Genomic DNA, 57,671 nt, shown 5'->3' on the forward strand with positions numbered 1-57,671 from the left:
CGTTAGCGAGCTATAACCGAGTGACAATCGGTGATAATTTTCTATTACCGACGGGTAGCTTCGGGCAACACGACTGAGACATTCTCCACATTGCAACCGCTCACCATGCGACCATCGGCGCTGAGAGCCGCAGCGCCGACCGGAAACCGCGAGTACGGCGCATAGGCGTTTCGCATAACTCGAAATGCGTTGTCACGCAGGAGTTTCCAGTCGATTTCCGGCATGGGGAACCTCTCTCGGACCGGCCCGATCGCGGCCGCGCAAGGGCCACGACGGAACCCCGTACACATCAAGAAAGGTAAGCCTAACCCGATCGACTGTCGCGCAACGCACGGTACGCCGAATTAGTTCCGGGATTGCTGGAGGATTAGAGTCCAGAACAGATCGGTTCAGGTTCCTGCGACGGGCCGGAGTACAGCCACCTGGGCATTCGCCCGCCACGCCGTCGGCGTCGGACCTGCGACCGGGTCCATCAACGACGTTGGAGGCACCGCACTCTATGACCACGATTGAAGCTCCGGCCCAGCCGAAGCGGAAGACGCTGTACCGAGGCGACCCCGGAATGTGGTCGTGGGCGCTGCACCGGATCACCGGGGTCACCATCTTCTTCTTCCTCTTCGTTCACGTACTGGACACCGCCCTGGTGCGCGTCAGCCCGGACACCTACAACGAAGCGATCGAGACCTACAAGACGCCCATCGTGGCGTTGATGGAGATGGGCCTGGTCGTCGTCGTCCTGTTCCACGCGCTCAACGGCGTCCGCGTGATCCTGGTGGACTTCTGGTCCAAGGGCCCGAAGTACCAGCGCCTGATGCTCTGGATCATTCTCGCGATCTGGTTCCTGCTGGCCGTTCCCGCGATCGGGCGCCAGTTCTTCTACCTGTTCACGGAGCACTGAAAATGAGCGAGCGAAGCGAGCGCCCAATGAACCGCCCAATGAACACAGCCGCCAGTGCGGTCATGCCGGAACCGAGCGCCAGCGAGGTGCAGGCATGAGCGCACCTGTCATCGGTAAGTCTTATGACCGTCCGGCCAGCCTGGATCTGCCTCGCTCGCCGCGCGCGCGCTCGAACAACAACTTCGAGAAGTACGCCTGGCTGTTCATGCGCTTCTCCGGCCTGCTGCTGATCGTGCTGGTGCTCGGGCACATGGCGATCATGCTGCTGCTCGACGGCGGCGTGAAGCGGCTCAACTTCGCCTTCGTGGCCGGTCGCTGGTCCAGCCCGTTCTGGCAGTTCTGGGACCTGACCATGCTGTGGCTGGCGCAGTTGCACGGCGGCAACGGCCTGCGCACCGTCATCGACGACTACTCCCGCAAGGACTCGACCCGGTTCTGGCTGAAGACCCTGCTGGCCATCTCGATGATCCTGATCATGGGCGTGGGCACCTACGTCATCTTCACCTTCGACCCCAACATCAGTTAGGAACAGGCCCCCTCGCATGAGTGAGCGCAGCGAACGAACCATTGGGACTGGTGAATCTCGTCCTGTCCAGGAGCACCGCTACGACGTCGTCATCGTCGGCGCGGGCGGCGCCGGCATGCGCGCCGCGATCGAGGCCGGTCCGCGTGCTCGGACGGCGGTGCTGACCAAGCTGTACCCGACCCGCAGCCACACCGGCGCGGCCCAGGGCGGCATGTGCGCCGCGCTGGCCAACGTCGAAGAGGACAACTGGGAATGGCACACCTTCGACACCGTCAAGGGTGGTGACTACCTGGTCGACCAGGACGCCGCGGAGATCATGGCCAAGGAGGCCATCGACGCGGTGCTCGACCTGGAGAAGATGGGCCTGCCGTTCAACCGGACGCCCGAGGGCAAGATCGACCAGCGGCGCTTCGGCGGGCACACCCGCGACCACGGCAAGGCCCCGGTCCGCCGCGCGTGCTACGCCGCCGACCGCACCGGTCACATGATCCTGCAGACGCTGTACCAGAACTGCGTCAAGCACGACGTGGAGTTCTTCAACGAGTTCTACGTGCTGGACCTGGTGCTGACCGAGAGCGATCGGGGCCCCGTCGCGACCGGTGTGGTCGCCTACGAACTGGCCACCGGCGAACTGCACGTCTTCCACGCCAAGTCGATCGTGTTCGCCACCGGCGGCTCGGGCCGGATGTACAAGACCACCTCCAACGCGCACACCCTGACCGGCGACGGCATGGCGATCGTGTTCCGCAAGGGCCTGCCGCTGGAGGACATGGAGTTCCACCAGTTCCACCCGACGGGTCTGGCCGGGCTCGGCATTTTGATCTCCGAGGCCGTCCGCGGCGAGGGCGGCATCCTGCGCAACGCCGACGGCGAGCGGTTCATGGAGCGCTACGCCCCCACCATCAAGGACCTCGCGCCGCGCGACATCGTCGCCCGCTCGATGGTGCTGGAGGTGCTGGAGGGCCGCGGCGCGGGACCGAACAAGGACTACGTCTACATCGACGTGACCCACCTCGGTGAGGACGTGCTCGAGGAGAAGCTGCCCGACATCACCGAGTTCTCCCGCACCTACCTGGGTGTGGACCCGGTGAAGGAACTGGTGCCGGTGTTCCCGACCTGTCACTACGTGATGGGCGGCATCCCGACCCGCATTCGCGGCGAGGTGCTGCGCAACAACAGCGACGTCGTCCCCGGTCTCTACGCCGCGGGTGAGTGCGCGTGCGTCTCGGTGCACGGCGCCAACCGGCTGGGCACCAACTCGCTGCTGGACATCAACGTGTTCGGCCGTCGCGCGGGCATCGCCGCCGCGGAGTACGCGCAGCGCAGCGAGTTCGTCGAGATGCCGGAGAACCCGGCGCAGATGGTGCAGGACTGGCTGGCCCAGCTGCTCAGCGAGCACGGCGACGAGCGGGTGGCCGACATCCGCACCGAGCTGCAGCGGTCGATGGACAACAACGCCTCGGTGTTCCGCACCGAGGACACGCTCAAGCAGGCGCTCACCGACATCCACGCGCTCAAGGAGCGCTACGCGCGGATCACCGTGCAGGACAAGGGCAAGCGCTACAACAGCGACCTGCTCGAGGCCGTCGAGCTCGGCTTCCTGCTCGAGCTGGCCGAGGTCACCGTGGTCGGTGCGCTCAACCGCAAGGAATCGCGCGGTGGCCACGCTCGCGAGGACTACCCGGACCGCGACGACGTGAACTTCATGCGTCACACGATGGCCTACAAGGAGGGCGCGGATCTCCTGTCGGACATCCGCCTGGACTTCAAGCCGGTGGTGCAGACCCGTTACGAGCCGATGGAGCGTAAGTACTGATGACTGCTGTTGCCGAAGCACCCTCTTCGCAGAAGCCCGCTCCGGTCCCGGAGGGCTCGGTGATGATCACCGTCAAGGTGGCTCGGTTCAACCCGGAGGACGACAAGGGCGCGCACTGGGAGTCCTTCCAGGTGCCGGTCCTACCGACCGACCGTTTCCTCAACGTGCTGACCTACATCAAGTCCTACCTGGACGGCACGCTCACCTTCCGGCGTTCCTGCGCGCACGGCGTCTGCGGTTCGGATGCCATGCGGATCAACGGCGTCAACCGGCTGGCCTGCAAGGTGCTGATGAAGGACATGCTGCCCAAGGGCGACAAGTCGATCACCGTCACCGTCGAGCCGATCCGCGGCCTGCCCGTGGAGAAGGACCTCGTGGTGAATATGGAGCCGTTCTTCGACGCGTTCCGCGCCGTGAAGCCCTACCTGATGACCTCGGGTAACGAGCCCACCCGCGAGCGCATCCAGAGCCAGGCCGACCGCGCCCGGTTCGACGACACCACCAAGTGCATCCTGTGCGCCTGCTGCACCACCTCCTGCCCCGTGTACTGGAGCGACGGCAGCTACTTCGGCCCGGCCGCGATCGTGAACGCCCACCGTTTCATCTTCGACAGCCGCGACGAAGGCGCCCGCGAACGCCTGGACATCCTCAACGACGTCGAAGGCGTCTGGCGCTGCCGCACCACCTTCAACTGCACCGACGCCTGCCCGCGTGGCATCGAGGTCACCAAGGCCATCCAAGAAGTCAAACGAGCGCTCCTGTTCACCCGCTGATTCGCTCGCACAAGCCGATCGAAGGTCGCCTCTCTCTTCGGAGGAAGGCGGCCTTCGTCGTTCCAAATGGCAACGACATCCTCGGACGAGCAGTACGTCGCGTACTTGACGTACTTCCGTGGGGGCGCGAGTATGGATACGCAGCGATTTGGAGGTGACCGATGTCAGCGGTGCACTATGACAGCTACACCGACGCACGTGCTCATCTCAAAGAACTATTGGATGCGGCCGTACGAGGGCGTGTGGCGACCGTTCGGCGCGACACCGAGTACGCCGCAGTCGTCGATGCCGAACGGCTCCGCTACATGCTCGCGAAGGTTTGCCCGTCCGGGGCGGAAGTGGTCGCCGAGAACGGGGGGTGGTCGGTGTTCCTACCAGGCTTGCCTGTGGCCGCCGACGGCAGCACGCTCGATGAGGCCATCGACGAGACGATCGCCGCACTACGCGAATACGCCGAGGACTGGCAAACCAGACTGCGGGATGCGCCGAACCATCGGGAGAACTGGGGCCTCATTCAGCTGATCGGCCTCAGCGACGACGATCAACTTCGAGAATGGCTGGTCGGAGCCACGAAGTGACCTGGCCGCAGCCGACTCGCAAACGCCACGAACAGTTTTGCGAGATCGAGGGGTGGGAGCGGATACGGGATGCACGAGGCCGCACTGGAACGCACCACGTCACGTACGAATTGGGCCTACCGGATGGCAGGATTCTGCGCACACGCATCTCCCATCCAGTCGACCGCACAAGTTACGGCGCATCACTGTGGGCGCACATTCTGCGGGATCAACTCGACGTCACCGCGGATTCGTTCTGGGAGTGCGTCTTGAATGATGTGCTGCCGAACCGCGGTTTTCCAGAACTGCCCAAGGCATCGCTGCCCCTCGATCTCGTGCACCTGCTGATTCATCGGGTGGGTCTCACCGAGGACGAAATCGCCCAGATGAGCAGGGAGGAAGCGATCGCTCGCATAGAGCGGTTCTGGACCGAAGGACGGTGATCCCACCTTTCGAAGAAGACTCCAGGCTGCGGCCGAGGCCATTCGCCGTCCTCGGGCCGCATCGCCGAGTGGTGGCGGTCAATCGGCACGTCGCGTCGAACCTGGCGTCATGGCCGTTCCGATCGGACGTCCCCGCAGACCGGGCAGTCCGGCCGAGGCGAGCGGCCGCTACGTTCCCGCCGACGGGAACACCAGTGAACGTCGCTTATGCTTCGGCTCGGGTCGGCCTGGCGCGTGGCGGTTCGCCGATGCGCGACGTCCCGTTCAGCAGCCGAAGACGGCCGGGCCGTCCGATATCGAGCCAGGGGGTTGCGTGGCCGAATCACTGTCGGTCGACCCGGCCCAGCTGCGCGAATCGGCGGCGGAGTTGCGGCAGGCGGCCGAGGACGCCGAACGGGTGGCGAACGAACTGAAGGCGGCACTCGCCGACGAGGGTGAGTTCTGGGGTGACGACGAAGCCGGCGAGACGTTCGCACACACTTACAAGCCCGGTGCCGACCGTACGTTGGAGGGGTTCGACGATCTCGTCGCGGATATTCGGGCGATGAGTTCCGCGATGAAGCATGCGGCCGATGCGTTCGAGGACGGGGACCACTACGGGCGGCAGAACATCCGGAACTCGGCCGACGATGGCATCCCGTACACGAACGCACCGAGCCGGAACCGGTCGGCAGGACCCATTCCGCAGGCGACGTCCAGCGAACCCCTGAGCCACACAAACGATTCCGCACGGCCACCGGCCACACCCCATCGTCCGGCGAACGGAGATTCCGCCCGTCCGCACCCCGACGCCCCGAACAACCGCGGCGGCGTCGATACACAGCAACCCCTGGCATCCGGACAGCAACCTCCGGCGTCCGGCCAGCAACCCGCAGCGGCCGGCCAGGAGCCCGCGGAGTCCGGACAGCAACCTCCGGAAGCCGGACAGCCGGACGATTCGACGAGCAATTCCCCGAAAACCGATGCGCCCGAGGACAAATCCGGCGACCAGCCCCCGGCAGCCGAGACCGGATCGCCGACTACGCCCGGTAACGGCACAGAGCGACAGGGAGCGTCGGCGAATACACCGACGGGGAAGCAGGCGGGCCCACAGACGATGCCGGGCGGCCGCAACGACTCTGGCAAGCCGTCGGCGAATACGCCGTGGACGCGGAACGGGTCGGGCACCCCTTGGGCAAAGGCTCCGAGCCCCTCCGGCGCGCCGGTGAACGAAACCCCGCCTCGGGTGTCTCCTCCACGCGCCCCGGACCGCCCGCCCGCGGGCAAGAAGCCGGAGCAGGCTCCGAAACGCCGCGAGCAGAAGCGGGCCCCGAAACCCGCAGGCGTGCGTGCGCGCCGAGCAACCGATGCCGAGGCCATGCGGATCGCGCGGGAGATGGCCGCTCGGCACAACATCGAGATCGTCGGATTCGACGCGGCGGGTATCGCCGCGGCGACGGTCCAGGACATCGCCGATGCTGTCGACACCGTCCTCCCGCGGATGCAGGCCGCACTGCGCGGAATCGAGATCCGGGATGTGACGGGTTCGCTATCTGCCGTCGAGAATCGCGGCTCGGCAGAGCAATCGGGAGCGGTGGCGCCGTGGATCGTGCTGGCTCACAGTGCTGTGCTCGATCCTCGGATGTTGGCCGGCCGTTCCCGGGCGACGACCCGATCCGGTGCCGCACGGCGACGACCGATGTATGCCGCGATCCTGCGGGAACTCGGCGCCGCAATCGACCTCACCGGCGGGTTCCGGGCACACAAGGAGGCGCAACGGGCGCTCATCACCGAATACGTGCGGATCAACGACCCCCGAGGCGAGACGCTGAGCCGGGTGGTCGCCGGCTACAAGCGATGGCGGGCGCAGCTCGGCGACAACTGTTTCGAACAGGGCCTGTTCCTTCCGGGCAGGGCGCTGGCCGAAGGATTCGCCGCGGTCGAATCGAGTGAGGACGAGGCCAACGGCCCGCAGAAGGTGCTGGGTCGGCTGCTGGTGACGATGTCGCGTGCGACGTTGCCGGACCGGTGATGAGACCCGTTGCCGCCTGAGCGGGCGGCGTCTGGTTCTTCCCCCTTCCCACCAGCGGTGAAAGTTGCCACGCACCTCATCGGTCATCATTATGGGCACGTTCGGAGGTCCGCGGTCGGCGCTGTCCGCTGAGATTTCGAGTCGGAAGGTTGTGGCATGGATCGATGGGAGCGCGAAGGCCTCCGCTCGGCCAACAACGGCATGCGCAACCAGCTCGAACATCTCCTCGACTCCTTCGAACGTCAGCAGGGCCGACTCGCCGATGTGTTCGGAGAATTGGAAAACGCTCGCACGCAGGCGAGTTCTCCCGACCAATCGGTAGAGGTGACCGTGGACGCCGCAGGCGTGCTGACGGACCTGCGCCTCACCGCCGCGGCAATGCGCCAGACACCGGAGCAGTTGAGCAGAGCGATCGTGGACGCTACTCAGGCCGCGGCGCGCCGGGCGCAGCAGCATGCCGAAGCCCTCGCCGCACCCCTCGACGACGACTTCAACCACCTGCCCGACCTGCCCGATATCTCCCCGGGTGCCCCCAGCCTCAACGAGATTCGCGCCTTCTTCCGCGGGAACAACGAAGGTTCCCCGAGATAGCACCTGGCCGCGTAGTGCAGACGATGCTGCGTACCTGCCGACAACCGGAGAGGAACTCCCCGCCGGCGGACGGGCCTGGGATTCGGACGCGGCCGTGCGATGTCGGCAGCGGTAGCGTTCACGGAGTCGCTTGCCCGATACGCATCGATGAACGCGAGCGCACATGACGCTGCGTTTGCCGGACTGGCTGCCCCCGACCGTAGTGATGTGTGTCGCCGGGCACTTCCCGCTGGGCGACGAGGACGCGGAACGACGCGCCGCCGATGCCTGGTCGGATAAGGCCGAATGGTGTCGTGAGCAGGCTGAATATCACGAAGCCAAGGCAAAACCGCCCGAGGGCTCACACGGCGAAACCGTCGCCGCGATCGCCGACAAGCACCAGCGCACGGCCGAGCGCTTCCGGCAGCTGGCGGCCGATTGTGACAGCCTCGCCCGGCAGCTCTACGAGAGCGCCAACGCCACCGAGTTGCAGAAGATGGTCATCATCAGCATGGCCGTTATCCTGGCCATCCAGCTGGCCCGGTGCGCACTGATGTTCGCGGCCGGTGGTCCGATCCAGGCCGCGATAGCACAGATGGCGACCCGAACCGCGGCGCAGCGCGCGTGGATGAGATTCGTGGCATTCCTTTCCGGACGCGGTGCGGAACTGGCCGCGGAACGCGGCTCGATGGTGCTGCTGCGCAACGGCGTCGCGATCGGGGTAGCGCTGGGCGGCGGCACCCAAGCCGGCGCCCAGGCGATTCAGGTTGCCAAGGGCGACCGCGAACAGATGGATTGGAAGTCGGTCGGCGTGGCAACGGCCGCCGGTGCTGTCGGTGGCCTTTTCGGCATGCTGTTCGGACTCTGGGCAGGCCCGAAGGTCGCCACCATCGGCGCGAACGCCAACAGCACCGCGGGACGGGTGGCCCTGCAGCTCGCCGGCACCACCATGGTCGGAGCCGGAGCCGGAGCCGTCGGCGCTCTCGGCGGCACCGCCGTCTCGCTTGTGCTGTCGGACCAGCCGTTCAGCCGCAAGGCCTTCACCGAGGGCCTGATCCCCGGTATGGGTAGCGGATTCATCGGTGCGGCGGCCTTCGCGGCACAGGGGATGCGCGGCCGGGCACCACTTCCCGACACGACTGCCGCCCCCGCTGCCGCACCGGATGTCACCACGCCCGAAGCGTCGCCTGGTGCGCTCGTCGACGCACTGCGCTCGCATGGCATCGTCACCACTGACTTCGATCCGAACAACCCCTCCCACACCCATCAGCAACAGCAGATCGACAATCTTCTGGCGCTGCTGCACCAAGCGGGGGCCACCGCGGACGCCCCGGTCCGTCCCACGCTCCCAGTGAACAACGCCGACTGGCAGCCCGCGAATCTGCCGAATGTGTCGATCGACAACCTCAACCCGGTCAAGTCCGCCAAGCCCCCCTCCGCCGCCGTTGCCACACCAGTGGATCCGGCCCCCGCGGCCCCCGCAGGGACAACGCCGAAGGCTGACGGAGGCAATCCACCACCCGATGTGTCGCCGCCGAAAGAGTACAAGCCGCGCCCGGAGCAACCCTTCTCCGTACCGAACAACAGCATGGACTGGGAACCGCCCGCAGGCATGCCCGGCGCCCTGATCGACAACATCAATCCCGTCAAGGCCGTCACCTACCCCGCTGCCGCCATCGCGTCCACCGTCAACCCGGTCGGCGTGCCGAGCATCGGGACGGATCCCACATCGGCGGAGGCGCCCGGGTCGAGGAACGGTCCTGCCGCACGACCGGAAGCCGAGGCCGTCGGCGCCGCTGAGGCTCCTGTCGACGGGGAACTGCGTCCAGCACCGCACGACTCGGATAACAGCACCGCCGAGAATGCGGGCACAGCACGGCAGATCACCGAGCGTGATCACCCTGTAGCCGTGCCCGACCAGTCGGTGCGGCCACGCCTCGCGGATACCGGCGAAGGCAGCGCTCGACCGGCCGACGCCGCGCCCGGCCACTCGGTGCGGCCACACCCCACGGATACCGGCGAAGGCAGCGCTCGACCGGCCGACGCCGCGCCCGGGTCGGCTCACGGCAACCGGGTCGGCTCCGCAAACCCCTCGTCGGCGCCGCACTCCACGCCGGAGCACGTGGCGGTGCCGGACAACGCCGCCGCCACGGCCCGACCGCACCCCGGCGGCCGGGACACGGCGAGCGAGGGGCAGGCCGGGCGCGGCCGCGCCGTCGCGGATGCACGCGGCGCCGATCCAGCGGCCGGGCCGTCGTCCTCGGTTCGGCAACGAGGTGTCGCAGCGGACGAGGAAGCCGGTCCGCGCCCCGTCACAGCCGACCCGCACGACGCATCGCCGCAACTGAGCCCGACCGTGTCGGCGACCGAGAGTGAGGGGGCACAACGGGTTCCTGACGGCGCCACCGATCTCGAACCGGCCGTGCCCGAGTTGGTACCGGCGGCGGCGCACAAGGAATCGGCCGACGGCCTGTCATCGGACCACGACGTGTCCCCGAGCATGACGATCACCACCGACCCGTCACCCGCTCCACAACGCGGTGATTCCGCCCCGCGCTCCCCCGGCGGGGACAGGTTCGCGGACGCGGCCGGGCAGCAGCGGCAGACCGTGCAGCCGTCGGGCGGCCCGGCGCGACCGGCCGCAGGCGTCCAGCCCGGCACACCCGCTGCCGGTGGTTCGCCCGCTGCTGCCGGAGGCAATCGGCCGCCACGTGTGTCGGCCCCGAAGAATGCCGCCGCGGAGCGCCCTCCGGCCGTCGAACCGGTCGAAGGAGCGCGCGGGCAGGCCGAGGACGGCCATGCCCCCTCCGGGTCGGCGACCGCCCACACCACCGACAAGGACAACCGGAACACACCGCCCGCGGCCGCCGAGCCGGAGTCGGAGCACGGTCGCACGGCTGACGGCGCCACAGACGACGAAACCGCGCGAGCCACGCATCCGGATGAGGCGAATGCACCGGAACACGCACGCTCGGCCGAGGACAGCGCGAATGGGCAACAGGCCAAGGGGCATCCCGATGTAGTCGACGAGGCGGGACCATCGCAACCGAAGCTCGGTGAGTCCGATACCAGCGGAGACGATGCCCCCGGCGGTCGTGCGGGCGACGATGGTGCGAGTGAGCAGCAGGCGAAGACGAAATCTGATCACTCCGACGACGCGGACGCGCCGTCACCCGAGTCAGAACACGTTCGCGCACGGGATGATTCGGATGCGCCGCCCACCGCTCGCGATGAAGACCCCGCCGCCGACGCGCGTGCGAGGGCGAGAGCCGAAGTAGAGCAGCGTATTGCCGCCGAACGGCAGCAGAACGAGCTGGTGCGCGAACACCACCGGCAGCGTGTCGAAGCGGCGGCCGAGCGCGAACGGGCCGCCCATGCCGAGCTGCAGCGGCAGGAGAAGGCCGTGCGGGTGGCCCAGGAGCATGAGCGGGCCACCCGCGTCGGCTTCGGCGACAAGATGCGCGATCTGTTCGGGCGGGGCACGGCGGAGGATCGGGTGGCCGTCGAGGCCGCGCATGCCGCTCAGGAACAGCTCCGGCAGGCTCGGGCGACGTTGGCCGAGTGCCGCGACGCGTACGAGGCGGCGGTGGCCCAGCATGACGCCGCAGCCCAGGCCAGTGCCCGTGACCTGGTCGAAATCTCGGACAACGCGGGCGTTTCGCTGATGAACGACTACGAGGCCGGGGTGCTCACCGATCGCGACGCCGTGTTCGAGGTGGTTGCCCAGGAGCGGGTACGCACGGCCCTGGATGCCGGGCGCGCGATCGGGGAGTTGCGGGAGCCGGGCAGCACGGCCGACGGTACGAGCCCGTTGGCGAACGCATCACCGGAGTCGTTGGCCGACACGATGGTGCGGGGGTCGAGGGAGGAGCGCGTCGCCGCGATGACGGAATGGATTCGCCGTGGCGACGACCGGCATCGGCTGGTGCGGGAGACGCAGGCCGCGGCGTTCCTGCTGCTCGAGCACGGTCCGGTCGATATGAAGACCGGTGAGGGCAAGACCATCGTCATGGTGATGAAGAAGGTGTCCGACGCCATCGATCACGGCACCGCTCATGCGTGGACCAGTAGTGATCTGCTCGCCGGTGAGCTGGCCGGTGAGTTGCAGGCATTCGTGTTGCGGCCGGAGTCGGATACCGGGATCGATGTGGTCCGGATGGATCAGGACGGTCCGCTGCCGGATCCGGTACCCGGCCGTAGCCGGATCGTGGTGGGCACGAAGGAGGACTACCTGTTCCGCGCGTTGAAGGTCGCGGATTCGATGATGAACGAGCTCGCGACCAGTGGCATGTCACACCAGGAGGTGACGGCACTGCGGGAGTTCCTCAACACGAAACCGTCGATCGATCTGATCAAGGAAAGGCTGGATACCGCGGCATCCGACCACGGCCTGGACCTCCGGTACGACCCGTTCCCCGCGGGCAAGCTCACCGTCGACGAATTCGACACCATCTTCGACGGCAATTCCGAATGCGTACTTTCCCCCGGGGCAGCGGAGGAGGCCACACCCGAGGTGGTCGCCGAACTGCAGGGGATCTGGGATCGGCTGACGACCGCGGAGCGCGAACACGGTTTGACGGCAGCGGATTTCAAGCGGCCGGAGAACACCCGGGGAATGTGGGCCGCGGAAACAACCCTGGCGGCGGTCGCCAAGCTGGAGAAGGTGGCGGGTGGACCGGTCACCGTCTCGGAGCTGAAGCTCTACGCCGATGCCGCCAACGCCCGCTGGGGGCTGGAGAAGGGCACGCACTACATCACCAGGGCGGACGACGGCGAGGGCGCGAAGATCGGCATCCTCGCTCACGAAACCAACGACAAGGCGATGTGGGACAGGACGAAGTCGACCGAGGTGCGCTGGCAGGACGTCGGTCAGTTCGTCGACCTCAAGGAAGGGCTGCCGGTCCGGGCGAATCAGGAACATTCGCTGCGCATGTCGGATCAGCAGTTGATCGGCAGCAAATTGCTGTTCGAGCCGTCCGGTCTGTCAGGGACCATGAAGGGCGTCGAGGGCATCACCTACGACCTGTACGGCGTGGGGCCGGTGCCGGAGCTTCCGACCTTCTATACATCGCAACGGGTCGTGGAGCCGCCGAAATTCTACGAGAACACGCTTGCGAAACTCACGCAGCTGGCCCGTGACATCGTGCGGGATGCGCATGTGGTCGACGGGGAGCAGACCGGCCGCGCGCAGTGGGTCGTGTGCATGGACAACGGCGAAATCCGGGGCGACCCGGATGCCGGGCGGATCGGACTGATCGACCTGCTCCGCGCAGCGGCGAAGGAAGAACACGGCGAGGGATTCGAGCTGAAGTTCGAGGTGGTCGACGCGGAATTCTACGGCGAGCACGGCGGTAGCAATGCCGCCGCCGAGGCCCTGGTCAGGCAGAAGATCGAGGAATTCGGGGACAAGGGCACCATCTATATCACCAACAAGGACGGAGGCCGCGGCGCCGACCCCACACCGTCGCAGGAGGTGATCCAGCTCGGCGGCGTCGACGTCAAGGTCAGCGGCGGGCCGTCGTACTCCGAGCGGGTGAACGACCAGGTCGATGGTCGTGGCGCCCGTGGCGGATCCGGCGACGACCGGGAGCACGGTGGCACCCCGGGTTCGGCGGTGCACTACGTCTCCCCCGAGGACTTTCTGGGCCGGGTCACCGACCACGGCGTCACGCAGCAGATCGTCCAGTACACGGAAGCCGTCAAGGCCCATCGGGCCGCCCAAGAACAGCACGAAGCCCTCGGCACCGAGGCCACCCGCAGCGAACTCGACAAGGCCGAAACGGCGCTGCGGAACTCCGAGTCCGACCTGTGGAAGCATGCCGTTCCGGCGATGAAGGACGCCGTCGAGCAGAATCAGCTCGCCTCCAAGTACGCGAGCGCCAACCAAGCCAACGCCCCACCCACGGACGCACATGGCACCGCGACCCAGCAACCCCAGCGACCCCCTCCCCGATCCGCGGGGACCGAGGCTCCGCATGCGACCGGTCCACATGCGACCCCGCACGCCCCTGCCGCCACCCACGTCCCGACCGCCGCCGGCCTCGCCGCCGGGGCAACGTCCAACCTGGCTTCCGGTAACCCACCGGCCGCACCCGACTTGCGTGACGAGCACGGCGACAGCACCCTCCGCCATCTCCTGGAGGTGCTGGACGCACCCGGCGGGCAGGCGGCCGCACCATTGCTGCCGGTGGCGCAGGCCGTCCGCGACGCGGCATTCGATCAGGTCGAGTCGCAAGGGATCCCCATCGGCGCCGACGCCGCCGACCACGTGCGCGAGACCGCGCGAAATCTGTTGCACACCAGCCTGAATCAACTCGATCCGGCGCAGCGCCAACTCGTCACCGACGCCGGGACGACGCTGCAGCAAGGACACCGGCTCGAAGTCGCGCACACCGCAGCCGTCGCCCAGTTGGTCGCGCAGGTGCCGACCGCGCAGCCCGTCCTCGTGGCCGCTGCGGGTACCACCGTCCCGTCAGACCAGCTGTCCACCGGCGACCGCACCGAGATACTGCAGCGGGCGCAGCAGGGCGACCGGTCCGCCGCGCAGGCCTTGGACCGCCATTTCGGCCCCGCCACCGCCCAGGCCATGTGTGCCGTACTCAGCGGGGATGCGGAGCACGGCACTCCACCCACGCGGATCCAGCTCTTGGCGCACGCCGTCGCCCGGGCCACGCTCGGCGACGCCGAAGCCGGTGGCTGGCAGGTCCCCCCTGGCGTCGACATCGGCGACTGGCTGCTCGGCCGAGCGCGAGACACGTGGCTCGACAACCTCAACCACCTGAATCCCGCCGTACGCCGACTCGTCAACGAAGCGCTCGATCCCAGATCCCGCGGCGACGATCTCACCGACGCTCAGGCCGCCCTGTTCGGGTGGGTCGCGCAGGAGATCGCAAGAGGGACGGTCGATTCGACGGCCCGGCAACGGAAGCCCTCGGCCGAGAACCGCGACCGCGCGAACTCCGCGAAGACGGGCGAGGCCGATCGGAAAACCAAGCAGGCCATCGCCCGGCAGTTGTTCGAGACGTTCGGCATCGAGGTGCTCGGACTGGACAAGCCGGGGATCTCCGTCGACACGGCTCTGTCGATCAGGAATGCCATAGTCGACGGTTTCGCGGCAGGGCAGGAGATCAAGCTCGACGTCGTACTGGTCGCCCCCATGGTCGGCAATACCGGTGCCTGTATCTGGACTCCCGAAGGTATCGAAAAGGACGCCCCGACCTTTATGGTCCTGAACGAGAACCTCTTCGGTGACCCGGAGAGATTCCGGAACGCCATGCGGAAGGCGGTGCGGGCAGGCCACCTGATGGCCCCGACCGGCGATCCCGCGTACGACGCCGTCAGTCACGAGATGGGCCATCTGCAGGATCGAGCGGCGCGGAAGGGGCTGTACGACGAAAAGCCGATTGCCCATCTACGAGACGGAGCCGTCCGGGGGAAGGACTACCAAGACTCCAAAGAGGCACGAGCATTCGGGTTCCTGTACACGCATTTCGCCGAGTTCAAAAAGGCGGGCATGCTGCCACCGGACCTCGATTTCGACGACTGGCTGGGGCAGCTCGATTCGTACAGCAGCAGCCGAAAGAAGCTGAAGGAGGCAGAGGAATACAACCGAAAACTTGCGGACGAAGAGTCGCAGGGGACGAAAATGGGCACCTACGAGCCCAAAATGGGTGACCTCGCGGTATTCAATCCGGCAGAAGCACTGGCCGAGGCGAACAATGCGTTCGGCAGGACAGCACCGGCCGATCGCACACATCCCGCCTACGTGCTGCAAGCCCTGCTTCGAGACATTCCGTATTTTCAGGTGTTGCGGGAAGCCGAACAGCGCGATGCCCTGGTGCAGGCGGACTATCGCGGTCCGGTCCCGGCTGCGTCCGAGTTCGGCACGAGCATCGCCTCGAACGGCCCGTCGGCATCCCTGGCCGCGAGATGGCGCGCTATGTCCTCCGCCGCCCGCGCCGACTACGCGGAACAGCAAATCGCATACTTGAACCCCGACACCGGTTTCGTGCTCGACGAGTTGGCCCGGCTTCAGGACGAGCATCGCGCCACGGTCGCATCGACCCCGGATCGCATCGCACAGACGTCCGAACCGCGAGCAGCCCAGAACGATTCATCAGGTGCGGTGCCCGGACCACCTGACGACAGGTCGGCGTTCCCACCGGAGTTCTGGCAGCAGCTCGATGAGTCCCGCGCGCGGGCGGCTGCCCCGTCCCCGATCCACCTCGGTGATCCCGACGATGCGCAGCCGGACCCGACGCCACCCGTCACGGACTCGCCTCGCTCGGTCCAGGCGTCGAGGCGTGCTGCTTTCGACAGCTTCCGGCGGCAGATCTTGGCGATCTACCTCGCAGGCCCGTCGATCGAACGGAGCGATGCGGTAGCCCGCGCCCTGGCCGATGCCGACCCCGAGGAACTGCGACGCGCTCTCCGCGAGGCCGGGCTCGACCCGAACCAGCACCGGGTACTCCGCCAGTTCTGGCCGGGCCAGTCGGACCGGACGGCCGCAGCGGTGCTACCGGCTCCCGGCGAGGACATGGACCCTCTGCTGTGGGCTCCGATTCACAGATTCGCCTCGGCGGTCGCTCGCGTCCGGGCATCATCCGGGGAATCTCCCGCGGTGGTTCCGGAATCGGATCGGACCGAATCCGACGCTCCGATCCCCGGCAGAGGCGGGCTGACCCCCCGGGAGCTCGAGGTGTTGCGCCTGAGTGCGCGCGGACTGTCGTACCCCGAAATCGGCTCTCGGATGGGGATCTCGCACAAAACCGTCCAGAGTTACGCCCGGCACGCGTGTGCCAAACTCCGCTGCCCGAGTGTGATTCCCGCGGTCCTCGCGGCAGATCGGGAGGGATGGCTGGACGAACCATCCGGCCCGCACATCGACGTCGAATTCTCTCCGGACGATATCGCCATCCTCCAGCTGGCGGCGAACGGCCTGGACAATCGCGAAATCGCTACCGAGCTGGCGACCACGCGGTATCGAGTGCGGACGTTCATGGCCGCGCTCCCCGGCCGGTTGGGTGTCGAGGGCAGGCTGCCCGGCCTGCTGGCGGCACAGCGGCAGGGGGCGTTCCAGCCTGGCGATCCCCAGTCCGCGGCAACGCGGAAGCACGCCGATCTGTCTCCCCGCGAAAGCGAGGTTCTCGACCTGGTCGCGGCCGGTCTCACGGATCAGGCGATAGGTGACCGGCTGGGAGTTACGGCATCGACGGCGCGGGGCTATCGGATCCAGCTACAGGCCAAGCTGGGCACCTCGGATCACGAGGAACTGGCGGCCCTGGCGCGCAGCCTGGAGTCGTCGGCCGCGACGGCACGGACTGTCGAGCTGACCGAATCCGAGGCGCTGCTCCTGCACCTGGTCACCAAGGGCGTGTCACACGAGACCCTCGCGACAGCGCTCGGCTTGCCGAACAGTGGGTTGGATGCCGTACTGACACAGCTGGCCGACAAGATCGGCACGCGCGGCACGATTCGGGTGTCGCCGCCGCGGCAGGAACCGTCATCGCAGCTCGAGCGACTCGAGACACTCGCCGAGTCGCTGCCAGGCGTGAGCGGTGCTCCGACAACGGTGTCCTGGGCCACGGTGCGCGCCTTCCGATCTCGGATCGCCACCCACCCGGCCGAACTGACCGGGCGTGAACCCGATGTGCTGCGGCTGGCCGCACAAGGCTTGTCACTCAAAGCGATCGCTCGCACGCTGGGCGGATCGCACGCCACCGTGATCAACGAACTCGACAGCATCGCGGTGAAGCTCGGAACCCCTGACCGGGCCGTGCTCCTGATGGCGGCGCAGCGGGCATGGTCGGCCGACCACCCGGAACCGATACCCGAACCAACGGCCGACGTCAGTCTGACACCGCAGGAAACCAGTGTCCTGCGCCTGGTGGCCCGGCGGTTCACCAACCCGGCTATTTCGGCAGAGCTGGGCATCCCGGAGCCGTCGGTGAAGCACATCCGGCGCGGCCTACGCATGAAACTCGGTATCGACGACACCGCTGGGCTGGTCGCCTGGGCGCTGCACAGCGGTATCGCCGTCGGCGATCCCGAGGATGCCCCGGACCCGGAGTTGCAGGCGCGCGTCACGGACGCGCTGCGGCGGGCAACGACGACGGATAACGACAACGACCGAGACGAGTCGGCATCCGGCGCTCACGAGACCTCGCCCATCCCCGCCGACATCGACGCATCCGGCGAGGCACGATCGGCCGAGCCCGCCGAAGCGGCCTCGGACCCGGCCCGGACCGCGCTGGCCGAGCACCTCGGGCTGCCACCCGGTGCGGTGACGCGGGGAGCCGTACGCCTGGCCCTCGCCCTCGTCGCGGAACAGACACACGCCATGCCCACCGCCGTGACCGGCATCGACGGTCAGGCGCTGACGCAATGGATCCGGTCCCAGCTCGAACTGCATGCGAATCAGGAAGCGGCCACTCACGAGGGCGCGCTCGCCGAGCTGGAGCGGCGCGACGGCGAAGAATCCGGTCCTCGGGATGCGGCCGATCCTGAGGCTGATCCGTTGGACCAGAACGGTTTCGACAACCGGCGCCGGGTCCTCGACCAAGACTTGCGGGCACTGCTGAGGTTGCGGGACCTGAGCCCGCCCCAGCCGATGACCGTGGGCGAGGCGCTGGCCGAGCTGTACTGGATCACGAGCCTGACGGACTCGCCGGAGCTGGAACACCTTGTCGCCGCGAGTGAGACCTTCCTGTGTGCCACTCCCGAACCGCTGTCCGCCGTCCCGCTGGACACGGTCCAGATCCACACGCTGCGCAACCAGCTGGCTCAGCAGGTGGGCGTCGCCGACGACGAACTGACCCGCGCGCACGCCGAAGCACTGGCCGCCGACGAGAACGTCGCGCCACAGACGCGCCGTCTGGCGGAGCGCTACCTATCCCTGCGCGGGATCGAAGCCGTGCAGAAAGCCACGCGAGCCGATATCGCCCGGCTGGCGGGTGTGGGCGCACCGTACGTCAGCGAAGTGTTCAACGGACGGTTCGGCGCGAAGAAGCCGTGGCACGGCGAAACTACGCAACGCGTCCTGGCTGCGGCTCACCTGTTGGGTGTACCGCCGGACCGCGCGGACATCGCGGCTCTCACCGATCCGAACTTCGTGACGCGTCGCGTTCGTCCGGCGCGTTGGGTCGGTGACGAGTTCGTTCCCGCGCGGATCAAGCCGCAGCCATCTCGGGAGACGTTGACCGAAGCAGCGGGCACGGCCAAAGCCACGGTCCGTGATGTGGTGAAAGGCTCGGGCACGCCCGATGACCTGCGGCTGGTGCGCAGTGCGGCCGACGAGATCGGGTTCTGGTATCACCCGGACGGCCCGATGGGGACGGTCGACGGGATCACACTGTCGGAGGGCGAATTCCACGTTCTGCGCCTGGTCGCCGACGGCATCGCCGAAGATTCTCTCGCCGCCCTGCTCGGGATGACGCCGGACCAGTCGAACCGGCTGCTCGTCCGACTGGCCGAGCGGGTGGGATTCGAGGGGCCCGTCCGTATGCCCACGGACGCGCGATCGAGCGGTTCGCCCGACGGCGCCGTGCCGTCGTCCCCGAAGCAGACCGGTCTGTCACCTCAGCAGGTCCAGACTCTGCGACTGGTGGCGGCGGACTTGCCGTATACCCCCATCGCGGGCACGGTCCCCGCGGACCTCGTCCGGGCGTTCCGTTCCGCCCTCGCGGAGCGGCACCCCACCGCACTCACCGGCAGGGAAAGGGAAGTACTCGCGCTACTGGCCGATGGCCTGACTTCCGGACAGATCGCGGCCAGGCTGGGGTTGTCCCGCAACACGGTGAACGGGTACATTGCGCGCGCGGAAATCAAGCTGCATACCGACGGCCTGCGTCCCACCGTGCAGGCGGCACAACAGCACGGATTCGCCGGAGCAGGTGCCGACCAGCAGCAGGTCAGCATGCCACACGCCGAGGGCAATACAGACGAAGAACCTCCGCGTGCCATGGAAACACCGCGGCCGGCCGCGACGACGAGCGGCGACGCAGAACAGCGCGCAACGACCTCCGGCAACCGCAATGATCCCGTCGCGATCGACCTCGACCCCGACGAGCCCGACACACGCGACTCGGAATCGGCCGACTCGCAGACGCCGAGTCCCGCGGCAGCGCCGGTCGGCCTGCCAGACGCGGCAATGACGGTCGCCCCCGGAGAGCTCCCGCTGACCGAACGCCAGCGAGCAGTCCTCACCTTGCTCGCCGAAGGCAGGAGCGTCGCGGAGATTGCCGAAGACCTGCAAATATCCGAGGCATCGGTCAAGAATCACATCGAACGGATCTGCCGCAAACGCGGGGTATCGAGCCGGAGCGAGTTGCTGGCGACGCTCACAACACGGTTCGACAGCATCGAGGATGTCGATATCGATGAGCTCGCGGACACACTGATCGATCCCGGACAACTTCCGCTCACCGAACGCCAGCGAGCAGTCTTCACCATGCTCGCCGAGGGCATGAGCAATACAGAAATCGCTGAACGGCTGCGAATATCCGAGACAGCGGTTCAAACCCACGCCGAGCGGATCTATCACAAAGTGGGGGTCTCGGATCGGCGCGAGTTTCTTGTGTCGCTCACATCGCGTTCCGGCAGCGTCGAGGAAGCCGAACCGCTGTCCGTCGATGAGCTCACGGACGGATTGGAATATGACTGGCTCGGGCTGGACGGCTTGCCGCCGGCGGACTCACCGCGCTACGCCGAGCTCAGGCACGCGGTCGAGCGACGCATGCCAGCGGTGTTGCGGGATGCGGTGGACGGCGACCTCGCAGCGCTACTGCGCGCAATAGCCCAACTTCCGGAGGAATGGCAGCGGCGGTTCGCCGAGTCGTACTACCTGCATGGGGCGCCGCGGTCTCGGATGGTGCGGGAGCTGGGCATCGGAGTCAACACGTTCAAGAACCTGCTCGAAAGCATCCCTCCGATACTGGCGAAAGTTGTGGCCCGCGGAGCGGTGTTCGAAGTCGGTACCGACACGCTGCCACCGCCCGGATCACCGGAGTATGACGACCTGCAGGCGGCGGTGGAGGCCCGCCTGCCCGCTGAACTGAGGGAAGCAGTAAACGGTGAACTTCCGGCACTGCTGGAAGCTATCGCCGCGCTTCCCGACATTCAACGGCAATACGCTGAACTCGACTACCTGCAGGGATTGGCACCTGGCGAGATATGGCGGGTCACGGGCCGCGTCCGGGGATCGTTGCGTGGCCACGTACCGCGGACGTTGATCGGGTGGCTGTCCCGGGGACCGATACTCCGGGTGGGCGCCGACGAGCTTCCGATACCCGGATCCCGCCGATATACCGAACTGCTGCGGGCAGTCGAGGCACGCGTACCGAGCGATGTGGCCGCGGCGATGAAGGGTGATCTGGCGGCGTTGCTGCGCGCGATCGAACGGTTACCCACCGAGTCACGGACATACTGTGAACTCGTGTACTTCGGGGCTGTGCGCCTCGAGGAGATCAGCGAGGCTTTGGGACACGGCACGAGTCGAGACGATGCTTGGGTATTGCGGAGCGCAGCACCCCGTCTCGTGGCCGACCTTCGCCGCGAGGCGGGCACGATGCGGCTGCCATCGACGTCGACCCGTGGTCGCCTGGCCGAGAAGCTCGGTGTAAATCTGATTCGTCCTCAGGCGAATCCGTTCGCCGGCAACCGAGCATGGGTCGAATCCCAAAGGGCACGCGCTATCCTGGCCGACCTGCTCGGCATCGCTCCGAATCTGCTGCGCCACGGGCTGGTACGCCAAGCGGTGAGCACCGTGCAGGCACAGCTGCAAACCATGAGTTCGGAGGAAGTTGCCGAGGCAGTCCGCGGTGGGCTGGCCACCGGGCTCGGACCGTGGATCGCGAATCGCATTCGGCTGGACCGGGAAATCCAATCGTCGACAGCGCGGGCAATCGACGGCGGGATGCTGTCTACAACAGAGCGAAATCGACTGTTCCGCAGAGGAGAACAGCGCGACTCCGAGCTCGCACAGTTACTCGGAGTTCCGGATTTGCGTCCGTTGCCCGACGACGCCACCGAGCAGCTTGCCGAGTTGTATCGCACCGCAGAAATCAGTGACTCTCCGGACATTGCGACGCTCGCCGCCGCCCTCGAGAACTTCTTCGGAGGCCGCGACATCGACCAATTGGTCGAACTCTGGGATATCGACAACCGAACCGAACGCCATGTGTTCCGGATGCCGGAGCTGCCCGGCACCGGAATAACCGGCACCCGCTCTCCTTCGGCCACGCCTGCCAGCGGTGACGCCGAGGAAACCCACTCCGGTCGACGCCTCGATATCCAGCAGGTCACGACGTTGCGTGCGGAATTGGCCGCCGCCTGGGGAATCAGCCCGGCCCGGGTCCAGCAGGGGTCGGTCCGGCGGGGTCTCGAGCTTGTGCAGCGCCAATTGCGGGCTCTGGGCCCGGACGGCTGGCGCCGAATTGCCGTACAGGGACGGATGCGGGACGTACTGTCATGGGTTGCACGACGAATGGCGTTGGATCCGAGCGTCCCGGATCCCGAGCTGAATCAGGAGCTGGCCGAGATTCTTTCGACCGCCGGTTGGGGGTCAACCTACGCGCCGCCGATCGACGATCCGTTGGCCGTGCTGCGAATGGTGGCCGACGCGACCGGCACGCCGGAACTCCGTCATGTGGTCGAAGTGGCCGGAATCTTCCTCGAGCTCGATGAGCGCGATGCTGATCGGAAGCCGACGAAAGCGGACGTGCAGCGGCTCGCCGACGTCGACCAGCGGTCGATCGGGCATGTGCTCGACACCTACGCACAGCGCGGCAAGCCCGCGCGCACCGAAGAAGAGCAGCGCGTCCTGATCGCGGCACAGTGGCTCGGGTATCCGATATCGCCCGGCTACGACAAGGTCATTGATCCCGCGTTTGCCCGCGAGCGGTTTACTCCGCCGCGCTTCATCAAGGGTCGCTTCCTACCCGGAAGCTTTGCCGCACAACCTTCACCGGCCAGGGTCGGGCGCGCGGCCGGCGTCGACAACAAGACGGTCAGTGCGGTCTTCAGGGGAACCATCGCGGCCGACTCGGACGTCGGGCGGCGGGTACTCGCCGCTGCCGATCAGCTCGGGTTCTGGTACCCGCGGGCGCAGGAAATCGAATTCGCCCATCTGCACGCACTGCGCACCGAACTGGCCGAGCTGCTCGGTACCCAGCCCCGGGCGATAGATCACGCGTACGTGCGAGCCAGGCTCCGCCAGCTCACCGCCGCGAACGCCCCGGACCTGGACCGAATCACTGAACTGGCCGAAGCTTTACTTGCACTGGGCATTTGGGAGCTGGAGCGAACACCCTCCGCCGTGGACGTGGCCAAGTTGGCGGATGTACATCCCACCGCGGTCGGCAAGGCGATGAATCGCACGGAGCCGGCCCACTCCGAACTGGAACAGCGCGTTCTGGTCGCCGCGCACTGGCTCGGCTACGAGATCCCGGCGCATCTGCGCATCGCCATCGATCCGGACTTCATTGCGGAACGGTTCACCCCGCCGACACTCGAAGACGGCGAGTTCGTACCCGGAACATTCGTGGAGCAGCCAACCCGCGCCCAGGTCGCGCAGCTGTCCGGCCTCGACCAGTCGACGGTCAACCGTGTGCTCCGGGGCAGCATCCCGGCGCACACCGAGCGAGCGCGTCGTGTACTCACTGCGGCTTCCGCGCTCGGCTACTGGATCCCGAACGAATCGCAGATATCGGAGCCGCTACCGGACAGCGATGCGGAGAATGCCGACACCGCGGACACGTTGCCCTCACGCGAAACCCCCACGGCGGCCGCAACGCATACCCCCGCGGATGTCGCCGCGGCCCTGCGAAACAGCCTGCCCGGCGCGGTCAAGCAGGTCCTCGACCAGATCGATGTCGAACTGCGCTCCATGACCGATGCCGAGCGCCGCGACGCCGCCACCCGAGCCGACCTCACCCGTCTTCCCGGCTGGGTGGTCGACCGCCTCGCCCATGAAGCCGAGGCTCAGGAGCTCGCCCGCGACACAACCACCCCCGAGCAGCGCGCCGAATGGCAAAACCGGGCAGAACGATTCGACCACGAACTCGCTCACATCCTCGGCTTGCCCCAGCCGGGAACCGGATGGACCGACCGCATCAGCAGTGACCCGCTGCACCACCTCCGCGCACTCACGCGCCGCCCGGACGCCCCCGCCGAACTCCGTCACCTCGTCGACACCGCCACCCGACGCCTGAATCTCGAGGACGTCGCCGCGGCCGTCGAACCGCTGCACCGGGCGCTGGCCGACTGGCCCATCGCCGAACACACCGACCGGGCCGCCGCCATCGCCTGGGAACTCGCGTCGCAAGCCCGCGCCGACGGCGGCGGGACACCCGAAATCTCCGCTGCCATCCACGGACAACCAGGTCAACGGTGGATCGATATCCACGTCAGCGACAACAGCCGCACCCTGCCGGCGCGCGAGAGCGGCGACCGCCCCGGGTGGCGCGCCGTCGACCTCCTCGACACGCACACCGAAACCTGGGGATGGGTGCTCCCACGTAACAGCGGAAAACAGGTCTGGTTCAAACTTTTCGAAACCGCCGACACCAGCGACCCCTCGCAACCACCCCACGAACTCATCCTCGACCTGCCCATACCGCGCGACTCCTTGCAACAGGGGCCGGGCCTCGCGCGGCGAGCAGTGCGACAGCGCTTGCGACAGGCCGGCCACCCTGATCCCTACGACCTGACCGTCCTCGTATCCGACCTCGTCCAAAACGTCTACCGCTACGCCGACCAAGGCGACGCCCGGGTACGAATCCGGCTCGACGGAGACACAATTCGCGCCGGGATCACCGATACCAGCCGTGGCCTACCCGCACGACAAGAGGCAACCACCCAGGGCACCGTCAGCGCCGCCGCCTTCACCGACGACCAAGCCGCCGAATGGGCCGAAACCGGGATCGTCGCCGACACCCACGGTTTCTTCCTCGGCATGCTCGAAGCAATGGCCTCCGCCTGGGGCGTGACCCTGGAACGCGCCGGCGGCAAGACCATCTGGTTCGAAGTGCCGATGCCGCCATCTACGGCACCCGACACCACCACCGATCAACCACCGAACACACCCGCATCCGATCCGGGCGCCCCCGAATCGGTCGGCATCGACCTCAGCGCCGGCGACCGGACGGGACTCGGCCAGGACCCTTCGACCACCAGCTCGGACGCCGATCCAACCCACCCGAACGATGGGACGCAGAACCGGTCGACCCCACCCACCGACACCGACGGCCAGCGCCTGCCCACGCCCGGCAACCGAATCGACCCTGTCGCACTCGCCCTCGAACCCGACGAACCGGAAATGCCCGAATCGACGGCTTCTACCCACCGGGCACCGACCGACCCGCACGAACCCGACCCGCTGCCCACAACCCGGGAACTGGTCACGGATCAGGGAAAACTGAAGACGTTGCGGCAGGAAGTCGACGCACTGCGGCGGCAACTGCTCGAGCTCAGCAACGGGCGCGCGGATCTGTCCAGCGCAGCAGCGGTGGACAGATTACTGGGGGCGCTGCTGCAACTCGAGCGAGAAGGCAAGCTGAACCCCCGCCAGGCTCGCGCACTCCCGCTGGTCGAGGAGTATCGCGAGAAGTCCGGTCTCCTCGACGACGCCGAACGCGTCCGCGGCGAATACCGGGAACACAAAGCCAATACCGCTCGCCGGACGGATCAGCCGGAAGGCGCCGAGCCATCCACCTCCCACGGACCCGGCCCCGTCGCTATCGACCTCGACCCCGACGAAAACGCATTCGCAGACCGGCAGCGCGAAAACGCGGAATCCCGTGACACCGGACAGCTGCGGACCCTGCGTGCCGCGGTCGCCGCGAGACTAGCAGGCACAGCGGAGACTTCGAACGATCCCGTGCTGAATCGCGCACCCGCTCTGATCGATGAACTGATGGCCGCGCGGCACCGGCCGAATGCGCAGATCCCGGCGGATCGGCTGCGGTTGCTGGAGCAGTTCGCGCACCAAATGTCGGCATGGCTGGCCGGCGCGGACGAAGCCGCCGAGGCGAACGCCGCCTACGAGCAGGGGCTGCGGGAAGGGACGCCGGCCGTCCTGCGGGCCCGGCAGGACGCCGCGGAGATCCGGCTCGGATCGGCGCTCGCCGCCGTCGCGGAGGTCTGGGCACAGACCCGCCCCCGAACGGACACGCCGATCGTGACCCGGCCCGCCGACCACCTCCGGCAGGGAGAGACCGAACGGCTGCGCCAGGTGGCCGAAACAATCTTCGTGGAGATGGTGGCCGCGGGGGCAGCGGTCGATGCGGAGATCACCACCGACCGCCGACAGCTCGCCGCGGCCACGCGGCGCTATGACGCGCTGCGAGATATGTCGCAGTGGCTGGAGGAGCTGCTGTCCTTCGCGGAGCAATGGGATACGACACGGATAGGCCGCGAGCGCCTCTCGTTCCTACTCGACCACTTCCGCGCGGTCTCAGAGCTGTTGGCGGCGACCGCGATTCGCGACACCACGGCCACTGCCCTGGCCGGTGCGACCGATCGAGAACGACGACGCGCGCAAGCCGCCGAGAACTACGGCATGGCCGACCGCGCGGTCCGCAATATCGCGGAGATGCTGGGCCAACCGCAGCATCGCGCGACGGCCACTCCCCCGGCGGCGCAACCCGGCGCACCCGTCGTCTGGCCCGGCGCGGACGGACAACCCGACTTCATCGCACAGACCCAGCCCCGGCAGCACGATCTCACCGAGCTCGGTTCCGGTGAGTCGGCGTCACCCGATCGAACCCCCGAGGACCGCGCAGCGCAGCCCGGATCGGAACACCCACGGGGACGCCATGTCGATGAACCCCGCGGCTCCGATGAAACCGCACCGCGGCGCTTTGTCGAACAGAACCTGACGGTGGAGGATCTGGGTTCGGTTGCGGCAGCGAGCGATCGGGGCCGGCACGCGCACAACGAGGACGCCTTCGCCCTGATCCGAGTCACCATGGGTGGCGAAGAGGCCACCGCACTGATCGTGAACGACGGTCTGTCCCGGCCGAAGGGCGGTCACCGCGCCTCCGCGGCCGCCAGGGCCGCCGCCCACGACTTCGTGGTGGCGGCGCTGCGGCGAGCCGACCGCGACGGCCGGATCGATCCGGTGGCCGTAGTCGAGGGTGCCGTGGCCGCCGCCCAGGAGGCGGTACTCGCCTTGCCCCCGGAGTCTCCCGCGGACAACCCGCCCGCCACCACGATCGTGGTCGCGCTGATGGAGTCGGGACGGCTCACCGTCGACTGGGTGGGCGACAGCCGCGCGTACTGGATTCCGCTGGACGGCGGCCCGCCGATACAGCTGACCAGGGACGACTCGAAGGTCCAGGATGTGCTGGACGTCTTCGAGGACACCACTCGTGAAGAAGCCGAACATTCGCCGATCGGCGGCCCGGGTCTCACCCACAACCTGGGCCGGTCTCTGGACGGGCTGAAACCGCGCGAGAAGACCCGAGACATACGCGGCGACGGTGTCGTCCTGGCGCTGACGGACGGTGTGTGGGAACCGATCAGCCCCGACGACCCCGAGCCCGTCGCGGCCATCGTCCTGCGGTCGCTCGCCGAGGCCCCGGGCGATCTCGGCGCCGTCACCCGCGCACTGGTACGGGCAGGCATCGAAGCGGGCACAGCCGACGACGTGACCGCCGCAGCGGGCTTCCTGTCGGCCGCGAACATCGACACCCCCGCGGATACGACGACGGACCAGGACGTGCCCGCGACCCCGGCCGATCGCGGCGCCGACCCCGTCGCGATCGACCTCGATCCGGACGAAGCCGATCCCACGCCGGTCGGGTCACGACAAGCCGAAACCACCCCGCCGCGGAACTCGCCGGATCGAACCGGGGCACAGCCGGGCCCACAGCACGGCACGACGAACGAGGCGAGCACCAACGGCAGAGTCGGCACCCCGTGGGACAGCGCACTGCGGCTGCGGCAGGTCCTCGAGCAGCACGTCGCGACCGGACGACCGGAGCTCGCGACCGCCCTGCTCCGGCAACGGTTCGCTCTCGAGATCCCGCGCCTTGCAGATAATTTCGGCCAGCAGGCAGCGCACCACATCGCCGACGAGGTATGCGCGACCGTGATCGCGCGCCTTGGGCAGCTCGATAATCGAAATATCGATTTGTGGCTGAATAACATTGTGCGAGAGATTATCTGGAACCATCGCCGTATCGCGGACCCCTGGCACAGCATCCGAGAGTTCGTTTCCGAATGCGCACAACTCGAGCGAAACGATCCGCTGGTCCGGCTGCTCGCCGAAGCCCGGACCACGGATGTGCGGCGTATTCTGGAAGGGTTGCCGAGGCACCGGCGTGACCGTTTGATTCGCGCCTTCTGGCCCACGCGTCCGGGCACACCACCTACCGCGCCCGACGGCACCGAATCCGATCGTGATGCGCTCTGGGTCGCAGCGCGCCAATTGGCCACAGCGGTGGCGGCCGCCGCGAACTTCTCTGCCCAGCTACCGGTTCGGGCCGCGAGCAGCGCACCTCGGATCGACCGACCCAGCAGTCCCACCGCGACGACGTCCTCACCCTGGCTCACCAGCAGGGAACTCGAGGTGCTCAACCTGATCTACCAGGGTTTGACCCACGCGGAGATCGGGCGACGGCTGGATGTCGACACGAAGGCGGTCACGAACTACCAGAGGAGTGCGGCCAAGAAGTTCGGTACCGCCGGCCCCATCCGAACGGTCTTGGAGGCCAAGCGGCAGGGATTCATCCACGACAGGGATCGACCACCGGCCGGTACCGTCCAACTGTCCCGCGAGCAACGACAACTCCTCCAGTTGATGGCCGACGGCCTCACGGATCAGGCCATCGCCGAGGTGCTGGGCGTGGCCACACTCACCGTCAAGCGCCGCCGAGCCCGGATCGGCGTCGTACTCGGCGAGACGAAGCGAACTCAGATACTGATGAAAGCCGTGCGGCTGGGAGCCTTCGACGAATCGGCGAGCGAAGACACCGCGCCGAGCGCACCCCGCAGACCGGACACCGTCGCGATCGATCTCGGCGACCCCGACGAACGTGACACACCGGCGGAGCAGTCAGCGCAGGGCACCGCGACGCCCGGCGCCACCCCGTGGGCTCGGCCCGCGCAGAGCGAGACACCGCCGGAAACCGCGGCGCTCGATATGAGCGTTTCACGGCCCGGTCCTCTGCTGCGTCGAGTCCAGGAGGCGGAGCCGGCCCGCTACCTCTCCGGTCGGCCGGAGGTCAAGACTGCGGCGGTGGCGGTGCCGAGTGATACAGAACGGCAGCCGGCCCGGACACCGTGGCAGCCATCCGAATCCCCATCCACTGCTCGGCCGGATCCGCCCGCATCGGATCCTCGAACAGACGGCTCGACACCCTGGAAGGACAGAGCGTCCCTCGCCGAGGCCGCGCGGAACGAGGGCAGCACTCGGGAAGAGGTCGTGTCCCACGCTCGGTCGGGTTTGCAGGCATTGCCGCCCACCGCCCGCACCAATGCGTTCGACGAATGGATCCGGGAGCTTCGGGACCTGGGAATCGACACCGAACAGACGACGTCGGATCTGACGGAAATCTGGGACCACCTGCGCCTCGACCCGAAAGCCCACGCGACGTTTTCGCTCCGCTACGGCCCGCCGGACATGACTGGACGGGAACTCGTGTCCGCCATCGTGAACGAGGTGCGAGGACTCATCGGGGCAGCGGCGATGGGACACATCGTCGAGCAAGAAATACCTCATAACGTACGCATCGCCTACCAGAACGTGGCCGGGACGCTCGAACTCGCCCGAATCGGGGCGACCCGACAAGAGTTCCGGGTGTTCACCCGACTTGTGCAAGGCAAGGACTACAAAGAAGTCGCGACGGAGCTCGAAGTAACGCCGTGGGCGGTGAAGAAGTACGTCAAATCGATCTACGCCAAATTCGGCATCGAGGGGCGCAACGAGCTGGAAGCAGCAATCCGCGCCCGCCACGCCGACAGCACCGCCGCAGCCGCCTCGCGCAATCCCGCGGTGCCGGCCGAAACCTCCGATGAGACACCGCAAGCCGACAAGTCAGCGCGCCGTCCTGGGGGCATCGACCCGGTCGCGATCGACCTCGGCGATGACACCGAGTCCGAGCAGCCCGCTCCCGCGCAGCCGAAAACGCGCGAGGCCCGGGACGACGCGAACATCCCCGAGCGGTGGCGCCGGGAACGTGCCTGGGATCAAGAGCGGATCGCCGCAGTTCGCGCGGGCGACCCCGGCGCGTACCACGAGCTGTACGAGCGGTACTACGGATGGGGTTTCGGTGTCGCCATGGAGATTCTCGGCGACCGGTCCGACGCAGAGGACGTCGTGGCCGACTGCTTCGCCGACCTACTCGTGATGATCCGCCGGGGTGACGGTCCAGGCCTCAGCTTCGGCGCCTACCTGCGTACGGCCGTTCGTCACCGGGCGTTTGCCGCCAGCGCTCGCGCCAGCAGGCAGATCCCCACCGACGATATGGCAAAACTCGATAGAATCCAGCTGGGCGGCGATCGAGCACCGGAGATCTCCGAGGAGACCCCTATCGGTCGGGCGTTCGAATCGATGTCCGAAGAAGTTCGCACGGTGCTCTGGCTCACCGCGGTCGAAGGCTATTCCCCGGAGGAAGTAGCTGACCACTTGGGGTCTGCGCGGGGTGAAGTGAAGGAACTGATCGCTCGCGCACGCGCCGAGCTGGGCCGGAAGTTCGCGGCGGAGATGCCGCAGCACGGCCCGCTGGTCAGGGCATTGGCCGCGCTCGCGGCCGACAGCGAAGGCCTCACCTCGGTGCTCGCCGAAGGCGGCGAAGCGCTTGCGATGGATGACGAACGCCTGGCCACGGATGTGGCCGTGATTCGAACAGCCCAGGTCGAGCGGCCCGAACTGCTCGGCAAGGTAGTTCGACGCCTTCGCCCCGGACCGCGGGAATACTTCGTCCGCTGGTTCATGGGGCAGACGGTGGCCGACATCGCGGCGGCCACGGGGCGCAAGAAGGACCTCGTCCACAAGCGGCTGCACAACGCGGTTCGCATCGTGTCGACGGCGTTGTCCCACGTCGACTCTCCCGCTCCACGGCGCTCGGAACCGCATCCCATCGGACTCACCGATGAGGAGATGCTGCTGCTGGTCGAGGCGGTCTGGACTCACGACCGAGATCTGCTGGAACCGTCCACGGCGCTGGTAATGGACGCCGAGCAGACAGTTTTCGAGTCATATTTCCGGCAGGGTCGAACAGTGCCCGAAATCGCCACGGCGCTCGGCTGGAGGCCGAAGCGAGTACGGCGCATGCTGCACCGCATCGCACGGCGCATGGCCTCGACGATCTCGCCGGAGGTCGTGGAGCGGTATCTGAGTGGCGGACCGCTCCGGCGGGCCACCCAGGCCGATGTCGCCCGGGAAGCGGGAGTCAGCACGATAACTGTGAAACGAGTTCTCGCTGGGCATCCGGAGGCCGAACCGGAGACGGTCGAGCGGATTCTGGCGGCCGCCCGCCGCCTCGGTGTGCGACGTGGACGGGTTGGGATTGTCGCCGATGGCGACGAGCAGACGTCGGATTCGCCGGTTCCCGTGGTACGCGTCGATCACGATCGGGTGCCGTACCACCAGCGAGGTAGGGAGCTGCAGCTCGTCCGCGCGACGTCGAAGGATGAGTTGCGGCATCTGATCCCGTTCCTTTCCGAGGGAGACCAGAACGTCGCAACGCTGCTGTTCCTGGAGGGACTGCCCGTCTCCGTCACGGCGGAACGATTGAGCCGCCCGGCAAGCTCGGTGCAACAACGCCAACATGTCGTCGCCGACCTGCTGGCGGCAATGCTGTTATCCGAGAATTGGGAACTACTGCTGGTCGAGGCGGTCCACGCGCATGATCCGGCGATATTGGCAGCCTGTTTCCCGCGACTCACCCGTCTCCAGCAGCAGTATGCCGATCAGTATCTGGTGCAGAGGCTTTCGACACGTGACATCGCGAATGCCCGGGGTATCCAGCAGACGACCGTCAACGAGCTGCTGCGGCGAATTGCCCAGATACTGGCGGGAGAACTCCCGCCCACATTGGTGCGGCGCTATCTGAATGCGGGCGCACTTCGTCGAGTAACGCTGGCGGACATCGCCGTTCGGGCCGGAGTGACCGAGGGTTCGGCACGCCGCGTACTTGCCGGCGGACACGCCGATCCGAAGACGGAGCAGCAGATTCGGACGGAAGCCGCTCGGCTCGGATGGGCAAGTAGACGTCCCGGCGTCGTGGTGGATCATCCCGGCGAGAAGTCACCGGTCCCGGCGGTCCACGAGGGCACCGCCGACTATCCGCGCCGCGGCAGAGCGTTTCGGATCATCCGATCAGCTCCACCGGTAGTGCTGACGGAACGCATCGGTCAACTTCCGCCGGAACTGCAAGCAGGCGGTGCCCTGTTGTACTCCGACGAGCTGACCATCGAGGAGAAGTCGAAGGCACTGGGTTTGTCGCCGGCGCGGGTCGCCGCGCTGCGGCAGGCCGCTGCGCCTCGGCTGGCGACATTGCTGTCCATCGGTGTGTTGCTGACCGACGGTTCGGCGATGTTCCTGATCGAGGCGATCGCGGCGCACTACCCGGATGTGCTGGGGCCGTGCTACTCGCAACTTTCGCGCACCGAGTGGGAATACGCCGATCTGTACCTGGTGCAGGGTCTCTCGCAACCCGAAGTCGCTGAAGCGACGGGCCGCAGCCAGAGCACCGTCAAGGGCGCGCTCTATCGGATCGCGCACGTGTTGGCCGGGGAACTCCCACCAGAGCTGGTATCGCGGGTGCTGAGCCGAGGCCCGCTCCGGCGAGTGACCCTCGACGATGTAGCCACTCGGGCGCAGGTAAGCAAGGCCCAGGCAGATCGCGTGCTCAACGGTCGCGGCGGAGTGAATCCCGAGACGACGACCCGGGTGCGGTCGGCCGCCACCGACCTCGGCTGGACGCAGCAGCGGCGCGGCATCGTGGTCCTGACGGAGACGGGTGTCGAGCCGATCGAACCAGCGAGCGTGACGCCGACGACGCGATCCACTACCTCTGATACGCAGCCGACGTCGACCGCAAATCGCGTAGACCCGGTCGCGATCGACCTCGGCGATCCGGACGAGCCGGCGGGCAACGAGGACGTCGGCGGGGACGCGGTATCGCGGTTGAGCCCGGCGGAGGTCGGTGTATGGCTGCGCGACGAACTGCGCCGACTGACGCGCAATCCCGACGTCGAGGTCCATGAATTCGACCGGCCCGATCTCGATCCGGAGACTATCCGTGAGATCGCCCGGGCTCTGGTCGACATGGCCACGCAGCACCCGCAGGTCTATATCGGCAGGATCGAAATCGGCTGGCTCTCGCCGAAGACAGGCGGGGCGGCGATGTCGAAGACTGATCCCATCACCGGTTTCGTCACAACCGAATACATGACATTCAACGTCGACTTGGCCACGAGTCCGAACAAGCTCCATCGGTGGATGCGGGACCGAATCGACTCCGGGATGGCGCATCCCAGCATGGCAGGCCGTCCCGCGTATGCGATCGTCGCGCACGAGTTCGGCCACATGCTCGACTACGCGGGACGGACGGAGGCTCGATACCGTGCCGAAGAGACGCTATTCGATCATTACAAAGCAAATCGTTTGGGAGAGAAAACTTACTCGGCGTTCACGGCCTGGCTGCACCGCTACCTGACCGCCTACAGCTTCGACAAGAACGGCTATTTCAATCCGACCGAGGCGTTGGCCGAGGCCTTCGTCGATGTCGTGCTCAACGGCCGCGACAGCGTCAACGAGCCGGTGGGGATGCTCTACGACCTGCTGGTGGACTCCGTCGCCGCCCGGACGACGGCCGACAGCGGCGAGGTGGACCACTCACCGGCCCCCGAGCCCGAGCGAGAGGTCACGCAGGTCATCGGCCAGATGCGCGACCTGGAGAGTGCGCTCGGGCAACTGGCCGGCAGCGCCGGAATGATCGACCTGCCCGCGCTGCTTCGTATCCGCGCGGAATTGCACGCCCTCGTGGACGATCGGCTGGCAGCCCGCCCGGATGACGCGCGCCGGCACGATCAGACAATTGCCAGGCTGCGGGATTTGACCTCTCGTTCGGACCTCGCCGAGAGAGATATCCGAACGCTCGCCGAGATAGTCCCGATGAAACGCAGCCGAATGTCAGGGTTGTTGCCCGGGGCGAATGATCGGTACGTCCAGGCGCTGCTTGCGGCGGCCCGCTCGCTGCTCGCGGATCTCGACGCCGACCGGCCCTCGCGCGTGGTCGTGGACATGGCTATCAGCGAATTCTTCCACGGCCTCCGTGCCGCGGTCGACGATGTGGCGCGAAGGTTGTACTCCGGCAGTGGCTCCGCGTGGACCGTACAACGCTTGCTCGACAACAGCCGTTCGATGCTGTCCGCTGCCGAGGCCGCTCGGCAGGCCGTCACCGACGCGTGGCGCCGCATCCCTGAGGATCGGCTGCTGCCGCTGTTGTCGGAACTCGCCCGAGGCGGACTCAGCCGAGATGACGTCATCGATGCCGTCATCGCCAGATTCCCCGCGCCCCTGGGTGTGTCGGGCGTCGCCCGGGAAGCACTGCGCCGGGCAGAGAACGCGGTGTTGCGCAACTACACCGAAGCAGCGGCGGGTGGGTACGTGTTCGGGGAGCAAGACGCGCGGACCATAACGGCCTTCGAAGAGGCCACAGCGAGGGTGCGCGCTGCGGTGGGACTGTCAGAGACCGATCGGGACCTGTCCGCCGAGGTGCGCGACGCAGTCGCGATCCGGCCCGACTCTCCGAACACCGCACATCCGTCGACGCACACAGGAACGACCCCGGGCAACAGCGCCGACCCCGTCGCGATCGACCTCGGCGACAGCGAGCACGAACCCGAACCACCGATCGACAACGCCGGACCCGACCCGCATCGATCCGAGACGGATACGCCGGGGGATCCGGAACAGCAGCCGGGGGCGGACGGCAGCGCGACGCCGGAGCGGTCCAGCGACGTACCAACGGAACACTTCCGACGGCAGCTGCAACAACTTGTGGTGCAGGGCCATACCGAGCAAGCGGTGGTCGTGCTCCGAGAACGTTTCGCGCGCAATGTATTCCCTTGGATTTTGGCGAATCTGCGAACACCGCGAGTAGCTCGGGAAGTCTTCGACGAGGCGTGTGCACATGCGGTGGGACAGTTCGGCCGGATCGGGCAACGTGACGTCGAGGAATGGGTTGTCCTCAACGCAAGAAATCTCATGGCCCAGCACCGTGAAATCGGCGAAATGTGGCACCGAATACAGGATTTCGTGGTCCGCGGTGCACGATTGCGCGCTTCGGATCCGCTGGCCACTGCGTTGGCCGCGGCGGATACCGTGCAGGTGCGCCAACACATGCGCACGCTCACCCCGACCCAGCAGCAGGCGCTACGCCGATTCGCGTCGAGGCGTTCGGGTCGCGATGCACACTTCGAGACGCCCGGCGACCCGGTCGCCGAGTCCCTCGTGCTGTGGCATGCGGTTTGCGAACTGGCCACGGCTGTTGCCGACGAGGGCGGCGTGCAGGCATCACTCCCGGACGCACCGAGGCCGCCGCGTGAGAAACCCAGCAGCACCCCCGGACCGACCGCCGCGCCCAGGGTCGCACCTGGAAACGCCTCCCCCACAACGGATTCTCGTTCAGAGGCGGCGGACAATGCGGCCGTCCTACCAGATATCCCCGCCGAAGCGACGGCAGCGGAGTTGGTGGTGGCGCTGGCCCGCAACGCAAACGCCCGGGTCTTGCCACCGATCGTTCGGGAGGCACTGAACACCGACCGGCTGGTGCTGCGGGGCTGCATCGAACAACTTGCCCCGTCGCAGCGACGGATTCTCCATCTTCGCTTCGGACTCGAGATGTCACCCGACCGGACCGCGGATTGGCTGGATCGCAGTCCAGGGGCGGTCCGCACGGCACAGCATGCCACCTTCGCTCGTCTCGCTCGCCTGCTGCAGGAGCATGCGGGCAATCAAGCCTCGGCGGTGGTCGAGGAGGCGCGGGAACAAGATCCCGACGCATTCCACCGCTGTCTGGCCGCCCTCGGTGAGAAGCAGCGTGCCGTCATCAGGGACCGGCTCGTACTCGGGCATGCCGGTCCCGAACTGGCCGAAGCGCACGGAAGGGACCACCGCAATACGTTTTATCGTGGCATCCAACGACTTTCGGCGCTGTTGCTCGGCGATGCGCAAGCACGTCCCGGGGCAGAAGCCGATCGGGAACTGGTTCAGCAGACCACGCGGGAAGCGCTCATACTCGCCCTCCCCGACCTCACCAACGACACGCATCGACAGACGCTGATATTGCGGTTCGTGCGCAGCCTCCCACGTGCGGAGGCCGCGGAGGCGGCCGGCGTCGGCAGTCGTGCGTTCGAGATGCGGGAGTTCCGCGCGATCCGCGCCGTCGCCGAACTACTGCGCCCAACCACCGACGCACCGGCAACGACCGAGCCTCAGCCGCGCCCGGCGGTGCTGTCCGATCGCGAGACCGAGATCCTCCGAATGCTTCTGGAGGACAGGTACTTCGCGGAGATTGCCGCAGCGCTTGCGATCTCTCCGGCAGCCGTCCGCACGCACGCCCAACACATCTACCGCAAGCTTCGGGTAGGCAACCGGGCACAACTCGCGCAGGCGGCCCGGTCCGCCGGAATAGACCTCCCCTTCCCCGACGGACAACCGGCAGCAGCCACGAGCGAAGCACCATCCGGTAACCGCATCGACCCCGTCGCCATCGACCTCGACGGCGAAGACTCCGAGGCTCTGGGTCCCACTTCACAGACGACATCCCCGTCCTCAGGGCCGAGCCGGACCACCTACGACACGGTGCCATTGCCGGAAACCCTGGTCGAGCCTGCGGACGACATCGAACTGTTGTGGCCCGAGGTGGATTCGCGCGGCTGGTTCGTGCTGCGGACGGGGCCCGACAAGCAGCCATTCCACACCAGCAACCCCGAAGGTGGCGACCCTTTCCTCCTGCTCGCCAACGGAAAGTTCGTCACCGTCGACGGGTTGCACGAGGATCTGCTCAGCGCACTCCTCGCGCAGGACGTATCGCTGGATGAGATCAGCGGCTTCGGATGGTGGCGGGTCAGCGGCCGGGTGAAGGGTATCGATGCGTTCAGCCAAGGTTTCGAGGAATGGAACGGGGATCCGATGAACCCCGCGCAGATCCTCGACGCCTTGAAGAACAGCCGAGCCGATCTCAGCGTGTGTGATTTCGACGCACAGTTCGGTTCCGAGCACCAGGGCCTGATGTGGCGAGGCGCGGCAGCCGAGATGCCCGTCGGACAGATACTCAGCCACGAAGGCGACGCATACAAGCTGCTGTCCGGCTACTCGTCCACCGAGGACGGCGCGGGTAACCGCGTTGTCTTCTGGAACGACCTCGTCGCCTGGGAAACGACCGCCGACGGCCAGTCGCTCACCATCCGGGTCAACGCGGCCCGAAGTGAACCTGCCGAGGGCACGATCACCTTGCGCGCCGACGGTCACTCTGTCACAGCGCACTACACCGCCGTCCGGTTCGGACAGGATCGAGCGCGAGCAGCGGCCGCGTGGTCGGTCGTGCACGACAAGTTCACCTCCTGGCTCACCGATTCCGGCGCGTCCTGGGCGATGGGCAGCGAAACGGCTCCCACCGAAGATATTCCCGTCGCGGCCACCCGACCCGCGACAGTGGCGGAGTCGGCCCAACGGTCCGAGCGAATCATTCGTGCCGATCCGGAGGGCCGATACAGTCCGAACGCGGTCTCGGAAGCCGCGTCCTGGCTGGCCGGACAGCTCGACGGCTGGCCCACCGAACAAGTGGACCTCGCGTGCGCCGAACTCACGGCAATGGTGACCGACGCCGCCGAACACCGTCGCGGCAGGATCCATCTCGTGGTGGAGACAACCGATGACCGGCTGCGCGTGACGCTGCTCGACACGCACGCCGCCTCGATGCCGCGGAACGCGCGAGGTGGCATCCCGACCCGCTCCGGTCTCGCTGTTCTCCCCGGACGGGCTGTGACAGCGGCTGATCCGACGCCGATACGCTCCGGCGTCGAGCTGTTCAAACGCCATGAGCACGGCTGGCACCAAGCCGTATGGTTCGAACTGCCTAAGCCTCGCCCGGACCAGGGCCCAGGGCGAGCCGAGGCACCGCGATCGGTGGAAGAAGCTCTCGGCGACCGCGTCGACCCAGTCGCAATCGATCTGGTGCCCGAGCCGCAGCCGGATGGCCCGGCGGGTGACGGGCATCGAGCCGACGCGAATGCGCTGCAAGCGAGGCTGGAGTGGTTCCGGCGGAATGCTGTCGAAGGCGATGTGGCCCTCACGCGCATCCGGAACGGCATGGGCCGGGCGAATCTGGCACATGACCCGACGGGAAATCGGGCGGGCGAGATCATCGACGCGTTCCGGGAATACACCAAATTCGCCGGTCCCGACATGCCACTACGCGCCATGGGCCGAAACCTGACGCCGCATCAGCGAATCGAACTAGCACGACGGGAGGTGACTCGGGAGGAGGTGCTCGCGGCCGGCGTTGGCCTCGGCTGGCCGGAAGCTCGGTTCCGGGAGGAAGCCGGCATCATTGCCGCCCAGATCAACCGGATGGACTGGGCATTCCGGAACGCCCTTCCATCCACCGGACCGGTCACAATGATCCGAAAGCTGGACGATCTCGTGCGGGTCTTCGGTCGCACCGACAACTTGCTCGGTTACCGATCGATCAACTCCGGTTACACGTCGCTTTCACTGTCGGATGACGTGTTCGCGGACCAAGATGTCGAGGTCATCGTCTACGCGGATACCGGATCGGCGCTGATCGCCGTGGAGTCGGTTTCGGCAATGGACACCGCGGGCGAGGGTGAGTACCGCGAACGAGAAATCATCGCCCCGCGTGGATCGACTCTCGTATTGCTCACCGAGCCAACCGAAGTCGACGGCAAAATAAGACTCGAAGCCGAACTCGTCACCGGGTTGCACGAGGATGCAGCCCAATGACGCTCGTCTCCCTTGAAATTCAAGCTCGTTACAGCCAGCCAACTCCCGACTCCCGCTGGGCCTTCCGCACCGCCCAGGGCGAGGAAGGATCCGCGCATCCAGCCTCTCCACACCCCGCCCGACAGGAGAAGCGCGGCGAGGGCCGAGTGCTGGGGCAGAGGCTCGCGGCCCACCTGCGCGATCGCTTGGTGTCGAGCCACGGCAGCGGAAACACCCGCGATAACAGGAAGACCCCCGGCAACGGCATCGACCCCGTCGCGATCGACCTCGGCGACGAAGACGCCGAGGACGAGCAGTGCTGTTACTCCCCTGAGGAAGGCGACCTTCGCCGATTCACGCGACTGCCGTCAGCAGTCGAATCCGTCGCGGCACGCCGCGGCGGTGAAAGCGGCAGTCCGGTGCGCATCGAATCCGTAGAGCGTGCACAGCGCCTCGAGGTCCACGACTCGCAGATTCGCCACTGCCGCCTCCTCGATGCGTTGCAACGTGCTGGTGCTGCGCTGGATCAGCGCGGCTACCTGCTGCTACGTGAAACCACACTCCTCCCGTCCCTCCCGCAGGTACTTCCCCAGCTGCCGTCGCGCCGGCGTCGATCCGTTCTCCGACATGCCTGCCTCCCTCCAGGTTCCAGTAATCGCGTCAGCACACCACCCCTCGATTCACCGCGATCCGCCATGCCGGATTTTCCTTCGAATTGCGCATAACCGCAGGAAGAAACTCATCCGGCACCGTCCTCACACGGCAGATCAAGTGGTCCGGCAAATCACCTGCTCCTGATCAGCCACTCCGAAAGCTGTGCGTTGTCGATGAGACCAACGAGTGGATCAGGCCGCAGTTCTCACGATGGCCCGGTGCATCGTGCAGCCGTGCCTACCGGTCGCCGGCGTAGTCTCGGAGCGTTCACCTTTCAGCCACTTTGCCCCCCGGGGCGCTGGCCCACTTCTCCCCGGCGAGCACGACATGGTCGAGAAAGCGCAGACCTACGGTTCGCGCCGCTTCGGTGAGGAGCGTGGTGGTGCGGCGGTCGTCGGGGCTGGGGGTCGGGTCTCCAGAGGGGTGGTTGTGGACGATGGCGAAAGCTCGGCCGTCGTGGCGGAGGACGGTGTTGAGGATTTCCCGGACCGGGACGGCGACCTGGTCGACGGCGCCCTCGGCGACGAAGACCTTCTGACGCAGGCGGTTCTGCGCGTCGCATACGAGGACTAGTAGGCGCTCGACTCGGGAGCCCGCGAAGTGCGGGCGCGCGGCGGCGGCCACGTCGGCGGGGCTGGTCAGCCGGATCGATGTGTCCGGCCTGCCGCGGGCTCGCGCGCCGAGGTGGAAGGCGGCGATGATCGCGGCGGCTTTCGCGACGCCGACACCCGCTCGGCGTGACAACTCCTCCGGGCGCGCCGACGCCAGCCCGGCGAGCCCGCCGTGCTCGACCAGCAGTTCCACCGCCAGATCCAGCGCGCTCGCACCGCGCCTGCCCTGGCGCAACAGCAGAGCCAGCAATTCCGCGTCGCTCAAAGCGTGCGGGCCGAGTGCGAGCAACCGCTCGCGCGGCCGCTGCGTCACCGGCACGTCGACTAGAGAGACCGCCATGACTCCTACCCCTCGGTCACGCCAACAGTGATCGGGATTCTGCCAGTGGCCACCGACACATCGCGCCGCTACACCCATATGCTGGCTGTTGTGCGGTTCGGTTGCCGAGACGGTCGCGAACTGGGGAGTTGATGGCTATGTGGTACCTGAAGGCGCAATGGCACCACGACTTCGACGACGAGCCGGTCGAGCTGTTCAGCGAAATCGGCGACGACGGTTTCGAGGTGCGCAAGGTCGAGGTGTTCCGCGACGGCTACGCCGACTGGGCGGACCCCGGTCACGGCACCGGCACGACAGAACTCGGGCAGATTCCGGTTCCGTCACCGGACGAGCTGAACGCCGAGACGGAGTTCACCGCCCTCCAGATCGACGCCGGGGAGTTCGAGGAGGTCTGGCTGCGCGCTCTCGACGAGCAGCGGTCCGCCTCCCCTCGCTAGCCCGACGACCGCCCGCGAGCCGCCTAGCGGTCCACCACCGCGACGTCCGGTAGCCCGACGAACGCCTTCGCGGCGAGCCTTTCCAGATTATGCAGCTGACGCTCGTGCACGACGATCCGGCGCAAGGCCTCGTTGATGGTGGCGTAGCTCGTCGACGTGCCCATGATGGCGGCGGCCGCGGCGAGCAAGTCCTGGTCGAGATCGATCCGCACGGATTTCATGCGCCCTCCTTCGTACTTTCGCCATCTTGCGGCATAACGCGGGTTCATGTCCGGCAAATCACGAACTCCGGGTTGTGTTAATACCCTACCGGGGTATAGTTCCAGACATGGAACACAGGCACGACCCGTCGGGCGAGCACACCTCGCACACCGCGCACGCGACGAAGGACGCCGCTCAGCACACCGCGCACCACTCCCCCGCTACCTGGCGGATGGCGGCCATGGCCACGCTGCACTGCCTCACCGGCTGCGCCATCGGCGAGATCCTCGGCATGGTGATCGGCACCGCGCTCGGCTGGAACAACGCCTCGACGATGGTGCTGGCCATCGTGCTGGCATTCGTGTTCGGTTACGCGTTCACCATGCGCGGCGTAATACGGGCGGGCCTGCCGTTGGCGGCCGCCGTCGGTACCGCGCTGGCGGCCGACACGGTGTCCATCACGGTCATGGAGATCGTGGACAACGCCGTGATCCTGGTGGTCCCGGGAGCGATGGACGCACACCTGGACACCGTGCTGTTCTGGACCACGCTCGCCGCAGCCTTCGCCGTGGCGTTCGTGGTGACCACGCCGGTCAACAAGTGGCTGATCGGACGCGGCAAAGGCCACGCGGTGGTCCATGCGCTGCACGGCGCGCACTGATCAGAACGACGCCCTATCCGCGCCTTCCGCTTCCGGATTTGCCCGGAATAAGCCCGTTCGGCTAGGCAGATTGTCCAGCTGAACGGGCTTTTGTTGTCGCAGGGTCCCGGTGGTGCTTGCATCGAGATATGTTCACCGAGGCGCAGCTGTACTCGCCGGTGACCCGCACCGGCGACGGCGACGTGACCGTGCACCTGAGCGACGAGCACCCCGGCGTGCACGATCCGGCATACCGGGCCAGGCGCAACGCCATCGCCGCGCTGGCGCTGGACTACGCGCCCGGCAAGCCGCTGCCCCACATCGCCTACACCGACGAGGAGCAGCGGGTATGGCAGATCGTGTCGGCCGAGCTCGCCCGCAAACATCGCAGTCATGCCAGCGCGGAGGTACTCGCCGCCGCCGAGGCGCTGTCGTTGCCCACCGATCACATCCCGCAACTGGACGAGGTCTCCGCCGCGCTGGCACCACTGACCGGATTCCGCTACGCACCGGCCGCGGGCCTGGTGCCGCTGCGTGAGTTCTTCGGCTCCTTCGCGGATCGGATCTTCCACTCCACGCAGTACATCCGGCATCATTCCGCGCCGCTGTACACCCCCGAACCGGACGCCATCCACGAGATCATCGGGCACGCCAACCAGATCGCCAGCCCCCGCTTCGCGGCGATCTACGCGACGGTCGGCGCGGCGGTGGCGCGGCTGAGCACCGACCGCGCATTGAAATTCCTGGCCGACGTCTTCTGGTTCTCGATGGAATTCGGCGTCGTCCGGGAACACGGTGAGATCCGCTGCTACGGCGCGGGCCTGCTGTCGTCCTACGGCGAGATCGAGGAGTTCCGGCACGCCGAGCTGCGCCCGCTCGACATCGCCCAGATGGGTACCGCGACCTACGACATCACCCACTACCAGCCGATTCTCTACTGCGCGGACTCGATCGCCGAGATCGAGGACGTGATCGGCGGCTTCTTCGCGACCATGGACGACGACACCCCGGATCGGTTCCGGCAGGCCAGCACCGCCAGGGCATAGGGCCGGTCCGAGGCTCGGCCGTCAGGGCTGGCGATCCGGCCCGAGCGGGAGTCCGGCGTCCAGGAAATCCATCGTGCGTGCGATGTTGTCGAGGTTCATCGGCGCCATCGCCTGGACCGCCAGCCCGGCGCCCGTCATCGCGCCTGCCGCCACCCGCACCTCGAAGTCGTCGGGCGAACGGCCGAGGTGATCGGCCAGCAATCCGGACAACAGATCGATGCTGCGCATCATCTCCAAGCCGATCGCGGAGCGCAGTTCCGGCACGTGGAACAACAGCGCTTGGCGCTCCTGCTCGAACGCCAGCTCGGCGGCGGGCAGGTTGGCGAAGACCTCACGCACCGCCTCGCGGAAGGCGGCCATCGGGCGGACGTCGCGCGGCTGACGGCGCAGCGCATCGATGATCACCGGATCGAGATCGTCGGCCAGTACCAGCTGTTCCTTGGACGGGAAGTAGCGGAAGAAGGTGCTCGGCGAGACATCGGCGGCCGCGGCGATCTGCTCGACGGTCGTCTCGTTATAACCCTGCTCGCGGAACAGCCGGAAAGCCTCGAGACGAATCGTCCGGCGGGTCCGTTCCTTCTTCCGCTCGCGCAGACCTCGCGCCGTCCCGTTCGCGGGTAGCTCAACCGACATGAATCGATTCTGCCGCACCCGGCTCCCGCGCCCGGTCGGGTTGCCGCACGCGGATGCACGTCGCCGTGAGCACGGCCGCCAGCAGGCACAGCGCGGCGCAGGCCCAGAGCATCGCGCTCATGCCGCCGAGGAAGGCGACCTGCACCTGGTGCAGCATCGACTGATCACCCAGGTGGCGCGCCGTGGCGACGCCCGCGTTCACGCCGTCGTCGATCGGCTCGCGGTTCAGCGCGCCGAGTTCGGACCGATACCGGGTGGCCAGCACGGTGCCGAGCACCGCGACGCCGATGGTGCCGCCCGCCTGACGCAGCGCCTGCAACAGCGCGGAACCGGAGCCGGAGCGCTCCGCGTCCAGTTCGCCCATCGCCATGCCCATCGCGGCGGGCATGACCAGACCCATCCCCGCGCCCAGCAGCGTCAGCCACAGGGCGGTGAAGCCGTAGCCGCTGTCCACGGTGGTGAGCGCGCCCAGCACCAGGGAGCCGGCCAAGACGGTGAACCCGGCGGTGATCACGACGCGGATGCCCAGTTTCGGCAGCACCTTGTCGACCAACCTGCTGCCGACCAGCAACCCGCCGATCAGCGGAAGCAACCGCAGGCCGCTGCCGAGCGCGTCCACGCCGAGCACCGCCTGGAAGTACTGCGGAACGGTGAAGAACATGCCGAACATGGCGAAGTTCACCACGATGGAAAACCCCGTGCCCCAGCGGAATCCGTCGGCGGCGAACAGGCCGAGATCGACCAGTGGATGCGTCGTCCTGCGCTGCCAGGCCAGGAACACGCCGAACAGGAGCACACCCGCCGCGACGATGCCCCAGGCCAGGCCGTCGCCCCAGCCTTTCTCCCCGATACGGATGAAGCCATACGTCAGTCCGAGCATGCCCGCGGCCGACAGCACCACCCCGGGCAGATCGAGCCGGAAACGTCGCGCGCTGCGCGATTCCGGTACCAACGCGGCGACGGCGAGCGCGCCGATCACGACCATCGGCACGTTGATCAGGAACACCGAACCCCACCAGAAGTTGCGCAGCAGCCAGCCGCCCACGATCGGGCCCAGCGGAAGACCGATCGCGGTGGAGGTGATCCAGATCGTGAGCGCCCGCTGGAGATCGGCCGGCTCGGGGAACATCGCGGGCAGCACCGACATCGACAGCGGCATCATCGCCGCCGCCGCGAGCCCGAGGACGACGCGCGCCGCGATGAGTTCGCCGGGCGAGGTGGCCACGGCGCAGGCGACGGACGCGACACCGAACAGCACCAAGGCGGCCAGCAGGAACTTCTTGCGGCCGTAGCGGTCGCCGAGCGCGCCCGCCGGCAGCATCACCGCGGCCAGCGCCAGCGTGTAGGCGCTGCTGAACCATTGCAGCGCGGCGGTATTCGCGTTCAGGTCGATCGCGAGCGTGGGCAGCGCCACGGTCAGCACGGTGACATCGAGCCCGATGGTCAGCATCGCCACGGCCAGCGCGCCGAGGGCGAGCCAGCGGCGGGTCGAGTCATTCTTCATGACACCTCCGAAAGTGATAGATACAACTTTTTGATAGTAGCTGTCATTTGGTAGTTGATGTCAATACCAGTGTCCGGAGGAATGAGTGTGTGCGGCCGATCACCGGTCCGCTCGCTAGGCTCATCGGCGATGAAGATCACTCGCCGTGCCTTGCTCTGCGTGGGCGCCGTGCTGGCCGTCGCCGCGATCGCAACGACGGCCGCGCCGTCCCTCGCCGAGCCGAGCACCACTACGCCGTTCACCACCCCGAACACCGACGGTTGCCCGCAGAAGACGTTGCCGCCCGCGCCGATCGACGCCTCCGAGGTGCCCGCGCCCGGACAATCGGCTCCCGCACCGCTGCCCATCCCTTCCCCGCCGATCGGCGGTCCCCGGCTCGGCGAGTGCGGCGTCGTGCTTCCCAAAACCGCACCGCCCGCCCCCCAGGAGATTTCGGCTACAGCCTGGCTGGTGGCGGATCTGGACACCGGCGAAGTGCTCGCGGCGAAGGACCCACACGGGCGCTACCGGCCCGCAAGCACGATCAAAGTGCTGCTGGCCACGCTGGCGCTGCGCACGCTGAATCTCGACAAGGTGGTGGTCGGCACGCAGGCCGACGCCGATGCCGACGGCACCCGGGTCGGTATCGGCCCCGGCGGCCGCTACACGAACCGGCAGCTCATGCAGGCGTTGATCATGGCTTCGGGCAACGACGCCGCGCATGCCATCGCCGCGCAGCTCGGCGGCGACACCGCGACCGTCGCGAAGATGAACGACCTCGCGAAATCATTGCGCGCCATGGACACTCGCACGGCCACACCGTCCGGGCTGGACGGGCCCGGGATGAGCACTTCGGCCTACGACCTCGCCGTGCTTTTCCGCGAGGCCATGACCATCCCGCTGTTCGCGGAGCTGATCCACACCGAGCAGGCCGACTTCCCCGGCTACCCCGCCGACCCGGCGGTTCCCGGCGACACCGACCGCCCCGGCTACCCGATCGGCAACGACAATCAGCTGCTCTACAACTACGACGGCGCCCTCGGCGGAAAAACCGGCTTCACCGACGACGCGCGCCAGACCTTCGTCGCCGCCGCCCAGCGCAACGGCCGCAGGCTCGCCGTCACCCTGCTCAAGGCCGACGTGCGGCCGATCCGGCCGTGGGAACAGGCCGCCCGCCTGCTCGACTACGGATTCGCGTTGCCCCGCGGCGCCGCGATCGGCAACCTGCCCGGCGCGGTGGTAGCCCAGCGCGATCAGAGCGCGGTCACCCTGGCCGCGCCGCCCACGGCGGGCAGCGACCGGGCCACGCCTTCGGTGCCGGGCAGCGACCCGTCGGCCATGCCCGCAGCCGAAGACCGCCGCACCGGCGCCAGGACCATGCTGATCATCGGCGGTGTCCTCTTGGTCGCCGCGCTGTTGCTAGGCGCACGTCAGGCCAACCGGCGACGCTGATCGAACGTTCACCGACGGCCCGGCAACCTGCGCAATCCGGAAAGCGCGAGTGCCGCGAGCGCGCCCGCACCGAAGTAGGTGGCGCCCACGCCCACCGATATATCGCGTGCGCTGACCCGCGGCGCGATCACGGCGGGTCCGGGTGCGGGAATCTCCGCTTCCGGCTCGTTCTCCGCGGCGGTGGCGGCCCATGCGGTGGCGAACAGGACGATGCGATAGGTGACGTAACTGAACACCATCAGGCCGATGATCGAGCCGAAGGTTGCGCCCGCCGGGCTGCTCAGGACCGATCGCAGATAGATCGACGCCACGATTTTGAACACTTCGAACACGAGCGCGGCCAGCGCGGCGGCCTTGACGGCGCTGGCCAGCGTCACCGGCTCTCGGGGCAACCTCGCGATGACCCACGCGAACACCGCCCAGGAAGCGAGGAAACCGAGCAAGGTCGACGACAGCCACAGCAGCACGCCCGCCCCGGGCGCTTCGCCGAGACCGAGGCTTTCGAGCAGCCGCGAACCGAGGGAACTCGAGGCCAGCGCCGACAACCCGAGCGATACCGTGAAGGCGAGACCGAGACCGACGAGCGCCCCCAGATCGGAGAGCTTGGTCATCAGCCAATTGCCGTCCGGAGACTTCTGCTCCCACTGCTCGGTGAGCGCGGCCCGCAGGTTGGCCATCCAGCCCAGCCCGCTGTAGACGCCGGTGACCAGCCCCAGGGTACCGACCGCACCCCGCGACTCCACTGCCTGATCGACCAGGTCGTTCACTTGGGTGCCGAACGAGCCCGGGATGTTCTCGATGATCTTGGCGCGCAACTCCTCGAGCAGATCCGGATTGCTGGACAAGACCAGGCCCGCGACCGAGAAAGCGATCATCAGCAACGGGAACAGCGACAGCACAGTGAAATACGTGATGCCCGCCGCGTAGTAGTTACCCCGTTGCCGCTGGTAGCGCCCCGCCGTACGGACCAGATGGTCCAACCACGGCTGTGCCTGGACCCGGCGTTCGATCCCGGCCTTGACGTTGTCGATCACCTGCACCATTCGCCCCTTCGACCAAGAGACCTCGCACGACGCCTGATGGGGCGCACGAAGGTGAAGTAGCCGTTCAGCGACTCAGCAAACCGACCCGGTCGTAGACCTGTGCGAGCGTGTTGCCGGCGATCTCTCGCGCACGCTCCGCTCCAGCGGCGAGGATGCGGTCGAGTTCACCTTGATCCGACATGTACTCCTGCACCTTCGCACGCAACGGCGTCACGAATTCGACCAGCGCGTCGGCCACGTCGGCTTTCAGCTCGCCGTAACCCTTACCCTCGAAATCCTTCTCCAGCGTGACGATCGGCGCGCCGGTCAGCGAACTCAGGATCACCAACAGGTTGCTGACGCCCGGCTTCTGCTCGGGGTCGTAGCGAATCTCGCGTTCGGTGTCGGTGACCGCGGACTTCACCTTCTTCGCGGTGACCTTCGGGTCGTCGAGCAGATTGATCAGGCCCGCGTCGGTGGAGGCGGACTTGCTCATCTTGGCGGTGGGATCCTGCAAGTCGTAGATCTTCGCCGTGCCCTTGACGATGTGCGCCTCCGGCACCACGAATGTCTTCTTGAACCGGGTATTGAAGCGCTGGGCCAGGTTTCGGGTCAGCTCCAGATGCTGGCGCTGGTCCTCGCCGACCGGCACCTGATGGGCGCGGTAGAGCAGGATGTCGGCGGCCATCAGCACCGGGTAGGTGAACAGGCCCACGGTCGCGTTCTCCGCACCCTGCTTCACCGACTTGTCCTTGAACTGGGTCATCCGGCTGGCCTCGCCGAAACCGGTGAGACAGCTGAGCACCCAGGCCAGCTCGGCGTGCTCGGGCACCTGGCTCTGCACGAACAGGGTGGACTTCTTCGGGTCGATGCCGAGTGCGAGCAGCTGGGCGGCGGCGGCCTTCGTGCGCGCCTTCAGCTCCTTGGGATCCTGCGGCACCGTGATCGCGTGCATGTTCGGGATGAAATACAGCGCGTCGTAGTCGTCCTGCATGGTCACCCAGTACTGCAGCGCGCCAAGGTAGTTCCCGAGATGAAACGAGGAGCTGGTCGGCTGGATCCCGGAGAGAACCCGCTGCTTGCGTTCGGCGGCCGGGCTGGGCGCAGGACTGGACATACTCCGATCTTCCCATGCGGCTCAAGCGGAATTTCGCTGCACCCAGTTGCGCGGGTCCACCCCCGGCATACTCGGCCGTCCGCCGCTGACCAGTTCGTGTTCGCGCTGGGACAGCCTCTTGTAGACCGGCGCGCTGGGCCCGGCGAGCGTGCCACGCAACACCGGTGGCACCAGCGGAACCGATATGTGCGCGGTGCGGACCGCCCGGGAAAGCCCCTGGTAGGCGACCTCCTCGGCCACGCCCCACCGCATCCCGTACATCCGGCGGATCCGGGGCGGCAGGCTGCCCTGCACCAGCAAATAGAACCCGGAGGTGACCTGCTGCAACGGCACGCCCTGCGAGTAGGGGACGCGCTGTCCGGCCAGGTAGGAGCCGACCAACCGCGCCTCGTCGGTGAGGAACAGCTGGTCGGAGGCCAGGTAGCCGTCGAAGTACGCGCGGAACTCGCGGTAGCTGCCCGGCGCCGCGTCCGCGGGCATACCGAACAGCTCGCCCCAGCGCACGTAGTCCTGGTAGAGCCCCTCGCGCTCGCCCTCGGTCATGGTGCGCACCAGCAGGTCGTACATCACCTCGGCCGAGTCGAAGGTGAAGGCCATCGTCATGAACATCAGGTGCGGATCGAGCGCGGAGTACCCGGTGCCCGCGGGGTGATGGGCTCCGGCATCCTCCGGCAGCGCGCCACGCACTCTGACGTGCCGTTTCCTGGTGAACGCCAGGGCGCGGTCGGCCTCGGACCTGCTACCGAGGAAGACCGCCTCGAACAGGCGGCCGGTCAGCGCGAGCCGGGTGTAGGGCGTCATCCGGTGCTCGGTGTTCTCCGCGGTGCCGACATAGAGCAGCGGGTGCACCGCGCCGATCACCAGTGCGCGCAAGCCGTAGGTCAGACCCACCGCGCGCTTGCTCATCACCCGCCGGACCATCGAGTGGTCACTGAAATAGCCGGGCTCGGACATCGTCGCCTCCTCGTCGAGCGCATCTGGCAATAGCATCCCCCAGAATCCGACTTTCTGGCAAGACTCTCTGCCAGAATGTTGCGTTGTCGGCACCCGGCGCGGGAGCCGGCGCACCTGTAAGAATCGAAGGGTGACGGCGCAACGGACTTACGGGGGCATCTCCGCCGAGGAGCGCCGGGCGCAGCGGCGTGCGGCGCTGCTGGAGGCAGCGCTGGAGATCATCGGCACGGAAGGGCTCGAGAAGCTGACCGTGTCGGGGCTGTGCGCGCGGGCGGGCCTCAACGAGCGGTACTACTACGAGAACTTCGACAGCCGTGACAGCGTGCTCACCGCCCTGACCGACGGAATCGCGGAGGAACTCGCGGCGGCCATCCTCGCCGCGGTGCGCACCGCCGCGCCGGACACGCGCGCGACCGCGCACGCCGCGATCACCGCGGGCGTGCACCTGCTCACCGACGACCCGCGCAAGGCGAAGGCAGCCCTGATCGCGGGCATGGCGACACCGCAGCTACGCGCCCGCACCACCGAGACGGTGCGCGCGTTCGCGCACATGGTGGCCTCGGAGGGCACCGACTTCTACCGGATGTCCGATTCGGCCCCGGCCTCGGCGATCGACTTCCGCGCCCTGTACCTGGTCGGCGGGCTGGTACAGACGCTGACCGCCTGGTTGCAAGGCGATCTGAACCTCACCCGCGACGAATTGATCGAGCACACGGTCGACGTGTTCGTCCTGCTCGGTGAGGACTTGGCGGAAAAACTGCGGTAACGGTCCCGCTCACAGCCGCAGGGACACGTCCTCGAGGTCGGGCGCGTCGCCTTGCAGGACGACCCGGAAGAGCACGTCCCGCCGCGACCAGTAGGCCGCGCAGTCGCGCATGGCCTCGGCGAACCAGTCGCGCTCGATCGGCTCGTCGGCGAGCAATCCGGCCGAGTCGCGCACCACGACAACGTATCCGGCCCCTTCACCGAGGAAATCGTCCAGGTCACGCAGGCATTCGTCGAACGCGTCCTTGTTCTCGCCGAAGTAGTACGGGAATTGGAACGCGGCGGCGAACTCGTCGAAGAGCCGGGCGGTGGTCGGCATCTTCGCGCCGCGCAGCTCGCGCACCAGGTAACCGGGGGGCGCCTTGTCCCGCACACCGCTGAACTCGGCGGCATCGACGGCGAGGGCGCCGAACGTGACGCGCGGCGGGGCGAGTTCCGCCCTCGGCGGCGCGTCGTCCGCGTCGGGACGGGCAAGGAACTGCGACAGCGTGACCGTCTTTGTCATCAGCGCATCCTCGTGAAGGTCTTGTAGTGGTCACCGGTGTACCAGGCCGAGCCGTCGCTGCCGGTGACGATGCGTTCGGCGTCGCGGGATCGGCCGGACTGCTTGGGATTGACGTCCCATTCCTGATAGGTGATCGGCTTGCCGGAACCGTCCGCCGCGGGCAGGTCGCCGCCGCGGTTCTGCCATCGCTCGCCCCCCTTGGTGCCCGGGGCATTCGCCGAGCCCGGCCACCGGCCCGCGTCGATCTCCCGCAGCGTGACGTACGCGCGTTCCGGCACGCCGGACGCCTGGGTGACCGGCGACGCGCTGTCCCCGCGCGGCGCAGTGGCCGTACTCGCCGCCGCGGTGGTCACGCGACTCGCGGACGTGGACGTGGACGCATCGCCCCCGTCGTACAGGGCCAGCACCGCGGCGAGCAGCACCAGCGCGACCGCGCCCAGGACGCCGAGACCGCGCTTGACCAACGGCGACCGGTTCATCGGTACCGCACCGTGACCGGAGCGTGGTCGGACCAACGCTGGTCGTAGGCGGCGAACTCGACCACCGTGTCTTTGGCGCGAGTGGCCAGATCACCTCGGGCCATGTTGGTGGCGCGGCTATCCGTCATGACTGACGAATCTACGTCACCTGCCCGGCACTCAGACCAGGGACGCAATACCGTCCAAGCTCGCGGATGGACTGAAGCAGTCAGCGACCGACCTGGACGTGTCCGCTACCAACTACTCACCGTTTGACCGGCCCAAAGTCCGGTCTAGGGGCTTCCGTCGTCTCGGTTTCCCTCTGGGCTCACTCGTCCGGCGTGTACTCGGCGTACTGCCCCGACTTGGGGTAGGTGACTACGGCCAACTCTCGTGCGGCTTGCATCAGTGCGTCTATGGCCCGGTGCTCCGGACCGAGGTAGGGGTTCACTTCCTCGGCAATCTTCTGCAACCTGTCACGGAGTGTCACCGAAAGCTCTCGAGGCAGATTTCCGGGGAACTCCGGCGGCTTCAACGGTTATCCCCCGATTTCGATGTCAGTCCGGACTTGACTCGCTCCAGAAGATCGGGCGGTGGAGGTTCCCACTCCTCGAAGCTGGAGAGTACAAACAAGTCCAATCTCGTACCGGGGTCACGTTCCGGAATCATCTATGAACCGCCTTCACGTTCGATTCGTTCCTGAATCGCGCGTACGGACTTCTCTTTCGGTATCCGCTGAGGCCAGAACACCACCGCGAAGAACGCGACCAGCGGGACAGCGAAAGCCACCAACAACCCCATCACGCCGGCTCCGTCTCGTGGTCCACCAAACCGAGTCGTTGCGCTTCATCAGGGTCGAACGTCCGAGCGTCGTTACATGACTGCCGGGGGTGGTGGAACTCGACATACACGCCCGGCTCTGCGTCGTCGGTGTCATCCCACCGTTCGAACACACCACCGGGGAACGGGTAAAGCGCTGCGCCCCTGCGTTGTTGGTCTCCGTCTGCGGTCATTTCAACCCCTGTAGTAGGCCAGTGGTAGGCGCCCCGTGACCGGTTGGCGTCACATGTCACGGGGGCCGGAAACGACGCTAAGGACCGACTACCGAGCCGGTCCACGATCATGCTCATTCGTGCACGAATCCGATATTCCCAGTGTGCACCCAGTATCTTTGAGCCACCATCGATCACGTACGTGCAACCTCGTGCACGACATGATCCGGAGGTACACAGATGCCGTTACGTTTCCTGGGCAAAGGCGGAAGCACCAACAACGGGTGCCCTACCTTGCTGGCGAACGACCCCGTCGGGTACGTCGTCCAAGCATGGAAGACAGACCGGCCCGATACCGTCGAGTTGCCACACCTGCTACTCGGTTTCCTGGAACCGGATACGTTCATCGGTGCGACGTTGACCGACACCGGCCGGGGAACTTTCCGGCTCACCGGTCGGCCGGTCACCGAACCGGGACTACTCGCACAGCTCGACATTGCCGACGACGAAACCGCTATCGAGGTTCCGAAGCTAGAAAGGACGTTTTACGGTGCTGCTTGTGCCCGATGAAGGGTTCCCGCACCTACTCCGGACCTGCAAGCGGGAAGCGTTTCACCTCGAAGTACTCGACTCGTACGCCGAACCGAACGAGCATGAACCGTTCCGGCGATTCCTGGCAGACGAACCGGATGACTACACATGGTTCCAACCGTGGACAGAGCTGGTACAGGAGACGACCAGCCGGGGCGTGGCCGTCACACGGGTACGAATCGTCACCCAACCGCACACCGACTACACCCGGTTCGCGCTTGCCGTGGCAGCGCTCAACGTACGGGCAGGCGAGGACATTCGGTATCTGCCCCGGCATCTCGCCGGGGAAGTCCCGCCAGATGATTTCTGGTTGTTCGATGACGATCAAGTCATCTACTCGGCATTCGGTGAATCCGGAGGCTGGTCGGGTGCGGTAACCACCGACCCGCACATCGCCGCGTACTGTCGCGGGCTCCGAGCCCGGTTCTGGCCTCTGGCCACTCCGTTTCCGGAGTACGTGACACAGTGACCGGTTCAGTTGACCAGCAGCGCGAATATCTCGGGGCACAACTCCGGGGTATTCGTGTTGCCGCTGGGTTGTCCGGTGCTGAGTTGGCACGCCGTAGCGGATGGGACGCCAGCAAGGTCTCAAAGATCGAATACGCACGGATACGACCGTCTCTAGAGGACATCTCGGCGTACTGCCGACACTGCAACGCGGGTGACCAACTAGCAGACCTCCACGCGGCGCGGCAGAGCATAGATACCGCGTACCTCGAATGGCGGAAGATTCTCGGTACCGGAACCAAGCGCAGACAGCAAGCGTCGATCAAGTGGGAATCCGAAGCTCGGATCATCCGATCGTTCGAACCGGTCTTGGTTCCCGGTCTTCTACAGACCGCCGACTACGCGACGGGCATCCTGCGGAAGGTAATCGAGTTCCAGCAGATTCCGAACGATCTGGACGCGGGGGTATCCAAGCGGATGCAGCGGCAACAAGTCTTGTATCAACGGGATCACTTGTTCCACTTCGTCATCGGTGAACAAGCGTTGTACACCACCGTTGGCGACGATCAGACGATGGTCGGCCAGCTCGACCGGCTCTCAGCTGTCCAAGGTATGCCACGTGTGACGCTCGGAATCGTGCCGATGCTGGCACCGTTCGAGACGGCTACCACGTCGTTCCTGATGTTCGATTCGAGCCGTGTCCTGGTCGAAAACATCACAGCAGAGCTGTCGATCACTCAGCCGCGAGAGATAGCGGTCTATCACCGGACGTTCGATGTCCTGGCCGGTCAGTCCGTCACCGGCGACGCTGCACGAGAGCTGATCCGCAAGGCGCTGGACGCTCGTACGCCCCGCCCGTGACCGTGACCGTGTAGGGGGTATTCGCTGGTCAGCGGTGCGGGAACCTTCTCCGCAAACTCCACCGTGACCGGAGCATGGTCCGACCAACGCTCGGCGTACGTCGCTGCCCGCTCCACCCGTGCCGACACGGCGCGGGATGCGACACCCTCTGTTGTGTAGACCGCGTCGATGCGCCAACCGGTGTCGTTGTCGAACGCGCGTCCCCGGTAGGACCACCAGCTGTACGGGCCGTCGACCCCGGGATGCAGGTGGCGCACCACGTCGACGTAGCCCGCCGCCAGCAGCTCATCGATCCACGCCCGCTCCTGCGGCAGGAAGCCGGCCGACTTCAGGTTGCCTTTCCAGTTCTTCAAGTCCCGCTCGGTGTGCGCGATGTTCCAGTCCCCGGCGACCACGAAGTCCCCGGTTCGCGCGGTGAGATAGGCGCCGAGTTCGGCCATGAAGCGGTACTTCTCGTCTTGGCGCACCGTGCCCGCGTCGCCGGAGTGCACGTAGACGCTGGCCACGGTGACGTCGTCGAAGTCGGCCTCGAGATAGCGTCCCGCGGCGGCGAACTCGCTGCTGCCGAAGCCGACTCGCACGGCGCAGGGCATCCGCCGGGACAGGATGCCGACACCGGCGCGGCCCTTCGACTCCGGCTCGGCGTGCGACAGTTGCCATCCCGCGTCGAGCGCGGGAGCCAGCGCGGCCCGGACCTGCTCGTCGGTCGCGCGGGTCTCCTGCACGCACACGACGTCGGCTTCGGTGGCCGCGAGCCAGGCCAGCAGCCCCTTGCCCGCGGCGGCGCGGACACCGTTCACGTTCACTGTCGAGATATACGGCACCTCACGACCGTACAATGCTGGTCAGATGAAGTCCCCCGGACACTGCCGTCCAGGAAGGGGTGAAGACGATGTCGTCCGACACCTCCCAGTCCTCCGCCGCCGCGCGCGGCTCAACCCCGGCGAAACAGCCACAGCCGGTCAAGGCACTGCATGTGGGTTCCGGCGATCCCCTGCTGTTGCTGCACGGATTCATGATGTCGCCGCACTGCTGGGAGCAGACCGCCGCGCGGCTGTCGACGCACTGCGAAGTGTTCGCGCCCGCGTTCGCGGGGCACTGGGGCGGTGCGCCCGCCGAGGGCCCGGCGGTCAACGTGTCGACGCTGGCCGACGGGATCTGTGATCAGCTCGACGAACTGGGCTGGCGCACCTGCCATATCGCGGGCAACTCCCTCGGCGGGCTGGTCGGCGTCGAACTCGCCCGCCGCGGACGCGCCCGTACCTTGACGCTCATCGCGCCCGCGGGCGGCTGGCACGCGCCCTCGCTGACCCAGTGGCGGATCAACCTGAAATTCCTCTCGCTGGTGCCGATCGTCCAGATCGGCAAGCGCTTGGGCGGATTCGCGATCGGCAACCCCCTCGCCCAGCGGATCGCGCTGCTCGCGCTGAGCAAGCAGGCCTCCGCGGTCTCCCGCCGCGACGCCGCCGCCGCCCTCGCCGCCGCACTGCACTGCCCGGCGATGGTGCCGATGATCCTCGGCGCGATGCGAGCGCCGGCCCAGGAGGACCTGTCCACCCTGCGGACGCCGGTCCGGCTGCTGCTCGCGGAGTACGACCGGGTCATCCCCAACCGCGTCTACGCACGCCGCTACCTGAAGGAACTGCCCGAATCCGCCGACCGCATCCTGGTCAACGGCGTCGGCCACGTGCCGATGCTGGAAGCGCCCGACCGCATCGCCACCCTCATCGCCGAGCACGTGTACGCCAGCCGCACGCGGTTGCGCGCTGTGTAGTTCGGCCGCGACTTCGCCGCGCCGTGATCACGGCGGTCGGCGAAGATCGCCGGACACCCGAGCGGTGAGACGGCGGACAGGCCGGTCGCGGGCGGCCGAAGCTGTGTCGCGCTTCGTTCGAACGGCCGGGCATGGCTGCGCAACCGCTTGCCCGGCGAGCGCGGTGGCGCAGCTCGAAATTACTGCGCGAGTAGTCCTTTCGCGATGTGGGTCACCTGGATCTCGTTGCTGCCCGCGTAGATCATCAGCGACTTGGCGTCGCGCGCGAGTTGCTCCACGTGGTACTCGGTCATGTAGCCGTTGCCGCCGAAGAGCTGGACCGCTTCCATCGCCACCTCGGTGGCCGCCTCGGAGGCGTACAGCTTCATCGCGGAGGCCTCGGCCAGGGTCGGGGGTTTGCCCGCGCGGCCCCGCTCCAGTGTGTTGAACACCATGTTCTGCACGTTGATCCGCGCGATCTCCATCTTCGCCAGCTTCAGCTGGACCAGTTGGAAGCGTCCGATCTCCTGTCCCCAGAGTTTGCGGCTCTTGGCGTACTCCAGGCACAGCCGATGACACTCGTTGATGATGCCCAGCGCCATGAAGGCCACGCCGATGCGCTCGGCGGTGAAGCTGGACCGGGCGCTGTCGCGGCCGTCGCCGCCCTTGTGCTCCTCGGTCTCGCCGAGCAGCCGGTCGCGGCCGACGCGCACGTTGTCGAAGAACAGTTCACCGGTCGGGGAGGAATGCAGGCCCATCTTCTTGAACGGCTTGCCCTGGGTGAGGCCCGGCATGCCCTTGTCGAGCACGAAGGTGAGCACCTTGCGTTCGCGCTTGTCACCGCCCGCGCCGTCGTCCAGCTTCGCGTAGACGATCATCACGTCGGCGAAGGGACCGTTGGTGATGAAGGTCTTCTGACCGTTGAGCAGATAGTCCTCCCCGTCGCGCTTGACGTAGGTCTTCATGCCGCCGAACGCGTCGGAACCGGAGTCCGGTTCGGTGATCGCCCAGGACGCGACCTTCCGCATGGTGACGATGCCCTCGAGCCAGCGCCGCTTCTGCGCCAGTGTGCCCCGCGACATGATCGTGGTGGCGCCGAGACCGATGCTCACGCCCATCGCGGTGACCAGGCCCATGCACACCCCGGACAGCTCACCGATGAGCACCGCCATCAGCGATTCCTGTCCGGCGAACGGACTCGAGCCGGAGGCCTTCTTCTCCGGCTTCGGCTCCCCCGCACCCACGGCGGCCGCCCGCGCCTCCTCCATGGCCAGCATCTTCTGCACGGCCTCGCCGCCCATCACGTCGATCCCGAACTCGCGGAACAACTTCCGGATGACGGGGTACGGCGGCAGTTCACCGCTGTCGAGCGCGTCCAGGTTGGGACGGATCTCCTTGTCGATGAACCCCCGGACGGCATCGCGGATCAGCACATCGGTCTCGGACCATTCGAACATCGTCGTTCTCCTCACATTCCCCGAGATCAGGGCAGCCGGGCGGCGATGTCGTCGATCAGCCAGGGACCCTCGGTCTCGATGGTCTTCACATCGTGCCAACCGGCCAGCTCGGAGATCGCGCCGCCCTGCACCGCGAACACCTTGCCGGTGATCGGGCACGTCTCGGCGGCCAGGTACGCGACCAGCGGCGCGATATTGGCCGGGGCGAAGGCGTCGAACCCGCCCTCGGACGACTCCGCCTCGGCCGCCAGCATCTCGCCCATGCCGGGAGTGGCCAGGGTGAGCCGGGTGCGCGCGATCGGCGCGATCGCGTTGACCCGCACGCCGTAGCGCGCCAGCTCGTCGGCGGCCACCAGGGTCAGGGCGGCAATCGCGGCCTTGGCCGCGCCGTAATTGGCCTGGCCCGGGTTGGGCAGGGTGGTGCCGGACGCCGATGCGGTGTTGATCACCGCGGCATCGGGCTGATTGCCCGCCTTGGACTGCTGCTTCCAATACGCGGCGGCATGGTGCAGCACCGCGGCGTGCCCCTTGAGATGCACGGCGATCACCGCGTCCCACTGCGCTTCGGACATGCCCGCGAGGAAGGCGTCGCGCAGGATGCCCGCGTTGTTGACCACGACGTCGAGGCCGCCGAACTCGGTGACCGCCTGTTCCACCAGCTTCTGCGCGCCGTCCCAGGTGGCGACGTCGTCGGTGTTGG

31 protein-coding genes and 3 pseudogenes (1 of these 34 running past the window's edge) are annotated in these 57,671 nt (G+C 67.1%); 18 read left to right on the forward strand and 16 right to left on the reverse strand.

Translation table 11 applies throughout. The features are described from left to right. Window positions 1-74: 74 nt before the first annotated feature. Window positions 75-224 (reverse strand): annotated as a pseudogene (locus tag ABZ420_RS26655) (cytidine deaminase); the annotation flags it as partial. Between the two features lie 275 nt (window positions 225-499). Here ABZ420_RS26655 and sdhC point away from each other — a divergent pair. From sdhC to ABZ420_RS26700, 9 genes are all read left to right on the forward strand, one after another. Next, window positions 500-898: a succinate dehydrogenase, cytochrome b556 subunit gene (sdhC, locus tag ABZ420_RS26660; protein WP_083863252.1), complete on the forward strand. Its 399-nt coding sequence runs from the start codon at window positions 500-502 to the stop codon at window positions 896-898. Between the two features lie 94 nt (window positions 899-992). Next, window positions 993-1,424: a succinate dehydrogenase hydrophobic membrane anchor subunit gene (locus ABZ420_RS26665; protein WP_062971160.1), complete on the forward strand. Its 432-nt coding sequence runs from the start codon at window positions 993-995 to the stop codon at window positions 1,422-1,424. A 16-nt stretch (window positions 1,425-1,440) separates the two neighbouring features. After that, complete coding sequence (sdhA, locus tag ABZ420_RS26670; protein WP_357128034.1) at window positions 1,441-3,240, forward strand: succinate dehydrogenase flavoprotein subunit; 1,800 nt, start codon at window positions 1,441-1,443, stop codon at window positions 3,238-3,240. Then, the gene (locus ABZ420_RS26675; protein WP_040865018.1) at window positions 3,240-4,013 is read left to right on the forward strand and encodes a succinate dehydrogenase iron-sulfur subunit; all 774 of its coding nucleotides are present in this window, start codon (window positions 3,240-3,242) and stop codon (window positions 4,011-4,013) included. The genes sdhA and ABZ420_RS26675 overlap by 1 nt, the downstream gene beginning before the upstream one ends. A 161-nt stretch (window positions 4,014-4,174) precedes the next feature. After that, window positions 4,175-4,591 (forward strand): prevent-host-death protein, encoded by a 417-nt coding sequence (locus ABZ420_RS26680; RefSeq protein ID WP_281916700.1) that lies wholly within the window; start codon window positions 4,175-4,177, stop codon window positions 4,589-4,591. Further along, entirely contained in the window at window positions 4,588-5,013 is a 426-nt protein-coding gene (locus ABZ420_RS26685; protein WP_357128037.1) for a cytotoxic translational repressor of toxin-antitoxin stability system, read from the forward strand. Before ABZ420_RS26680 ends, ABZ420_RS26685 begins: the two co-directional genes overlap by 4 nt. 313 nt (window positions 5,014-5,326) lie before the next feature. After that, complete coding sequence (locus ABZ420_RS26690) at window positions 5,327-7,024, forward strand: WXG100 family type VII secretion target (RefSeq protein WP_357128040.1); 1,698 nt, start codon at window positions 5,327-5,329, stop codon at window positions 7,022-7,024. Between the two features lie 156 nt (window positions 7,025-7,180). Beyond that, window positions 7,181-7,615 carry a YbaB/EbfC family nucleoid-associated protein gene (locus ABZ420_RS26695; protein WP_357128043.1) on the forward strand — a complete coding sequence of 145 codons (435 nt, stop codon included), beginning with the start codon at window positions 7,181-7,183 and terminating at the stop codon, window positions 7,613-7,615. 163 nt (window positions 7,616-7,778) lie between these two features. Continuing rightward, entirely contained in the window at window positions 7,779-38,573 is a 30,795-nt protein-coding gene (locus tag ABZ420_RS26700; protein ID WP_357128046.1) for a sigma-70 family RNA polymerase sigma factor, read from the forward strand. A gap of 347 nt (window positions 38,574-38,920) precedes the next feature. On the opposite strand, the gene ABZ420_RS26705 is transcribed toward ABZ420_RS26700, so the two are convergent. Then, entirely contained in the window at window positions 38,921-39,058 is a 138-nt protein-coding gene (locus ABZ420_RS26705) for a hypothetical protein (RefSeq protein ID WP_357128048.1), read from the reverse strand. Window positions 39,059-39,473: 415 nt separating this feature from the next. Further along, the gene (gene radC / locus ABZ420_RS26710) at window positions 39,474-40,157 is read right to left on the reverse strand and encodes a DNA repair protein RadC (RefSeq protein WP_357128051.1); all 684 of its coding nucleotides are present in this window, start codon (window positions 40,155-40,157) and stop codon (window positions 39,474-39,476) included. A 131-nt stretch (window positions 40,158-40,288) separates the two neighbouring features. On the opposite strand from radC, the gene ABZ420_RS26715 reads away from it, so the two are divergent. After that, the gene (locus ABZ420_RS26715; protein WP_357128054.1) at window positions 40,289-40,594 is read left to right on the forward strand and encodes a hypothetical protein; all 306 of its coding nucleotides are present in this window, start codon (window positions 40,289-40,291) and stop codon (window positions 40,592-40,594) included. Window positions 40,595-40,617: 23 nt separating this feature from the next. Here the strand turns inward: ABZ420_RS26715 and ABZ420_RS26720 are convergent, their stop codons facing one another. Next, window positions 40,618-40,815, reverse strand: a complete 198-nt coding sequence (locus ABZ420_RS26720) for a type II toxin-antitoxin system VapB family antitoxin (RefSeq protein WP_357044948.1) — start codon at window positions 40,813-40,815, stop codon at window positions 40,618-40,620. Between the two features lie 107 nt (window positions 40,816-40,922). Here ABZ420_RS26720 and ABZ420_RS26725 point away from each other — a divergent pair, with 107 nt between their 5' ends. Then, the gene (locus ABZ420_RS26725; RefSeq protein ID WP_357128057.1) at window positions 40,923-41,456 is read left to right on the forward strand and encodes a DUF4396 domain-containing protein; all 534 of its coding nucleotides are present in this window, start codon (window positions 40,923-40,925) and stop codon (window positions 41,454-41,456) included. A gap of 128 nt (window positions 41,457-41,584) precedes the next feature. Further along, window positions 41,585-42,481: a phenylalanine 4-monooxygenase gene (locus ABZ420_RS26730; RefSeq protein WP_357128060.1), complete on the forward strand. Its 897-nt coding sequence runs from the start codon at window positions 41,585-41,587 to the stop codon at window positions 42,479-42,481. 21 nt (window positions 42,482-42,502) lie between these two features. Here ABZ420_RS26730 and ABZ420_RS26735 read toward each other — a convergent pair whose 3' ends face one another. Both ABZ420_RS26735 and ABZ420_RS26740 read right to left on the reverse strand, forming a co-directional pair. Beyond that, window positions 42,503-43,114: a TetR family transcriptional regulator gene (locus ABZ420_RS26735; RefSeq protein ID WP_357128063.1), complete on the reverse strand. Its 612-nt coding sequence runs from the start codon at window positions 43,112-43,114 to the stop codon at window positions 42,503-42,505. Then, window positions 43,104-44,618, reverse strand: coding sequence for an MFS transporter (locus ABZ420_RS26740; RefSeq protein ID WP_357128066.1), 1,515 nt, complete (start codon window positions 44,616-44,618; stop codon window positions 43,104-43,106). Before ABZ420_RS26740 ends, ABZ420_RS26735 begins: the two co-directional genes overlap by 11 nt. Window positions 44,619-44,747: 129 nt before the next feature. On the opposite strand from ABZ420_RS26740, the gene ABZ420_RS26745 reads away from it, so the two are divergent. Next, the gene (locus ABZ420_RS26745; protein WP_357128069.1) at window positions 44,748-46,049 is read left to right on the forward strand and encodes a D-alanyl-D-alanine carboxypeptidase family protein; all 1,302 of its coding nucleotides are present in this window, start codon (window positions 44,748-44,750) and stop codon (window positions 46,047-46,049) included. A gap of 8 nt (window positions 46,050-46,057) precedes the next feature. Here the strand turns inward: ABZ420_RS26745 and yhjD are convergent, their stop codons facing one another. The 3 genes from yhjD to ABZ420_RS26760 form a co-directional block, all read right to left on the reverse strand. After that, a complete protein-coding gene (gene yhjD / locus ABZ420_RS26750) occupies window positions 46,058-47,089 on the reverse strand; it encodes an inner membrane protein YhjD (RefSeq protein ID WP_357128180.1) in 1,032 nt (343 codons plus the stop codon). 67 nt (window positions 47,090-47,156) lie between these two features. Further along, window positions 47,157-48,188: a tryptophan--tRNA ligase gene (gene trpS / locus ABZ420_RS26755; protein ID WP_357128072.1), complete on the reverse strand. Its 1,032-nt coding sequence runs from the start codon at window positions 48,186-48,188 to the stop codon at window positions 47,157-47,159. A 21-nt stretch (window positions 48,189-48,209) separates the two neighbouring features. After that, entirely contained in the window at window positions 48,210-49,178 is a 969-nt protein-coding gene (locus ABZ420_RS26760) for an oxygenase MpaB family protein (RefSeq protein WP_357128075.1), read from the reverse strand. 94 nt (window positions 49,179-49,272) lie between these two features. On the opposite strand from ABZ420_RS26760, the gene ABZ420_RS26765 reads away from it, so the two are divergent. Further along, window positions 49,273-49,908, forward strand: a complete 636-nt coding sequence (locus ABZ420_RS26765; RefSeq protein ID WP_357128078.1) for a TetR/AcrR family transcriptional regulator — start codon at window positions 49,273-49,275, stop codon at window positions 49,906-49,908. Between the two features lie 9 nt (window positions 49,909-49,917). Here the strand turns inward: ABZ420_RS26765 and ABZ420_RS26770 are convergent, their stop codons facing one another. The 4 genes and pseudogenes from ABZ420_RS26770 to ABZ420_RS26785 all read right to left on the reverse strand — a co-directional run bounded on the left by ABZ420_RS26770 (window position 49,918) and on the right by ABZ420_RS26785 (window position 51,360). Next, window positions 49,918-50,412, reverse strand: coding sequence for a barstar family protein (locus tag ABZ420_RS26770; RefSeq protein WP_357128081.1), 495 nt, complete (start codon window positions 50,410-50,412; stop codon window positions 49,918-49,920). Then, on the reverse strand, window positions 50,412-50,891 hold the full coding sequence (locus tag ABZ420_RS26775; protein WP_357128084.1) for a ribonuclease domain-containing protein: 480 nt from the start codon (window positions 50,889-50,891) through the stop codon (window positions 50,412-50,414). Before ABZ420_RS26775 ends, ABZ420_RS26770 begins: the two co-directional genes overlap by 1 nt. Beyond that, window positions 50,888-50,995: pseudogene (locus ABZ420_RS26780) on the reverse strand (exodeoxyribonuclease III); the annotation flags it as partial. The pseudogene ABZ420_RS26780 and the gene ABZ420_RS26775, both read right to left, overlap by 4 nt. A 203-nt stretch (window positions 50,996-51,198) precedes the next feature. Continuing rightward, entirely contained in the window at window positions 51,199-51,360 is a 162-nt protein-coding gene (locus tag ABZ420_RS26785) for a hypothetical protein (protein WP_357128087.1), read from the reverse strand. 796 nt (window positions 51,361-52,156) lie between these two features. Here ABZ420_RS26785 and ABZ420_RS26790 point away from each other — a divergent pair. The 3 genes from ABZ420_RS26790 to ABZ420_RS26800 are packed head-to-tail and all read left to right on the forward strand — an operon-like array spanning window position 52,157 to window position 53,761. After that, entirely contained in the window at window positions 52,157-52,432 is a 276-nt protein-coding gene (locus tag ABZ420_RS26790) for a hypothetical protein (RefSeq protein WP_357128090.1), read from the forward strand. Further along, window positions 52,422-52,922: a DUF6879 family protein gene (locus ABZ420_RS26795; RefSeq protein ID WP_357128093.1), complete on the forward strand. Its 501-nt coding sequence runs from the start codon at window positions 52,422-52,424 to the stop codon at window positions 52,920-52,922. The genes ABZ420_RS26790 and ABZ420_RS26795 overlap by 11 nt, the downstream gene beginning before the upstream one ends. Next, window positions 52,919-53,761: a helix-turn-helix transcriptional regulator gene (locus ABZ420_RS26800; protein ID WP_357128096.1), complete on the forward strand. Its 843-nt coding sequence runs from the start codon at window positions 52,919-52,921 to the stop codon at window positions 53,759-53,761. The genes ABZ420_RS26795 and ABZ420_RS26800 overlap by 4 nt, the downstream gene beginning before the upstream one ends. Before the next feature lie 53 nt (window positions 53,762-53,814). On the opposite strand, the pseudogene ABZ420_RS26805 reads toward ABZ420_RS26800, so the two are convergent. After that, window positions 53,815-54,585 (reverse strand): annotated as a pseudogene (locus ABZ420_RS26805) (exodeoxyribonuclease III); the annotation flags it as partial. Window positions 54,586-54,653: 68 nt separating this feature from the next. On the opposite strand from ABZ420_RS26805, the gene ABZ420_RS26810 reads away from it, so the two are divergent. Further along, window positions 54,654-55,535 (forward strand): alpha/beta hydrolase, encoded by an 882-nt coding sequence (locus ABZ420_RS26810; RefSeq protein ID WP_357128099.1) that lies wholly within the window; start codon window positions 54,654-54,656, stop codon window positions 55,533-55,535. A gap of 179 nt (window positions 55,536-55,714) precedes the next feature. On the opposite strand, the gene ABZ420_RS26815 is transcribed toward ABZ420_RS26810, so the two are convergent. Next, window positions 55,715-56,971, reverse strand: coding sequence for an acyl-CoA dehydrogenase family protein (locus ABZ420_RS26815; protein WP_357128102.1), 1,257 nt, complete (start codon window positions 56,969-56,971; stop codon window positions 55,715-55,717). A gap of 26 nt (window positions 56,972-56,997) precedes the next feature. Beyond that, on the reverse strand, window positions 56,998-57,671 hold the 3' portion of the coding sequence (locus ABZ420_RS26820; protein WP_357128105.1) for an SDR family oxidoreductase. Its footprint extends 202 nt past the window's final position; only the last 674 of its 876 coding nucleotides appear in the window; its start codon lies off the right edge, out of view; the stop codon is at window positions 56,998-57,000.

The organism is Nocardia sp. NPDC005745 (genome assembly GCF_040630775.1).
GTDB lineage: Bacteria > Actinomycetota > Actinomycetes > Mycobacteriales > Mycobacteriaceae > Nocardia.

Bases quoted from the DNA above. Each gene is read 5' to 3' on its own strand.
- ABZ420_RS26770 (WP_357128081.1), bottom strand. From the start codon at position 50,412: ATGACAAAGACGGTCACGCTGTCGCAGTTCCTTGCCCGTCCCGACGCG.
- sdhC (WP_083863252.1), top strand. From the start codon at position 500: ATGACCACGATTGAAGCTCCGGCCCAGCCGAAGCGGAAGACGCTGTAC.
- ABZ420_RS26720 (WP_357044948.1), bottom strand. From the start codon at position 40,815: ATGAAATCCGTGCGGATCGATCTCGACCAGGACTTGCTCGCCGCGGCC.
- ABZ420_RS26675 (WP_040865018.1), top strand. From the start codon at position 3,240: ATGACTGCTGTTGCCGAAGCACCCTCTTCGCAGAAGCCCGCTCCGGTC.
- ABZ420_RS26745 (WP_357128069.1), top strand. From the start codon at position 44,748: ATGAAGATCACTCGCCGTGCCTTGCTCTGCGTGGGCGCCGTGCTGGCC.
- ABZ420_RS26735 (WP_357128063.1), bottom strand. From the start codon at position 43,114: ATGTCGGTTGAGCTACCCGCGAACGGGACGGCGCGAGGTCTGCGCGAG.
- ABZ420_RS26810 (WP_357128099.1), top strand. From the start codon at position 54,654: ATGTCGTCCGACACCTCCCAGTCCTCCGCCGCCGCGCGCGGCTCAACC.
- ABZ420_RS26815 (WP_357128102.1), bottom strand. From the start codon at position 56,971: ATGTTCGAATGGTCCGAGACCGATGTGCTGATCCGCGATGCCGTCCGG.
- trpS (WP_357128072.1), bottom strand. From the start codon at position 48,188: ATGTCCAGTCCTGCGCCCAGCCCGGCCGCCGAACGCAAGCAGCGGGTT.
- ABZ420_RS26695 (WP_357128043.1), top strand. From the start codon at position 7,181: ATGGATCGATGGGAGCGCGAAGGCCTCCGCTCGGCCAACAACGGCATG.
- ABZ420_RS26730 (WP_357128060.1), top strand. From the start codon at position 41,585: ATGTTCACCGAGGCGCAGCTGTACTCGCCGGTGACCCGCACCGGCGAC.
- ABZ420_RS26725 (WP_357128057.1), top strand. From the start codon at position 40,923: ATGGAACACAGGCACGACCCGTCGGGCGAGCACACCTCGCACACCGCG.
- ABZ420_RS26760 (WP_357128075.1), bottom strand. From the start codon at position 49,178: ATGCTATTGCCAGATGCGCTCGACGAGGAGGCGACGATGTCCGAGCCC.
- radC (WP_357128051.1), bottom strand. From the start codon at position 40,157: ATGGCGGTCTCTCTAGTCGACGTGCCGGTGACGCAGCGGCCGCGCGAG.
- ABZ420_RS26715 (WP_357128054.1), top strand. From the start codon at position 40,289: ATGGCTATGTGGTACCTGAAGGCGCAATGGCACCACGACTTCGACGAC.
- ABZ420_RS26700 (WP_357128046.1), top strand. From the start codon at position 7,779: ATGACGCTGCGTTTGCCGGACTGGCTGCCCCCGACCGTAGTGATGTGT.
- ABZ420_RS26740 (WP_357128066.1), bottom strand. From the start codon at position 44,618: ATGAAGAATGACTCGACCCGCCGCTGGCTCGCCCTCGGCGCGCTGGCC.
- ABZ420_RS26680 (WP_281916700.1), top strand. From the start codon at position 4,175: ATGTCAGCGGTGCACTATGACAGCTACACCGACGCACGTGCTCATCTC.
- sdhA (WP_357128034.1), top strand. From the start codon at position 1,441: ATGAGTGAGCGCAGCGAACGAACCATTGGGACTGGTGAATCTCGTCCT.
- ABZ420_RS26665 (WP_062971160.1), top strand. From the start codon at position 993: ATGAGCGCACCTGTCATCGGTAAGTCTTATGACCGTCCGGCCAGCCTG.
- ABZ420_RS26775 (WP_357128084.1), bottom strand. From the start codon at position 50,891: ATGAACCGGTCGCCGTTGGTCAAGCGCGGTCTCGGCGTCCTGGGCGCG.